The organism is Gemmatimonadota bacterium (assembly GCA_009841265.1).
In the GTDB taxonomy this organism is placed as follows: Bacteria; JAAXHH01; JAAXHH01; order JAAXHH01; family JAAXHH01; genus JAAXHH01.
This window is the reverse complement of record VXMB01000009.1, coordinates 865,072-922,742: the sequence shown is the minus strand read 5'-3', so window position 1 is coordinate 922,742 and position 57,671 is coordinate 865,072. Positions and strand designations below refer to the sequence as shown.

The window sequence follows — 57,671 nt, the reverse complement described above, 5'->3', positions numbered from 1 at the left end:
CCGTGGTGGGATTCAACCTGCTCGGCCAGGGCCTGCAGGAGGTACTGGATCCCTACGTGAAGGAGGGACAGGGACGATGAATGGTACACGGGCGCGGAAACCCGCGATAGAAGCCCCGTCTGGTCCGCATTCGTTGGCAGTGGCGTGTCTTGCGGTGCTGTTCCTCGTGGTTTCCTGTTCCGGCGACGCCCCTCCCAGCCGACTGCACCCCGAGGAGAACGTCCTGCGGATCGCCGTGCCTTCGGATCCGCGATCGCTCGATCCGGCCATCGCCTACGACGTGGTGACCTGGCCGCTGGTGCGCGCCCTGTTCCACGGCCTGGTAGACTATGACGACGACCTGAACCTGGTTCCCTGGCACGCGCGTTCGTGGACGATCTCCGAGGATGGCCGGACCATTACCTTCAAGTTGCGCCAGGACATCCATTTCTCGAACGGCCGACCGATCACCTCCGGGGATTTCGCCTGGTCCCTCGAACGGATTCTGGATCCCGCCACCAAGTCCCCGGGACAGGGATTCTACCGGAACATCGCCGGGGCCCGAGCGTTTCAGGACGGTTCGGCGGACCGGGTCACGGGCCTGCGCACACCCGATTCCGAGACCCTGGTGATCGAGCTGGTCCATCCGGATCTGCCCTTCCTGTACTGCATGGCCATGCCCTTTGCCTACGCCGTTCCAAGGGAGGAGGTGGAGCGGCGCGGGGAGACGTTCGGGCGGCATCCCGTCGGCGCGGGCCCCTTTGTGCTTGCGGACTGGCAGCGCGGAACGCGGATGCGGCTCGAGAAGAATCCGGCGTACTACCTCGCGGATGAGATCCGGCTCGAAGCCATCGAACTGATGGTCGGCGGAGACGAGACCCTGCACATGATGATGTTCGAAAGGGGCGAGCTGGACATTGCCAGCGTCACGTCGACGGGGATTCCGGACGCGGACTTCATCCGGGTGATGAAAGACCCTGTCCTCAGCCAGCGGGTCGCCCATCAACCGCTGAACGCCATCCAGTACCTATCCATGAACACCGAGATGCCGCCTTTCGACCAGGTGGAAGTACGCAGGGCAGTCAACCACGCCATCGACCGACAGCGGATCGTGAGCCTGATCAGCGACCGGGGCATCCTGGCCCGAGGCGTGCTGCCGCCCGGCATGCCGGGATTCAACGAGGAGCTCGAAGGATACGACCACGACCCGGAAAAAGCCCGCAGCCTGCTTGCGGAGGCCGGATACCCCGAGGGATTCACAACCGAACTCATGATCACGGCCCAGAGCGGTATCGATACCAAGATCGGACAGGCGGTGCAGCAGGACCTCGGAGAGGTCGGCATCACCGTGGAAATCAGGCCGGTCACCGGATCGACGCGGATCGAAGCGACGGGCCGGCGCGGCGCGGTACCCTTCTCCACCTTCGGCTGGTACCAGGACTATCCGGATCCGAGCAATTTCCTCGACGTGCTGTTGAACGGCAACCGCATTACCGAAGTGAACAGCACCAACGTGGCGTTCTATGACAATGCATCGGTGAACGCGTTGCTGGACGAAGCGTCCACCAGCACGGACCGGCAACACCGCCTGGCGCTTTACCGTGAGGCGGAGCGTCTGGTGGTGGAGGACGCCCCCTGGGTATTCCTGTACTACCCGCAGATGTATTTGCTCCGTCAGCCCTGGCTCGAGGGGCTGAAGCTCAATCCGGTCTGGCCCATCCGCTACGAATTGATGTGGATCGAACCATGAAACGCGGCCGAATCCATAGAATGACCTCGCCGTTTAGAAGGACCTCGCCATGTTGAGCCGGATCCTGCGCCGCCTGGGATGGGCGGCCGTGGTACTGTGGGGGACCACGGTGATCACGTTTCTGATCGTGCACGCGGTTCCGGCCGATCCGGTGCGGGTATACGCGGGGGCGAACGCCGATGCGGAGACGATCGAGCGGATCCGCGCCGAAATGGGCTTCGATGATCCGCTCATCGTGCAGTACGGCCGCTACATCGGCAACCTGCTGCGAGGCGACCTCGGCACGTCCCTGGTGACGGGGGAACGGGTCCTCGACGCCCTCCTGGCCAGGTTCCCGGTAACCCTCTCCCTGGCGCTGACGGCCGTATGTCTGTGGATGCTGATGAGCGTGCCGCTGGGCGTCCTCACGGCGAAGTACCGCGGTAGGGCCATCGACCGGACGGTGCTCATCGTATCCCTGGTCGCCATTTCCCTGCCCGTCTTCTGGCTGGCCCGCATGCTGCAGTACTACCTGGCCTACCAAACCGGCCTGTTTCCGGTGGGCGGATGGGCGGGCTGGACCCACATCATCCTGCCGTCGGCGACCCTCGCCCTGGTGATTACAGGATATTACGCCCGGCTGGTGCACACGAACATGGTGGAGGTGCTGAACGCCGACTACGTGCGCGTAGCCCGCGCCAAGGGGATCCCCGAGTACGTCGTCCTGTTCAAGCACGGGCTGCGGAACGCCGTCATCCCCGTCATCACCGTACTCGGCCTCGACATGGCTGCCCTCATGGGCGGTGTGGTGTTTACCGAGAACGTCTTCGCCCTGCCGGGACTGGGCGTCCTGGCCCTGCAGTCGGTCTTCAATCTCGACGTGCCCATGATCATGGGCGTCGTGCTCTTCTCGGCCACGATGGTCGTCTGCGCCAACATCGTGGTGGATTTCGTGTATATGTGGATCGATCCCAGGGTCGAGGGGATGTAGCGTTCGACGGGACGTATTCAGGACAGCAGCGACGAAGTCAGCAGGTCCACCACCAGGTCTTCTTCTTCGTAACCGTAGGCCAGCCAGAACTGGTTGTCGTCGTGTTCCAGGATCATCGTGGGGAACTTGTCGGCATGAAGGGACCGACGAAGCGCGAAGTCCTCTTGGAGCAGTTCGTCGGTGCGGGCCGAGACGAGGTCATCGGAAAAGCGCTGCGTGTCCATGTTCAATTCGCCGGCAAGCTGCACGAGTGTTTCCGCGTCCGACGGATTCCGCGCTTCGAGATAGTAGGCCCGCTGGATGGCGTGAAACATCGCCCCAATGCCGTCCGGCCGCTGCATCCCGGCTGCGATGACCGCCCGGCAGGCCGGGTACGTCGATCTCCTGGGCTCGCAGTCCTTCCAGAAATCCCAGTTGAATTCCGCGCCCGTTCGTTCGGCGACCAGCCGCCACTGGGACTGCACGTAGGTCCGGGTCTCCTCCGGCATGGGAGCTGCAGAGTCCCGGGCCAGGCCGCCCATGACGTAGCGGATGGGGATTTCTTCGGGGAGCACGCCGGAGACCGCCTCCAGCACCGGACTGAATCCCCAGCACCAGGAACACATGGGATCGGCGATGTAGTAGAGTACGTCGCGTTGCAAATTACACCGTCGCTTTCGTCGGTTATGGACGCCTAAAAAGACCTGTGCGCGTGCCATCGCGGAACGTATTATAGTGAAGCCGAGATCACCATATCAAGAAAAGTTATCACGAGGAGATGCGCATATGTTCAACGGACTGGGCATGGATATGGGAAACCTGTCTCGCCTGTCGCGCGCCAAGACGCGGTCCATCTCGCCGGAAAACACGGATGGCGGAAAGGGCCGGGGCGGCATGGCAACGGAGGGCACCGGAGCCCATAACGCGCGGCACCTGGGGCAGGGCTGGAAGATCTCCCCTTCCTTCGACATCGAAGCGGGAGAAACGCTGACGATGGCCGATATCGAAGGGTCCGGGGCCATTCAGCATATCTGGCTGACGCCTACCGGCCACTGGCGCTTCGCCATCCTGCGCATTTACTGGGATGACGAGGAGTATCCCTCCGTGGAATGTCCCATGGGCGATTTCTTCGCCTGCGGGTGGAGTGAATACGCCCACGTGTCCTCGCTGGCCGTGTGCGTGAATCCGGCCAGCGCGTTCAACTGCTACTGGGAGATGCCCTTTCGCAAGCGTTGCCGCATCACGCTGGAGAACATCGCCGACGAGAAGATGCGCGTGTACTACCAGATCGACTACACGCTGACCGAGGTTCCCGAGGACATCGGCTATTTCCACGCGAGCTTCCGGCGGACGAACCCCGTTCCCTACAAAGAGGTATTCACCATACTGGACGGCGTACAGGGGCACGGCCATTACGTCGGCACCTACATGGCGTGGGGATCCAACAGCAACGGATGGTGGGGCGAGGGGGAGATCAAGTTCTACATCGACGGGGACGACGAGTTTCCAACGATCTGCGGGACGGGTGTCGAAGACTACTTCTGCGGTTCGTACAACTTCGACATCGATGGTCGGTACGTGGAATATACCACCCCGTACGCGGGCATGCCCCAGGTCATCCGCCCCGACGGCATGTACAAGTCCCAGCAGCGGTTCGGCATGTACCGGTGGCACGTGTCGGATCCGGTGCGGTTCGAGGAGGACCTGAAGGTAACCATCCAGGCGTTGGGCTGGCGGCAACTGCTTGGCTTCACCCAGGGCGGCCCCTACCAGGCGCTCCAGGACGATGTCGCTTCGGTGGCCTTCTGGTACCAGACCCTGCCGAGCGTGCCCTTCCCCGCGCTGCCGGACCGGGATCAGCTGGAAGTCATCTGATCGGGAGAGGAGTTACCAGCGGCGGAACGGCATGAGTAACGGGCCGCGGGAGCACAATGGAACCGGAACAGCTTCAGTCGGTCCGCAGCCGGATCACCCACACCCTCTTCGTCACCCAGGCCCTCTTCGGCGCCACCCAGGTCGCGGCATTCACCGTCGTGCCCATCCTGGCGGCGCAGTTGTCCGACAGCGAGCGCATGACGGGCGTGCCCATGACCATCGCCTTTCTCGCGCGCTCGATCAGCGCCTTCCCCTTCGGCTGGATCATGGACCGCCTGGGCCGCCGGGCCGGGCTTGCAGCCGGATACCTGTCGTCCCTGATCGCCGCCGCGGCCAGTTTCCTCAGCGTCGCCGTCCATTCCTTTGCGGGATTCTGCGTCGCGTCTTTTTTCGCGGGCATGGCGCGCAGCTCCAGTGAGCAGGCGCGGTTCATCGGCGCGGAAATCTATCCCGAAGACGAACGGGCGCGCATCATCGGCCGAATCGTGTCCGCCGGCACCATCAGCGCCATCGGCGGCGCCATGATGGTGGCGCCCGCGGGGATCTGGATCGCGCAGTACGGCTATCCGCCCATGTCGGGGCCCTTCGTCGTCGGCGTGGGCCTGAGCCTGGCGGCGGTGCTGCTGACCCTCTTCCTGGTCCGCCCCGACCCGCTCGACCTCGCCCAGCGCATCAAACCATCCGCCGAATCGGAAATCGACGCGTCGACTGCGCGTCCCGTACGGGAGATCCTCCGCAACGTGCACGTCCGGTACGGGATCGCGGCCATGGTGATCGGCCAGTTCGTCATGACGTTGCTCATGGTGATCACGCCCCTGCACATGAGCCACCACGATCATGGCACCTGGCTGATCTCGTGGGTCATCATGGCGCACGCCATCGGCATGTTCGGCGTTTCCGGTATCACCGGGCGGCTGATCATCCGGTGGGGGCAGCACGCCATCGTGAAGTGGGGCGTGCTCATCCTCGTCGTTTCCTGCGTGATAACCCCGGTTTCTCCCCGGTTCATCCCCCTGACGATTGCCCTTTTCCTCCTTGGCCTGGGGTGGAACTTCTGCTTCATCGCCGGCTCTTCCCTCCTTTCAAACGCGCTCGCGCCCCTGGAACGGGGCCGTGTGCAGGGCGTCAACGAGATGTTCATCGCGCTGTCGGCGAGTTCGGCCAGCCTGGTGACGGGATTCCTCTTCGAATCGGGCGGCATGCTGCTGCTGGCGGCGATAGGGACCGCTTTCTCCGTCGGCCTGGGGTTCTGCAGCCTGGTTTATTCAAGGAAAACGGGGCGCGGGACACTGGCGGAAGCGGCGGGGTGACTGTGGCAAAACGATAGCGCAAGCGGCCTGCTGAGTGAGGTGGGATGAGCAGGAGGCGGCCGTCTGTGTGCGGCTTGCTACAAGGACTCCGGGTGGACCGGAGCGGGAATCTCGGCCAACGAGGCACATCCCAGGTTGACCATGTTGACTTCGAGGTCGGCCTTCAGGATTTCGAAGGCGTGATCGCCGCCCGTCTTGCCGAAGGCGCCTACGCCGTACATGAAAGCCCTGCCCAGCAGCACGAAATCAGCGCCCAAAGCGAGCGCCCGGATGATGTCCAGCCCGGTGCGCACCCCGCTGTCGAAGAGGATGCGGGCCCGACCGTCGACCTGGCGGACGATGGTCGGCAGCGCGTCGATGGCGGCGAGCGTGCCGTCGAACTGGCGGGCGCCGTGGTTCGAGACCTGGATGCCGTCCACGCCGGCCTCTATCGCCCGCTCCGCGTCATCTGGATGCATAATACCCTTCACGATCACCGGACCGTCCCATAGATCGCGAACCTCACGGATATAGTCCCAGTCGAGGGTGCCGCCCAACTCCTGGCCGACGTAACTCGCCACTTCGCCCATCTGCTTCGAATCGGCGTACTTCTCGATGGCCCTGAGCCTGGGCAACCCGGCGAGCAGGGTCTGGATCGTCCAGGTGGGATGGATCAGCGCTTCGTACACGAATCCGGCGGTGATCCGTGGCGGCGTTTCCAGGCCGGCGCGGCTGGTCCGTTCCCTTCGGCTGCCCATGGGCACGTCCGCCGTCACTGCGAGCGTATGGAAGCCGGCATCCATTGCGCGCTTCAACAGATCGTCGCGGATTTCCCGTTGCCGGGGCGGATAGAGCTGGAACCAGCCCATGTCGCCCACGATGGGTCCGACCGTCTCCGGCGCCTGCGTGGCCACCGTGCTCAGGCAGTAGGGGAAACGGTATTTAGCGGCCGTGGCGGCCAGGATGAACTCCGCTCGGGGCCACATGAGCCCGGTGAGCCCCACCGGCGCCATGCCGAAGGGCACGCTGTAGGTCCGCCCGAACAGGGTCGTGGTCAGGTCTGGTTTCAGATCGCCCTTCATGAAAACCGGTGAGAGCGTGACCTCCGCCATGCGCTCCAGGTTCCTCGCAACGGCCCGTTCGTCGCCCGTTCCGCAGTCGAGGTACTCCCAGGCGATGTGCGGCAGCCGCTTGCGCGTCAGCCTCCGCAGGTCGCTCACCGCGGGGTACCGTTGCAGCCGCCGTCTGAATCGCTTTTCCGTCATCCTTTTCGTTCCGGTTCGACTGGAAATGATCGGTTGATTTAGACCGTGGTACTTCGTAATTTGCTACGGTTCCCGCGCCTTGATTTCCGGCGCGGATCGTACCCCAAGATAAACGTACGCAACAAAAAGGCAAGGCGATCAGAATGGAAAACAACCCGCTGCTGAACTGGGAGGATCTTCCCCCCTTTGACCGGATCGAGACCCACCATATCGAACCCGGAATCCGCGCCCTGCTCGAGGGCTGCGAACAGGCCGTGACCCGGCTCGAGGAGACCTCGCCGCGCACCTGGCGCGAATTGATGGATCCGCTTGAGCGGATCGAAGACGACCTCGGCCGCATCTGGGGCATCGTGTCCCACCTGCACGGGGTGAAGAACTCGCCCGAGTTGCGGGAAGTGTACGACCCCCTGCTCGCCGAAGTGGTCAAGTTCGGCAACCGGCTCGGCCAGAGCAAGCCCCTGTACCAGGCCTATTGCGACCTGCGGGACAGCGTGGAAGCGCGGGGATTCGCACCCGCCCAGCAGCGGATCCTGGAGTCGGCCATTCGCGAGGCCGAGTTGAACGGCGTGGGCCTGGATGACGCGGACCGGGAACGCTATAACGAGATCAGCCAGCGGCTGGCGGAACTTAGCACGAAGTTCTCCAACAACGTCCTCGACGCCACCAAGGCGTTCAAAATCAAGCTCTCGGAAGCCGAAGAGACCGAAGGCCTTCCCGAGACTCTGCTCGAACTGGCCGCGGATACGGCCCGGCAGGAGGGCCACGAGGAGGCCACGGCAGCGGACGGACCCTGGGTGCTCACGCTGGATTACCCCAGTTTCATGCCGTTCATGCAGCACAGCAAGCACCGGGACCTGCGCGAGCGCATGTACCGCGCCTTCATTTCCAAGGCGTCGGACGGCCGGTGGGACAACAAAGACGTGGCCAGGGAGATCATCGCCCTGCGGATCGACAAGTGCCGGCTGCTCGGGTTCGGCACCTTCGCGGCGTTGAGCCTCAGCCGGAAAATGGCGCCCGACGCGGGTTCGGTGCGGCGACTGCTCGACGAATTGCGGGCGGCGGGCCGCGGCGCCGCCGAGCGGGACATGGAAGCGTTGAAGGCGCTGGCCGGAATGGACGGCCGGCCCGGCCTGGATGGCGATGACGACGACGAACTCAAGCACTGGGACGTCCCGTACTGGGCGGAACGGCTTCGCGAGTCGCGCTACGATCTGAAGGACGAAGAACTGAGACCCTTTTTTCCGCTGCCGCGCGTGCTGAACGGACTGTTCGAACTCACGGAGCGCCTCTTCGGCGTGCGCCTGGAGGAAGCGACCGGCGAGGCGCCCGTCTGGCACGAGGACGTCCAGTACTTCCGGGTGTTCGACGGCCGGGGCGAACCCATGGCGGCCTTCTACCTGGATCCCTACAGCCGTCCCGCGGAGAAGCAGGGCGGCGCGTGGATGGATACGCTGGTGGGCAGAAGCGCGGTCATGGCTTCTGCAGGACGGGCCTCCAGGCTGCCCGTGGCCTACATGATCTGCAACCAGGGCAAACCCGTCGGCGGCAAGCCCTCGCTCATGACCTTCCGGGAAGTGGAAACGCTGTTCCACGAGTTCGGCCACGCGCTTCAGCACATGCTGACCACCATCGACTACGGCATGGCGTCCGGCATATCCAACGTGGAGTGGGACGCGGTGGAGATCGCCAGCCAGTTCATGGAAAACTGGTGTTACGACCGGGGGACGCTGAAGGGCCTGGCTCGTCATTACGAGACGGACGAACCGCTTCCCGACGAGATCATCGATCGCCTGCTCGGCGCCAGGACCTTCCGGGAGGGCAGCAACACCCTCAGGCAGGTCAACTTCGGCCTGCTCGACATGGAACTGCACGAGCACTTCGATCCCGCGGGAACGGAGACGATTCTGGACGTGCAGCGCCGGATCGATGGGGAGACGCTGATCCTGCCGTCGCTGGAGGAAGACCGATTCTTCTGCTCGTTCTCCCACATTTTCGCGGGAGGCTACGCCGCGGGGTATTACAGCTACAAGTGGTCGGAAGTGCTCAGCGCGGACGCCTTCTCCGCCTTCGAGGAGGCGGGGCTGGAAAACGAAGAGGAGATGCGTCGGCTGGGCCGGCGGTTCCGCGATACCATCCTTGCCCTGGGCGGCAGCCGGCATCCCATGGACGTCTTCCGGGATTTCCGCGGAAGGGAGCCGACCACGGAGGCATTGCTCCGGCAGGGCGGTCTGCTCCATGAATGACATCGTTCGTATCGGCATGATCGGCGCCGGGCACATTGCCCATTCCCATGCGGAGGCGTGGCGGAAAGAAACCACGCTGACCGCGGTTGCCAGCCGCCGTATCGAAAGCGCCTGGTCCCTGGCGGAACAGTATGACATTCCCCACGTGTGCCGGGACGCGAACGAGCTGCTTAATCGAGACGACATCGACGCCGTCGGTATCGCCACGCCCCATCACCTGCACCATCCCATTGCCCTTGCAGCCCTGGCGGCAGGGAAATCCGTGTTCTGCGAAAAGCCCCTTGCACTGAACGGGTCGCAGGCCCGGGAGATGTGCGCTGGCGCGAAGGCGGGCAGCGTGAAAACGGGCATGCAGTCGGGCATCCGTCTTTTTCCGGCGCTCCAGCTCCTTGCACGCCTGCTGCGGGAGGGACGGGCCGGCAAGATTCATACTTTCGACGCCCATTGGTCCTTCGACTGGGCCAGGGATCCCCGCTTTCCGCTGACCTGGCGGTTCAAGCGGACCGAGGCCGGAACCGGGTCCCTGGGCGACCTCGGGGTATACATGATCGATGCGGCCCGCTGGCTGGTCGGCGAGATACGGCAGGTAAATGCGGAGTTGGCCACCTATATTCCGTGGCGTCCGGTGCTGACGTCAGATAGGCACTTCGGCGAACTGCGTCGGCAGCATCGAGAGGGTATATTGGATATTCCCAAGGAGACCGGACCGGTGGAAAACGATGACGTTTGTCATTTGCTGCTGCGGTTCGAAAACGGCGCCCGTGGATCGATTCGAGCCAGCAGGCTCCACCAGGAACATTCCATACGGATAGATTGCGAGCGGACCTCCTACCGCTGGCAGATGACGGGCGACCGGCGCCTCACGGAACGGTCCACGGAGGCGGAATACAAGCCCGTCGAGATGCCGGAACCGCCTGGTGACCGCTCCATCGTGACGTCATTCCTTAACAATATCCGGCAGGACGAGGACGAACCGCCCACGTTCCGGGACGGCCTGGCGGCCCAGCTCGTTATCGATGCGGCGGTCGAGTCGAACGATACGGGCCGGTGGGTCGATGTCGAATGCTGAAGCAGGACAGCAGGAAGGACACGGATAGCACGAAGGGGGCGGACACCAGGAAGGCGGCGGACCAGGCGCGGATACGCGCGCGTATGCCATCCGGTACGGAAGAGATCCTGAATGAACGAACGCTTTCTTCCTCGCACCGGCGGCTTGACGAGTTGCTTCGACCCGGGATGCGTGTGCTGGACGTCGGGTGCGGAACCGGGGCGATTACGCGGGGCATTGACGAGAAAATCGATTCTGGCGTCACCGTAGGGCTTGATATCGACATAGACCTGATCCGCCAGGCCGTCGACGCAAGCCCTTGCGGCCCCGGTTTCGTCGCAGCCGATATACTCCATATGCCGTTCTATCGCACATTCGACCTGGTCAGCGCGGCCCGGGTGATCCAGTGGCATTCCGCTCCCAGGCGGGCGATCGAATGCTGCATCAGCGCCATCACGCCGGGCGGCCGGTTTCTTGCGCTGGACTATAATCACGAGAAGATCGTATGGGATCCGTGTCCACCTGCGAGTATGCAGGCGTTTTACGAAGCGTTCCTAGCATGGCGTTCCGACGCCGGCATGGACAATGCGATTGCCGACAATATCGCGCCTGCATTGGAGCGGCTGGGACTCGTTGACATCCGGGAAACCGCGCAGCATGAATACGCCGACAGCCATGACGGCGACGGTAAATCCCGGCTGGGTATCTGGTCGGCGGTTGCCGCGACCCGTGGGTTTCAATTGGTTCAGGACGGGTATCTGACCGAATCGCAGCGAGCGGCCGCGGAAGCAGACTCCCTGGAGTGGATTGATTCCAACGCCGTTTCACAAACCCTCTACCTGCTGGCCGTCGAGGGCCGGGTACAGAGGTGAGCCATGAATCTGGACTATCTACTCATCACCGCGACGAAAATGGAACAGGAACGGGTCCAGGCACGGATGGAGATTTCCGGGACGGACGATCCCCTGGTCCGGCCCTGGCACCTGGGCTCGTTGTGCGGGAAGCCGGTGCTCCTGATCGAGGGCGGCGTGGGCCAGGTCAATACGGCCGTGGCCCTGACTCTTGCGCTGACGCGCCATGACCCTGCCGCGATCCTCCAATTCGGCGTGGGCGGCGCGTACGTGCGGTCCGGTCTCGAAGTGGGTGACCTCGCCATTGCCACGGAGGAATACTACGGCGATACCGGCGTCCTGACCCCGGAAGGCTGGATGGACCTGGAGGGAATGGGATTTCCCATGCTTCCCGCCCGGACCGGCGCCCAGGAGCAGGCCGGGCAGGCCGGGCAGACGCCCAGAAAGCCCTTGTACAATCGTATACCGCTCGACGTACCGCGTACCGAACGCATCAGCCGGTGCCTGGAAGGCCGGCTGGAAGGCCGATCGTCGCACCAGGTCGCCACCGGTCCGTTCGTCACCGTGCAGCAGTGCAGCGGCGTCCAGGCGGCCGGCGATACGCTGGCCGCCCGTTACGGCGGGATTTGCGAGAACATGGAAGGAGCGGCCGCAGCCCACGTAGCCAAAGCCAACGACATCCCCTTCGTGGAAATACGCGGTATCAGCAACCGGGTGGTCGACCGGGACCTGTCGCAGTGGGACCTGCCCCTGGCGATCCGTCGCTGTCAGCGAGCGGTCGAATTGATCGTGGAAAGCGGGGTCTGCTGATGTGGCACACGGCCCTGGTGCCTCCATTTTCTGGTAGTCTACGCTACATTGGTCCCGCACGCCCCTGGGTATCGCCATGACCGCCCTTTCTCTCGGTTACTCGCCCTGTCCCAACGACACCTTCATCTTCTGCGCCTTGATCCAGGGGCGGATTCCCGATGCGCCGAGGTGCCGGGAAGTGCTGGACGATATCGAAACGCTGAATAACCTGGCCCTGAAGCGTGAACTGGACCTGACCAAGATCTCCTTTCACGCCCTCGGCCATCTGCGGGAAGACTACGTCCTGCTCCGGTCCGGCGGGGCCCTGGGCAGGGGTTGCGGCCCCCTTGTGGTCGCGCGGGAACCGCTGCGGCCGGAACAACTGAAGGACAAGAAAATCGCCCTGCCCGGGCAGTTGACCACGGCGGCGCTGCTGCTGAGGCTCTTCGATCCCGGCCTGGAACGCCTGATCTACCTGCCATTCGACCAGATCATGCCGGCCTGCCAGCGCGGCGAAGTCGACGCCGGGGTGATTATTCACGAAAGCCGGTTCACCTTCGCCGAACACGGTCTATCCCAGGTGATCGACCTTGGTGCGTGGTGGGAGGAGGAAACAGGGCATCCGATTCCGCTGGGCGGTATCCTTGCGCGGCGGGACCTGGGCGGCGCCATGCACGAACGGCTCAACCGGTCTATACGATCGAGCATCGAATACGCATACGTTCATCCTGATGAAGTGAAGCCTTATATCCGGCGTCATGCCCAGGAAATGGATGAATCGGTCATGCAGCAGCATATCGACCTTTACGTGAACCAGTACTCGCTCCAGTACGGCGAAGACGGAGAAGCGGCGATTCGGGACCTGTTCGAACGGGCCGAACGAGCGGGAATCGTCCTTTCATCGAAGCATTCCCTGTTCGAGTAACGGCCACACTCAGCACGGAGAGGAATCAAATGCGCATACTGATCATGACGGACATGGAAGGCGTCAGCGGCATCGTGGCCTGGGACCAGGTCACGGGCGGGAAGCCCATGTATGAGGAAGGCCGGCGGCTGTATACGGAGGAGATCAACGCCGCTGTACGGGGCGCCCGGGCCGCCGGCGCGAAGGAGATCGTGGTGGTGGACTGCCACGGCGCGGGCGGCGACTGGACCTTCAATTCGCTGGTGCCGGAGTTGCTCGATCCGGGATGCGAGTGGGTGGCCAAGCATCCCTGGTCGCGTTATACGGAGATGTTCGAGACGGGCTGCGACGCCGCGGTGTTCGTCGGCATGCATGCCCGGGCGAACACGCCGGACGGCGTGATGTGCCATACGATCTCGACGACGGGCTGGCGCAGTCTGCGGTTCAACGACGACGAGGTGGGCGAAGTCGGCATCAACGCCGCCCTCTGCGGGCACTACGGCTGTCCCGTGCTGCTGGTCACCGGTGACGAGGCCGTATGCCGGGAGTCCCGGGAACTGCTGGGAGAAGACCTGCCGGTCGTGGCCGTGAAACGGGGCCTGTCCAGGTACTCGGCCCGGCAGATACCTCCGGTCCGCGCGCGGCAGATGATCGAGGAAGGCACGCGGCAGGCGCTGCAGGACCTGCCGGACAGGCCGACCATCAAACCCTACGTGCCGGCGGCGCCCACGAAGATCACCATCGAACTCGACACCGTTGACAACGCGGCGCATTACAAGGGCCGGACGGGGGTCTCCTTTCCCGACGACCTGACCGTCGTCAGCATCGGCCGGGACTGGATGGAGGCCTGGAACCAGATCTGGCACTGGTAGGCCTACACCTGTTCCATAAGGTTCCGGACGAACCGCAGATCCGACCGGGCCAGATCGACGACTGTGTCCACGGGTTCTCCCCCGTATTCACTGTGCATGCTGACGGGTCCGTCGAACCCCTGGGCCTTCAGCGTGGACAGCACTGTCTTCCAGTCCCCGAAACCCGTGCCCAGCCGCACCACGTCGACTTCCCACCTACGTTCGCCGTCGTGGACCCGCTGCACCCGTGCGAGGTCCTTGAAGGACATGACCGACAGGTACGCCCGGACGATGTTGAGGGCCATGTCGATCGGCTCTCCGCAGATGGACAGGTGCCCCACGTCCGCGAACACGCCTACGTGGCGCGAGTCGAATCCCTGCACGACGTGCATGACGGCGGACGAGTTCAGGCCCATGGAGTGGCCCGAATGGTTGTGCACCACGGTTTTGACGCCGGTTTTCTCGGATAGGCGCTGAAATCCCTCCAGTTCCTTCCGCGCACGGTCCAGTTCCGTCCAGTAGTCCGACCCCGGCGACCAGTGCCAGTACCCCAGCTTGATGTGCTTCACCCCGTTCTCCCCGCAGGCCTGGTAGTATCTCTCCGCATAATCCAGCGTGGCCGAAGTGAAATCCCCCGGCGCGGTCACGAGCGGAATAGAAAGTCCTTCGTTTGAAAGGACCCGCGCGGCTTCTGGCAGGGCCCGGTCGATATTCCCTGGATTCACCGGATATCCATCGCGCACGCACAGGTCGGCGCCGGAAACGCCCACGCTGTTCAGCTTCTCCGCGATTTCCGCCAGCGAAAGGCCCTCGAGGTGTTTGGTGAACATGATGAACTGCATGCGTCAATTCCCCTTTCTCAGTAGGACTCCCAGCGATGAGGCCGATCCGGGAACCAGGCCAGGTCAACTCCCATGGCGACCAGCTGCCAGAAGAGATAGGCGAGCAATATGCCAATAAACAACTTTCGAACCTTCTGGTAAAGCGTCGGGCCGCCGATGCGGAACACGATGGCCTGTACCAGCCAGGCCAGGAAGATGGTCAGGAAAGCGTTCCGTACCGGGGCGGACATGACGACCACCATGCCGATGGGATGGAGCGGCCACCACGGTAGGAGAAACCGCCCGGCCAGGAGCACGATCATCATCACGACCCCGCTGCCGAAAAACAGGATTTCGAGGTTGCTGATCTGCGTCGCGTTGTTGACCCAGGTCACGATCAGGTCGTAGAACCGGATGCCCCGGTCCGTGCCCAGGTCGGTCCGCAGGTTCTGGGCGCCGAAGGTGTTCCCGGCGTAGATCACGTAGCCGATGGAGGCCACGGCACTCAGGCAGAACGCGAGGGCCACGCCGGCGAAGAGGTGCCTCGCGGAGATATCGCTCGAGGAGATTTCGCTCGCGGAACCCCGCGCAGCCGGCAACGGATCGGCCGGGGTTTGCCGGTGCTGGCGCCACCGGGACTTGAGCCAGGCCACGTGAGACGTGCCGATCATGGTGAAGGTGCGCCAGTTGCGCGCGAACCCGTTGGCCATGCCCAGGGCCGTGAGGTCTCCGCGGCCGATCTGCGCGGATCCCACGATGGCGATGGAGAACTGGTGGCTGTTGATGGGCAGGTCGAGCGTGACCACGCCCGTTTCCGCCACGACGCGGGCCAGGGCGATGTAGAAGATGAAGAGCAGGATGATGAACAGCGCCATGATCGGAAGGGACAGGCCGGCGGCGTACAACCAGCAGATGATGAAGAGCAGGCCGAGCAGGAAGCCGAAGACGGCCGTGCGGTAGGAAAACAGCTCTTCCGCGTCGTCCAGTTCGTCTCGCCGTCCCAGGGCGTGGCGCCAAACGGCCCCGAGGTGCCGGCGGGCCATCCACAGGCCGAAGAGGACGAAGGTAACCAGGCCGGCAATGGACTGAATACCGGACAGGCCGCCATGAATGATGGTGCCCGAGGTAGAGCCGACGCCGAGCAGGTTGAGCGATCCCTCCTGGAGCACGTAGAAGACGAGAAAGAGCCACATGCTGAGCAACACGTCCCGGTTGACGAAGATCAGCAGGCAGAAGACGAACACGTTCATCCGGAAGTTGAGTCCGGGAAAGGCGGGATCGAGGGAAAGTACCTGGGAGTGTTCGGCCATGATCGGGACCGGAGGCCATACGCCCCAGAAAGAAACGATATTCCAGATCATGACCAGGGACATGGCCGCGGCACCGGCCTGGATCCAGCGGCTACCGCCCTGCCCTGTGCCGCTGCCCTTCTCCTTGGCGCCGCTCTCCCCTCTACTGCCACCCAGCGAGATCAGGTGCAGGCCCACTTCGCCCAGCGGGAACTGAAGCCGTTCGTGTTCGACCCACTGCTTGCGAAGCATGACGACGATGCACGCACCTACGAAAAGCAGGATCAGGATGAAGGTACCCCACCAGAAAAGGGGAGACAGCCACGCGCCCCAGGGAATCGACTGGCCGGACTGGAGTCCCTCGTAGAAAACCCGCGCCGCCGCGCGGTCGCTGAGGACCAGCCATTCGGGCAGATAGGGAAAGAAGATGGTCTCCCAGCTGTTTTCAGGCGAGGCGAAGTAGAAAGGCGCGGTGATCACGACGAGCAGGTATTTTGTCATGGCCTGGTCGGGCACCGTGGAAGCGATCCATCCCATGGCGAAAACCATGATCAATTCGTAGAACGAGAGCGCCGACGCGGGACGGATCCGCGCGACCAGGGCATTGGGAAGCAGCACGCAGAAGAGAAAGGGAACGAGGAACACCGGGGGAAGGTGGGTCGCCGCCGGCTCGTAGCCGATCTGGTTGGCGGAGTATTCCCCCGCGAAACCGATGAATATCGAAAGCGCGGCCCCGATGAGGACCGCCCTGAAGGACCGGATGCGCTGGAGGAAGGTCGATGTGATGGATGTCATTAATCGGTCAGGACCAAACGGTCAGCCCCATGACGAGGTATACGACGCCGGTCAGCACGGCGGCGATCATCGCATAGGGGATCTGGGTCCTGACGTGATCGATATGATCCGATGCCGCGCCGGTCGAAGCGAGAATCGAGGTGTCGGAGAGTGGAGAGCAGTGGTCGCCGAAGACCCCGCCGCCGGCCACGGCCGCAATGGTCGCGTATACGATGTCGGTCAGCGCGTCCCCGGAATAAACCAGGGCCACGGGAACCGCGATCGGCAGCATGATGGCGAAGGTGCCCCAGGACGTGCCGGTGGAAAAGGCCATCACCGCCGCCAGCAGGTAGGTGGCCAGGGGGAGCATGGACGGGGTGAGGAAGTCTCTCGAAATCGATACCATGTAATCGGCCGTGCCCATGTCTCTGCTCAACTGGTTGATCGTGTAGGCGAAAACCAGGATCATGATGGCCGGCATGATCCCCTTGATGCCCGTCATCGCCGTGTCCATGATGTCGTTTAGCCGGATGCCCTGGATGCGGATCGATATGCCGAGGAAGATGACGACGGCGAGATAGGCCTCCAGCGTCTTCGCGGATCCCGTGAGCACAAAGGAACCCAGTACGATGACGATGATCAGGATGACGGGCAGGATGAAGTTCAGGAACAGGCGGGGTTTTATGTCCGGGAACATGGGGGTCTCGGTCAGTTCCCGTCCGATGAGCGGGACCGCGCCGTCTCTCAGCACCTTGCCTTCGTCCATGGCCCGGCGTTCCGCTTTCTTCATGGGGCCGAATTCCGGGACCAGTCCGGCGGCGATCAGTCCGACGAGGATGACTGCCGTGATGGCGTAGATATTGTAGGGAATGGAGTGAATGAAGGCGTTCAGCGCATCGCCGGCATCGGCGATGGGTCCCATGCCGATGGTGAGTCCGGAGATGTAGATCGCCCAGCCCGTGAAGGGCAGGAGGACGATGACCGGGGCGGAGGTGGAGTCGGCGATATAGGCCAGTTTCTCCCGGGATATCCGCGCCTTGTCGGCCAGGCTCCGCATCGTGGTCCCGACGAAGAGCGGGCTGAAATAGTCGCTGAAGAAAACGAACATGCCCAGCATCCAGGTCCAGAGCTGTACGCCCTTGCGCGACAGCTTTCGGTACGCCACGAACTGCGTGAAGGCCTCGATGGCGCCGGTCCGCATGAAGAAGGCGATCATGATCCCGATGCAGATCTCGAGCATGAATACCCAGGAGAAACTGGTATTCCCGATCGCGTCGATCATCAACTGGGAAAACCCCAGGGGCCCCTGTCCCGCGATCAGGACGCCCACCAGGCAGGCCACCGCAAGGGAATACACGGCGTTCCGGGTCAGGAAGGCCAGTACGATGGCAAGGGCCGGCGGCACGATGGAGAGGATGCCGAGGTCGGTTTCCATGGGGATCTCCGGATTGGGATCGGATCGGATCTCAACTAAGAAACATCTATCAGGCGCTTCGGGCAACTACCTATATTGTGATTCATGAATCATCTCGGTTACATGCTGATCGATCCGCCGTCCCGATGGGGCGGGAGTATAGCCGACACCTTCCGTTTCATCCGTTCCATTGGATATGACGGCGTGGAATTGAACCTTACCCTGGAACTGGCCGGCCTGCTGGATCAGGTCGAGGACGCCGCCCGTGAGAACGATCTTCCGGTCGTTTCGCTTCTCACGGGTGCGGCGTACGGGGAGGGACTCTGTCTCAGCGCCCCGGACCCGTCCATTCGCGACCGAACGGTCGAGCGCCTGGTGGAGTACATGGAGACCGCAAATCGGTTCGGCGCCATCCTGGTGGTGGGCCTGTTGCAGGGCCTGCGCTCCGACGAACCGGATCCGGCGGCCGCCCAAGCGCGGATCGTTTCCTGTCTGAGGTGGGTGGGGCGGGAAGCCGAGGGCAGGGGGGTCGACATCGTGATCGAACCGGTAAACCACCTCCAGGTGGGGTTCAACAACAGCGTCGGGGAAGTCCTGCGCCTGATCCGGGACACCGGATCCACCGCCTTCCATCCCATGGTCGACACCATCCACATGAATATCGAGGAGACCTCACTCGTTCAGCCCATCCACGACTGCGGCGCCCGTCTCAGGCACGTACATCTCTGCGAAAGCCACGGCGGACTGCCGGGTACCGGCCGCATCGACTTCGCGGTCGTCCTCGATGCCCTGGAAGGCGTCGGGTATCCCCATTTCGCTTCGGTGAAGGTCTACAGGAAGGCCGGACTGCGCGAAGCGGCGGAGCAAAGCATGGCCTTCTTCAGGGAACTGAAGCCGGGCTAGCGTGCTGCGCCGGTGGGACGGATCAAGGCCATTCCGGCTTTTGCGGCCGGCCGGTGCGGACGGACTCGAGGCCGGCCTCGCAGACGGCCACGACGCGGGCGCCCATGCGGGCGGGAATCGGGTTTTCGATGCGCCCGTCGAGCGTGTCCAGGAAATCGATGACGGAACGGCCCCAGCCGTGACCGCCCACGGCGGCCTCGTCCGAGACGTTGGGCAGCGTCACGGGTTCCTCCCCCCTACGGTACAGCTTTCCGTTCCAGAGCGTCCCTTCGGTGCCGTACACGGCCAGCATGCCGCCGCCCATGCCGTGCCCGGAGCAGCCGCTGGACACAAAGACCTTACCGAGCACCTCGTTTTCAAACTTCAGCATGACGATATAGCAGTCATCCGCGGGAAACTCTGGCACGCTCATCTTGCTGCTATAGGCAAAGACCTCCACGACCGGCGAGTCCACCGTGGACAGGATGTTATCGATAGGATGGCAGCCGCCGCCCAGCAGGATGTTCTGCGGGTGCTGGCGGTCGATTCGCCACGGCGTGTGTCTGCGCTCGCCGGGCTCGTAGATGGACCACATGTCGTGGATGTAGTCGCCCTGTACGAAGAAAATGTCGCCGATTTCTCCTGAACGGGCGATGCGGGACATCTCTCGCCAGGGATACATGTACCGTATAGTGTGATCTGTCATCACAGTCAGGCCCGTACGGTCGGCGGCGTCCATGACATGCCGGGCGTCGGCCACGGTCGTGGCCAGGGGTTTTTCCACCAGGGCATGGGCACCGAGCTCCAGGGCCAGGACGGTCTGGCCGACGTGCAGATGGTCCGGTCCCGCCACGGCGACGATGTCCGGTCGCACATCGGCAATCAGCGATCCGAGATCGTCGCCGGTAACCGCATCGGGGTAGCGCGACCGGGCCGCCGCGAGCTGCTCCCCGGATGGGTCGAAGAGGGCGGTCACCCGGGCGCGCCCGCTTTGCTCGGCCACCTGGGCCACGTACATTGCCGCGCTGCCGCAACCGCTCAGTAGTATGGAATAGGACATGTCGTCGTGCTGAATTCAGCGACCGGATCTTATTTCACCTGTTCCAGCCGGGTCCGGTACTTGTCGTAAAGATCGGTATGCTTGCTGCTGATATCGACCGGACGGCCCTGGATGAAGGCATGTTCCACCTGTGTCATGATCTCGAGCGGGTCTCCAGTGGTCACGATCAGCGTGGCGTCCTTGCCCGTCTCCAGGGAACCGAGCCGGTCCTCCACCCCGAGAATGCGCGCGGGGTAAAGGGTGACGGACTTGAGCGCCTCTTCCTTCGGGAGGCCGTAGGCCGCCGCGGTGGCCGCGTGATACGGGAGGTTCCGCACGTTTGAGGCGCCTCCGCCCTCGCCGATACAGAAGGCCAGACCGGCCTCATGCAGCTTCAGGGCGTTGGTGAAAGGCGCGTCATAGGCCTCCCAACGACGGGCGGGCAGGTAATGCACGGCGCCGATGATCACGGGGATATCGTTCTCCTTCAATCGGTCCGCCACACGCCAGACGTCGGCACCGCCGACCAGGACGATCCTTAGATCCTCGGCCAGCGCCCAGTCGATCGCGGCGTGGATCTGCTTCTCTTCAGACGCGTGTATGAAAACGGGCAGTTCCTTCCTGAGCACCGGGATCATGGACTCCCAGCCGAGGTCGGAGGGATGAAAAGGTCCGCCTCCGCGTTCGGCCTCCTTCGCAATCATGTACGCCCTGGCTTCTCGAAAGGCGTCGCGAAGCCTGGTAATGGCCGCTTTGCGATCCTTGATCTGGTCTTCCCGGCCGCCCAGGCCGGGAATGTCGCGAACGCGGTAGGATGGCCATCGAACGTGAAGCCCCACCGTCGCAACAAGGGTCATTCCCTCGGTGGTCCAGCCATCCATTGCGATCAGCCCGGAAAGACCGGAGATCAGACCCCCGCCCGGCATGGTCAGGGCGGTCAGGATCCCGTTGGCCCGGGCGACAGGGAAGTATTCACTGTCGGGATTCACGGCGGTCACCGCGCGGACGCTGGGGGTCACGTTCCCGGTTTCGATATTGTCATGGGTCGCCCACACCGAGCCGATCTCGGTGAGACCAAGGGTCGTCGGTGCGGCGATCAGGCCGGGATACACATGTTTTCCCGTAACATCGATCACCCGGGTGTTGTCGGGCAGGGCCAGGTCGGTCCCGATGCCGGTAATGACGCCGGACTCGAAAAGCACCGTGGCGCCCTCGATGACGCCGCCGCTCACCGTATGGACCGTTCCGCCGGCCAGTGCGATGGGTTGTTCCTGCGGACCGGCGGGCTTCTGTTTGGAAGCCGCCACTTCGTGAACCAGGGGACCGAAAGTGAGTCCCGATATAAGTAAAAGAAACATCAACGGAGCCGCGGTTCGCTTCCACCACGTACCGGCGGCGGTTTTCGCCGACGGGTCCGTCCCCAGAGATACACGGGGTAATGCCACCATTTCCAGCCTCCATTCGCCGGGATACCGGCTTGTACGGGCCTACGCCTCCGGCGCTCGTTCTTCGGTATCGGACTCGTCTGCTTCCGGTGATCTGAGCAGTTTCTGAATCAGCCGGGTCCGTTCTTTTTCAACTTCGATCCGCATCTGCCGGTCCTCTTCGATATCGAAGTACTTCCTTCCGTCGATCCACGTCTGTTCGCACTTCGTATAAGTGGACAGGGGATGGCCATTCCAGATCACGAAGTCGGCGTCCTTGCCCGGCTCGAGCGATCCGACCCAGGGATCGACGGCCAGTTGGATCGCCGCGTTCAATGTGACGAACTTCAGGGCTTCCACCTCGTCCACCCCGCCGTACTTCACCGCCTTGGCGGCTTCCGTGTTCAAACGCCGGGCGAGTTCGTTACTGTCGGAGTTGAAGGTTACCAGCACGCCCGCGTCGTGCATCAACGCCCCGTTATGGGGGATGGCGTCGTAGGCTTCCACTTTGAAGGCCCACCAGTCGCTGAAAGCGGATGCGCCCGCGCCGTGGGCGGCCAACTCCGGCGCGACCTTGTATCCCTCCAGCACGTGCTGAAAGGTACCGATCGTGAACCCGAATTCATCGGCCACTCGAAGGAGCATCAGGATCTCGTCCTGCCGATAGGAGTGGCAGTGGACGAGGCGATCACCGGTGAGGACTTCCTGCAGCGTTTCCAGTTCGAGATCCCGGCGGGGCGGCACGACGTCGGACTTGTCCGCCAGCGCCTCGTATCTGTCCCACGCCTGCTGGTATTCCCGGGCTGCCCGGAACCGGTCGCGGATGATCTGCTCGACCCCCATGCGGCTCTGCGGATAGCGGTCGCTGAGGATGCGCCAGTTGCTGCGCTTGACATTCTCGCCCAGGGCGAACTTGATCCCCGCCTTGGCCTCCGTGAACTTGAGCTCCTCGGGACCGCCGCCCCACCTCAGCTTGATGATCTGGTTCTTCCCTCCGATGGGGTTGGCCGAACCGTGCAGCACATTGGCCACCGTGAGTCCTCCGGCCAGTTCCCGGTACATGGCAATATCGTGGCTGTCGATGACGTCGCCGATGCCCACCTCGGCGGTCACGGCCTGCGTTCCTTCGTTAATACCCTCCAGGATAGCCGTGTGCGAATGGGCGTCGATGATACCGGGCGTGACGTGCTTGCCGGTCCCGTCGATCTCTACGGCGTTTTCCGGCGCTGTGATGCCCGCGCCGACTTCCACGATCTTACCTTCACGGATCAACACATCCGCGTTCTCCAGCCTGCCCCGCTCGTCAAGCGTCCACACCGTGGCGTTCCGGACGACGAGATGTTCCGGTCGTGCCGGTACGCTATCCCTGCCGAAGGCGCCCGGAGGGTACAGCGCCGGAGGTTCAACCACATCGGCCGGCGCGGGTATGTCCTTCGTTTCCGCTTCCCGAGGTGCGGTGCGTTCGGCCGACCAGACCACGCTTTCACCGCCGGGGCGGATCCCCCGGCCGGTAATCCGGTCTCCCTGTATCGAACCCGAGAAACGCCATACGCCGGCTTCTCCCAGCGTCTCGTCCTCCACGCTGAATGCGAGACGCGCGTCTTCCAACGCCATGCTTATCGCCCCCATGGAGTTCCCGTCCTTGTCCAGGGTCCCTTTGGGCGCCCCCGGTGTGCCTTCGATGGACAGCGACAGGCTGTCACCCTCCAGGACGACCACCCACGCGCCCCGGGGATCGGTGACCGGCCGGGGGGTGACCACGTGGCGGTTGCCCGCGACCCAGACGTCCTGCACGTTCACGTTCTCCGCGAAGAGGGGGCCGTCGGTAATGGTCATGTTGGCCAGCTTGCCGGGATCCAGGGTTCCGAGGCGGCTGCCCAGTCCGAGCATGGACGCGGGCGTCGTGGTCAACGCGGCCAGCGCCGCTTCATATGCCAACCCGTGCTCGATCGCTTCACGCACCCTTTCGTGGAATTCGGCGCCATTGTCCAACCTTGTACTGCTCAGCGCGATGGGGATCCCGGCCCGGTGTAGCCTTCCGGGATTCCCGGGCGCCAGTTCCCAGTGCCGCAATGCGGCCAGGGTGACGTCCAGGGCGTCTTCCGGCGTGGAGACGGAGAGATCGTCCGACCGGGGAAAATCGAGGGGCAGGATGACGGGCGCACCTGCTTCGCGGAGCGCGTCCAGCATGCGGTATTCATGGCCGCTGCCCCGCACGAGGAGCCGCAAACCGAATTCATCGGCCAGGCGGACGGCGCGCAGGAAGGCGTGGTCGTCATGGACACTCACTAGCACGGCCTGGTCGCGGGCGGCCACCCTGTCCAGCGCCGCCAGCGCGTCGTTGTCCTCCGGACGGTCCTGGCGGGGATTCGCGGCGTAGGCCGCGTGGGCATCCCGGTACCACTGCGCGTCGAGGATCGTCTGCCGCATGAGGGCCACTACGCCCATCATGGAGGCCGGATAGGTGCGGTTCCGGTTCCGTTCCATGCGCAGGTGCTGAAAGACGTCGCGCTTCAGAATGTTCTCATTGGGGGATCCGGATCCCAGGTTGACGACCGCGCTGCTGCCCGCGAACACGCCTCGATCCGCTACGACCATGGCCGCCGCGAATCCGGTTTTCCTCAACCGTTCTATCTCAGTCTCGCTGACGCGGTACGCTTCGGCGGCGGAACGCTCCGGGCGGACGGCGGGGTTCCAGTGGGTAGACCCCGACGACGGGTCCCTTTCGTCTTCCGGCAGTCCGGCCTGCGTGAACATCTCGATCAAACCGGGATAAATCGTCTGGCCGGAGTAGTCCCACCGCTGGGCATCCGGCGGGATGTCGACGGAGGCCCCCGCCTCGACGATCAACCCGTCCCGGATGACCACGACGCCCTTTTCGATCACGAGATCGGGGCGGACGTATATCCGGGCGTTTTCGAGGGCGTGTACCCGCGAAGGGTTTTCCCGCAATCCCGCCTGCGGTGCCGTCTGCTGGGCCTCCGCGGCGAGGTTGACGATCCCGGCCAGCAGCGCGGCCGGAACCAGTTTCCAACAGGGTTTAAACATGTTTCACCTCCTGAAACCACAAACTTTATCGTAATTGAAACAGATTGTTACACCGGAACTTACATGAATTATCTACATCAACAGTTCAATGACTTTGTCCACCGCCTGGTCGACCCGGTCGGCGAGTCCGCTGTCATCGAGCCGGCCGATGGGATGATCGATTTCTACGATCGGATAATTACCGCGTCCGAGTTGCTCCGCCAGTACCTGGGCGGTGTGCGTGAAGTTGGTCGTACACAGCAATACGGACGGTAGTTCGAGGTTCTCCAGGATGAGGGCATCGTGCATGCTGCACGCGCTGCAGGAGCCTCAGTCGCCGACGCCCACGAGGGCGAAATGGCAGCGCCGCGCGATGAGACCGGTCATCTCGTTGGACAGCACGCGGCTGGCGCTTTCCTTGGTGAATTCGAGCGATTCCACGGGATGGTCCAGGCGTTTGCTCAACTGCTCGAATACGCCGCGAAGGATGACATCGGAATTGGGCTTTCCGTTGCTTACCAGTGCGGCTACGGTGTGCCCGGGACCGAGCGGACGACGGGCCGGCCGAAGGATCGCTTCGGCGGCGGAGGCCGTGGGATCGACAAGGGATATGGGCATATTCCATGCTCCGGGAGCCTGTGGAGTGACGACGGATCGGCGGCTAATCGTCGGATCGGCGGCTTGAATTTGGTCGCTATACGGTCGTTATACGGTCGTTACGATCGGGAAACCAGGCGCGTCACAGGCCGCGATCCGACTCCCCTGCCCGCTCCCAGCCAGGAGGGGATGATGGCGGAGTGTCCGCCCGCCGAACCCCCTGCGAAGACGATCCAAATGCCGTCCCGGTCCGGCGTCAGCGTAATGCGTTCGTCGGGATCCAGGTCGTCGTGCCGGCCCGTTGCGTGGATTTCGCGTCCTGCGGCCGCCGTGCGTTCGAACAGCGCATCCCGGATCGTATCGCGCGTCCACCCGGCCCTGCAGAAGACCGACCGGTGTTCCGGGCAGATGACGAAAACGATGGCGGCGCCGGCGTAGTTGGTCGTGCGGGCGACGCGCGCGAACGAGTCGATCAGGCCTTCAGGTACGTCGTTCACGTGGTCGGCCACGGAATGGGGGGCTTCGGCGGCAAACACCGTTACGGCGCCGCGGTCCGCGGGAACACCCCGTTCTTCGCCCTGGGTCGGCCAGCCGGCGCAACGCGCTTCCGGCAGGCAGTACGCGATGCGTCCGGCATGGGCTACCGTCGCCCGGTCCAGGTCCCCGGGCACGCTGCCGATACCGTTCCGGATCACCAGGTTCAGTGCCCTGCCCAGCGTCAGATTGGACCGGTTGCCCGCGCCGAGTACCGCCGTTTCCGCATTGAAACCCAGTTCTGCCACGACCGGACCGTGTACAATGACCAGCGGTGCGGCGCCCCCAGTACTGGCCGAGGGGCCGACAATGTTGTATGCCGGATCCAGGACGGCTTCCACAGCGGCCAGGACCACGGGGAAAAGCGCGTCGGTGCAACCGGCCATTACCGCGTTGGCCGCGACTTGTTCCGCGGTGACGGTTCGCTTTCGTTCGGGCACCCGCCCGATTTCCCGGCCGGGCTCGACTCCGTGCGCGGCCAGCATCCGGTCGATGCGATCGCGGGTGGGCGGCACGACGGGCAGGCCATCGGACCAGCCTCGCTCATAGGCGTACCCGATGGCATCGATTTCTGATTCGACCTGGTGGGCCATCGGAACCGCTATCTGCCGTAGTAGTTTTCTAGATAGGTCAGGATGGTGTCTTCGGTCTTGCTGTCGAATGTCTTCAGGCCCTTCTCATCCTGCATCCACCGGATGGCGTCCAGCCACTCCTCGCGGTTCGCCCGGTACGAGCGGATGATCTGGGTCGGATGGCACTGCGCGCATTCCCTTTCCACGACAGGGTAGCCGTCGCCCATGATCAGCCGGGTCCGGTGATTCAGTTCCAGTCCGGTCCGGGGATCGAACATGGCCACGGGCTTGGCCGCCTCGGCCTGGGCATTGGCCAGTGCGACCTTCGCTCGTTCCGCTTCGTAGTAGATCACGCCAATCACGAGGGCATCGAGGACGATCACGAAGGCGATCTGGCCAAGAACGCGCATAAACCTATTCATGTGCGACTCCTGTGTGCGACTCCTGTGTCTTCATAGGGAACGGCTCATCCGGGCTGGCGGGATGTCATCTCGAACCCGCACCGATAGGAAGGCCGAGTCCCACGTACCACGTCCGGCCCGCGGCCGGCTCGAAGAAACGGTCCCCGAAGGCGTTGGGGACGATGGAACCATTGTAACGCGTATCGAACAGGTTGTTGACTCCGGCGAACAGGACGCCACCGACCATCTCTCCAAGGTACGTGATTCCCGCGCGCAAATCAACGAGGCCGTAGCCATCGTTGACGAAGTCGGATACGGGCTTTCCGTTCCCCGGGGCGGGCCCGTTGAAGTCGTTGGCGTAGTACTCCGCCGTCCATTGCGCATTCAACTCCACGAATGCGCCATTGCCCGGATGGGTGTAGGTGAATCCGGCGAACAGGTGGTGGGGCGGCACGCCGGGCACTTCGTTGTCCGACAACTGGTAGCGCGAGGTGCTTCCATCGACCTCCCGCTCGACTTCGAAGTCGTCGAACCTGAATTGCATGCCCGTATAGGCCAACGCCAGGTTGACCGGGGGCAGGGGAGACCAGGTCAGTTTCAGTTCGATGCCCCGGTTCCGCGTTTTGCCCGCGTTGCGGTAAAAGACCTCGTCCGTCTCCGGATTGTCGATCTGGAAGGGCAGGAGCATATTGCGTATGCCGAAGGTGAAGAGGGCCGCGTCATAGGCCAACCCGGCATCGGGCACGAATCCCTTGATACCCGCCTCGAAGCCGCGGATTCGTTCGGGCTCGAGATCGGGGTTGAAACCGCCCGCCTGCGTGGGCTGGTTGCTCAGTTCCGTGGTGGTCGGAGTCTGGAAGGCGGTGGAGAAATTGCCGTATACCGCCGTGAGCGGAGTAGGCCGGAAGGCCACGCCCAGGTGGGGACTGAACTGTGCCATGTTCCGCGTTCCCGAATCGTCGGTCCCGTCACTCAGAAACCGGTCCGTCGCCTCGTACCGGAACCGGTCGTACCGCCCGCCGGCGGTGACGGAAACATCGGGATCGGGTGACCATTCAATTTCCACGAAGGGGCCGAAGCCATCGACGCCTTCATCCTGGTCCAGCCGTTTGTCTCCGCGCGAGATTTCGTCGAAGACGCGGGCGTCGTCCAGCGTGCCTACCAGGTCTCCCGGTATGCCGCCGTTGCCGTATTCATGCCGTTCGTCGCGCTGTATCTCCAGATCCAATCCGGCCGTCATCCGGAATCCGCCGTTTCCGATCCCGCTCTCGCGGCTGTACACTCCCCGGATTCCACCGGCCTTACGGTCCAGGTCGATGATCCGGCCCGGTATGGGGTTGAACAGCGTGCGTCCCATGCCGAACACCGTGATCTCCCCCTCGGCCCCGGGCGCCTCGTAACGAAGGGACAGGCCGCCCTGGAACTGTCTGACCTCCTTGGACGCGCCCTGCCGCTGGACGAAGGCCCTCGCGCTGGCGGGGTCCGACTCGGCCGTTGCCTTGTCGAGAGAGCTTGGGTTGTACTGGTAGGGGGCATTGTAGTAATTGGCTACTGCCGTGATGATCCAGGTATCGTCGATCATCCGTTTTCCGACCGTATTGATGCCGGTCGACCGCGCGAAGGCATGGTCGCGGAACCCGTCGAACCAGAGCGTATTGAAATTGACGAGAAAACGGCTGCCGCCCGCGGTGCCGGCCGCCTTGCCCTGCATGCGTCGCAGGCCATGGGAGCCGGTGATGAAGCGGGGCGTGACTTCGAGTGGCCGGTCCGGGGCCTCTTCCGTGCGGATCTGGATGACACCGCCTGCCGCGTTGCCGTAAAGCGAGGAACTGGGACCGCGCAGTACTTCGATCTGCCCCGCCGAGGTGAGATCGAGGTTGTTGAGCTGTGACTGGCCGTCGGCCATGGTCAGCGGAATGCCGTCCAGCACCAGCTTCACCCCGCGCACGCCGAAGGACGCCCGGCTGCCCAGGCCGCGGATGCTGATCCGGTCGCCCTGGGAAACGTTGTTTCGGTTGTTTACGATGATGCCCGGAAGTCCGCGGACGCTTTCCTCCAGGGACAGCCCGGGTTCGGCGCGCTGGATCTCGTCCCGGTCCACCCGGTCCACGGCATAAGGGATGTCGAGGATCTCCCGGATGTAGCGGGTAGCGGTGACTTCAATGGGTTGAAGGACGTGATCTACGGCAACTTCGGTGGTGTCCGGAGTCGACTGCGGCCAGGCGTGGGCGGGAAGCGGATGCAGCAACGGATGCAGTAACAGATGCAGAAAGAGGACACAGCAGGCTGGGAGAATCGTTTTCATCGAGTACCGAATCGATGTGGCGGGGCGGACGACGGGCCCGCCCCGCGGTGTTCACTAATCCAATGAACGAATCTTGACGTTCTTGAACCGGATTTTGCCCTGGCCGAAGGCCTGCAGCACGACGACGCCGCTGTAATGAGAGGAATCCTGGATCTTGACGGCTTCTTCCCCGTTCAGCATGACCGTAATGTCACGTCCGTCGGCGGTGATGACCATGGTATTCCACTGGCCTTCGGTCTTCGGCGGCGGTTCGTACTTGGCCAGCGCCACGATGCTGCCGGTGGTGTAGCCCGAGCCATGGGTATCCGCGATATTGATCTCGTAGAAGGAATACTGGTTCACCCTTGCCCCGGTATCGTGCGGTCCACGGACGAAAACGCCGCTGTTATGTCCGGCGTCCTGGTTGAACTGCACGCTCAGTTCGAAATTGGTGAACTCGTCGTAGGACCCGATGTATCCCGGGCCACCCGTCGCTTCCCCTGTGAGCATGCCGTCTTCCACCGCCCAGATGGCGGTACCGCCGCGGTGGGTCCAGCCCAGGAGGGTCTGGCCGTCGAACAGCAGCTTCCAGCCCGCCTCCTGCTCCGCTTCGGTCAGCATATTGTCCTGCGCGGCCGCCGTGCCCTGCATGCAGGCCGCGATCACGGCGGCGGCCGCCAGGCTCCAGATGTAGCGTTTCATTGCGAATCTCCTGTTTTAGTCGCCAACTGCGGGATTCTCGATCCCGTTCTCCCGGTCCCGACGGCTATTCGCCTTCTTCGGCTTCGGGTTCCTCGCCCAGTTTCAACGCGATCAGTTCGGCGGCATGGCCACTGGCGCCGACGGTCATGATGAGGTATTGCACGTCATTGTGCATGTAGGTCATGGGCATGCCGCTCTGGGCCGCCGGGAGTTCGATCGACGCGACGACTTCGCCCGTCGCCTTGTCGTAGGCGTGGAGATAGGGATCTCCCCCGAAGCCCTCGCCGGCGAAGAGCAGCGTGCTCGTCACCAGGGAACCGATCCGGGTGGCCTTGCCGGTCCGGGGCAGATCGACGCCCGCCAGCTCAGGCAAGTCCTTGATGGCCTGCGGAGTATCGCCGTTCGGCGCCATCCAGACGTGATCGCCCGTGTTCATGTCGACCGCGGTGATCCGTCCCCAGGGCGGCCTGACCAGCGGGATCTGGCCGAAGACGCGCGGCGCTCTCAGGCCGGCCGAGAAGTAGTCCATGTCCGATTCTTCAGGATCCGGCGCCCGTAACGCCAGTTTAGAAATGCTGGTGTTGGACGGTATGAAATTCACGCCGGTGACCGGGTCGAGGCAGGTCATGTTCCAGTTGACCCCGCCGTTCGCGCCCGGGATCTGGATCGTGCCGATGGTACCGTCCGGCGCTTCCGCGAGCGAAGGCGGCTGGTAAAGCGGTCCGTACCGGTGGTTGGCCATCAGGTTGATCGCCTCCTGGCGCACCTCCGGGGTGAAGTCCACCAGGTCGTCCTGGCTGATACCCTGGTGTTCCCAGGGGGCAGGCTTCACGGGTATTGGCTGCGTAGGTGAAGCCCGGTCGCCCGGTACGTCCGTCGCGGGGACGTCGGTCTCGGGCATGTCCCAGATAGGTTCGCCGGTGACCCGGTCGAAGACGTAGGAATAGCCCTGCTTGGTGTTCTGGATCACGATCTTGCGCGGCTCGCCGTCGATGGTCACGTCGGCCAGGATAGGCGCGGCGGGATTGTCATAGTCCCAGATGTCGTGATGGACGATCTGGAAATGCCAGATCTTCTCGCCCGTCGTATAATCCACGGCCACCAGGCTGTTCGCGTACAGGTTGTCACCCAGGCGATGCCCGCCGTAATAGTCGTTCGTCGGCGCCTCTACGGGCAGATAGGCATAGCCCAGTTCGGTGTCGGCGGAGATGGAGGTCCACACGCCGGCGTTCCCAGTATAGGATCTCGAATTCTGCTCCCAGGTCTCCGCGCCTTCCTCGCCATCGTCCGGAATGACCTTGAACTTCCAGAGGACCGCACCGGTGCGCGCGTCGTAGGCTACGACGTCACCCGGCGAGTTGGTCATCGATCGGGGCCGGAATCCCGCGGCGAGGGCCGGCGGAACGAGGATGATGTCCCCCACGACCGTCGCGGGAGACGTGTTGGCCAGGTTGCCGACGGGCGTGACGTTTTCCGCGTTGCGCCAGCCTTCCATCATGTCGACTACGCCGTTGTTGCCGAATTCGGCCACCGGGATGCCCGATTGGGCGTCGAGGGCCACAAGGTAGAAGCCCCGGGTGATCAGGATGACCCGGTTGTCGCCCTGTCCGTCGGTCCAGAACGAGACGCCGCGCCCGGAATTTCGCCGAGGAGCCGTTGCCCAGCGTTCTTCGTCCTCCACGGGGCGGTAGGTCCACATCGTCTCGCCGGTTTCAGGCTCGATGGCCATGGCGCTGCGCCGTGTACCTGCCGTGGAATAAAGCATGCCCCCCACGTAGATAGGCACCGGTTGGGCATAGTATTCGGGACGTGGGCCGAAATTGTCCTGCTTCCATCGCCAGGCTACCTCGAGGCGGTCCACATTGTCCGCGTTGATCTGGTCCAGCGGGGAATAGCGCGTGTAGGCCAGGTCGCGGCCCAGCATGCGCCATTCGCTATCAGGCTGCTCCACCGGGATAATCTTTCCCGGCGCCCTTTGTGCCGCGGGTTCGCAGGATGCTAATACCGTGATCGCCATGGCCAGCGCGATCACCGGCGGCGTCCATCGAAACAAGGGGGAAAATCTACTCATCACACGCTGCCTCCCATGATGCAGGTTGAATGGTGCTGCGAATCGCATGCACAAAACCGTTTAGACACAGAGATGTCACGGACCTGGGTGAGGATTCAAGCCCGTATTCCCTGTATACAAAACAGGCGATCTGATATTGAAAAGTTTCGCAAATATCTGACCAATGTAGTGTCTCGCATTTTTGATGTAAAGCCCTTTGTGGATAACCCTGACCATGGTCTAGTTCCCGCGTGGCCAGGGCGTCTCGGGTGGACCGAGATGCGGTTCGCCCAGCACGGGGGTCGACAGGCAGTAGAAGCCGTGATTGGTAAACAACCAGACCAGGTTGCGGTCGTATTCGACGTAAATGCCGTGGGTCAGGTTGCCAAGGGCATATTCCGGGGTGCGGGACGGGTCGAATTTCGGTACGAAGTAGGCGGTGATCTTCGGATCGGAAAGGTCGGAGACATCGAACACCTGCACGCCGGCGTTGTAGAAGGCATAGAGGAGGATGTCCTCCTTCGGCGTTCCGGGTTGGGTGTAATAGCCGCTTCGCTTCGGCCCGAAACTTCCGCGTCGCTGCACGAAATCCGTGAACGGCGCATCCGCGGGCGGCACCGGCCTGGGCAGCGTACCGAGCAGTCCGGGAATGTCGGGATCACTCACGTCGATCATGAAGATGTCCTTGTAGGGCTCCCAGCCGTCTTCGTTCAAAGGGTAGCCGGAATAGTAGACCACACCGGTTTTTTCCACCTGCGTCACGTTGATGTAGTCGCCTTCCGTGCCCGCGACGCTGGGCGGGAAGTTGAGGTGTCCCAGCGCCTTGATATCGGTCGGGTCAGAGATGTCCAGCATGTAGAACCCCAGGCCGCCCATGGCGGCATAACCGTACCTCCCGCCTTCCTCCACGGGCCTGGCCATGAAAATCGACATGCGCGCGCCGAACCAGGAGGTCCGGTTTCCCGCGCGGGGATTGGCCAGGTAGGCGGCCTCGTCGTCGGGATCTCCCAGCTTCTGGCCCGGCACGTTGAACTGGCTGAGAAACAGGGGATCGGCCGGGTCGGTCATGTCCCACGCCTGGTAGCCGGCCGAGTACAGGTCGCTCGGGTATTCCGTAAGCGCGTATTCCGCGCTGGGCGCCGCGGCGACGAACATGTACCTGCCGCCGTGCCAGGCCGGGATGTCCCGCACGCCGGAGCCCTGTTGCTGTCCGATCGGCGCGTCCGGGTGCTCGTAGTCGGTGGTTCGCTCGGCGATCAAGGTCCAGTCATCCGGCAGGGGCCCGTTCATCTCGTATACCTTGAACCCTTTGAGATGATTGGCATTTCGAATGGCCTTCACCTTTTCCGGTTCCGCGCGCTTGTCGCTCAGTACGCCGAAGCGCCGGATCTCGAAGGCCTGCACCATGATGTACTTGCCCAGATCCTCGTTCCACTGGATGGACGCGGCGCCGAACATGTCACCTTCGCCATAGGGATTGACCTCCTCGCCGGGCCCGTCTCCGGTCCATGTGCTGCCCTTTTCGTGCACGACCTTCAGGTCCTTCGGATCGGTGATATCGTAGATTTTCAGGGCGCGCCGGACGTACTGGTACATGTACCTTCGGCCGTCGAAGTCCACGATGTTCTGCCAGGTATGGAAGGGTTCGACGGTAATCGGGTAGTAGGCCTCTACGGTCATGGCCTTCGCGTACTCGTTCGTATCCCAGTAGTCCAGCTGGCCTTCGAAGGGTTTGGACTCATGCTGATGCGGCGTGACCGTGGGATAGACGAACCGGCCGGTTTCCGGGTCCATTCCGTAGCTCGCGGGATCGGGTTCAGGGGGCGTACGATCCTCCGCCAGCGCGTCGGTGCGAAGGACGTAGTCGTCCGTTATGGTGGATTGGAGCGGGGATTCGACTACCGGAGCAGAATCGCCCTCCGCTGAATCGTCCTCTGGTGAAGATCCGCAGCCTGCGGCGATCGCTCCGCTCAGGAGCGCGGCAACAAGGGTCTTCATGGCTTGGCTTCCATGGGTGTGACGAGCCGGCCGATACCCTCGATCTCCATTTCCACCACGTCGCCCGGCTGGAGGTATTCGGGCGGATTCCGGGCGCGGCCCACGCCGTCCGGCGTGCCCGTGGCGATCACGTCGCCCGGATAGAGGGTCTGGACGGAGGTCAAATACCGGATCATGTGCGCTTCATCGTAGATCATGTAGCTGGTGTTGCTGTCCTGCTTGATTACGCCGTTGACCCAGGTCTTTATTTCGAGATCGTCATGTTGGATGAACTCCTTGGGCACGATGTAGGGCCCGAATGGGGCGGCGCGGTCGCTGCTCTTGCCATTGAACCAGTTCGGACCGGGGAACATGCGGTTGATCGGCTTTAGTCCTGCGCCGCCCCTGCGACTGACGTCGAACACGATGCTGTAACCGAAGACATAGTCGTGGGCGTTTTCGAGGGTCAGGTCCAGGGCCGGTCTGCCGATGATGATGGCCAGTTCGACTTCCCAGTCGATGTTCACGTCCTTCGGCACGTAGTAGGGTTCGCCCGGATCGATGATGGTGGATCTTGGCGACTTGGCGAAGAAATAGGGTTCTTCGGCGTCCACGTCCACTTCAACGGCGGTGAAACCCGCGCCTCCGATGGCCGATTCCTCCATCTCGTCCGCGTGGGCCCGGTAGTTTGCCGCGGCCGCCAGCAGGTTGTAGGGATACTTGATCGGCGCTTTGAATGAGACGTTCTCCGGATCGAATACAAAGGGCAGGTCCGGGTTCGACAGGCGGTTATCCGCTCCCATGTAGTTCGCGATCGTGTACATGCGGTTGGAAACGGCGTCGTACTGCTCGATCAGCGCGCGCATTTCCTTGGGAATGGATACCACGGGCAATCCAAGCTGGCGGGTGACATAAGCATTCGCCTCATGCAGGTCCATCAGCCTTACCTGGTCCGCTTCGCCCGCCTGGTCCGCCCGGACCGCCATGCCGATGCGGATCGTTCCCGTGGCCTCGAAGGTGGCGAGCTTGAAGGGCGTGTCCGGCTGGTCCGATACCTGGGACCGGGCCGTGCCCGGTGTGATCATCCATAGCGCGGCGCCTATGAACAGGACGACGGCCGGCAGAAATCGTATCCGGTACGACATGGCGGTATCCTCCTCGATGACCGGTCGATCAGGGCGCGTTCGTATCTCAGGGACGAGATTGCGCCAGATCGCGATATTACGGATTCGGCGACCTGCCGGAGCGTCCGGCCGGGAAGTCGCGGGGTAACGGGGTACGGAAGCGAACAGGTAGGATGGCTATGCTGAATTTCTGTTGTTTGAGAAATCGGATCGGGGCGGGGAGATTTGAACTCCCGACCTCCTGCTCCCGAAGCAGGCGCGCTGACCGGGCTGCGCTACGCCCCGATATATGACCGATCAAGGGGCAAGGGCCCGGTGGGCTGCCTTGCCGGAATCGGGGCGACTGGATTTGAACCAGCGACCACCAGCCCCCCATGCTGGTGCGCTACCTGACTGCGCTACGCCCCGAAAACTTCGGCGTATAATGTACGTGGAGGAGGGGCTTCGGGCAAGTGCTATTTTTTCGGTTGATGCGTGCCCCGGCACGTTCCAATGCGGCTGCGGGCCTGCTCGACGAACCACTGATGGTCGGCGCGTATCAGGGATTCGTCCCGTTCCTCCGTGGCGAGAAAGTCAAGTTTGTTCACTACGCGAAACGCTGTATAGACATCCCACCAGGGAAGGCATCCGGTGTCCACAGGATTCAGGGTTTCGTAGTGGTGGGTGAAGGTATCCATGATTTCGGCGCCGAAGAGCATCAGGATCTCGAACCGGGCGTTCGAAACGTCGAAGAGCGGGTCCCCCCGCCGGGTGTCCTCCCAGTCGATGACCGCCGTGAGATGTCCATCCTGCCAGAGGGTATTCCCCGGCCAGTAGTCGCCGTGCAGGACAACCGGCGTATTGCTGCGGGGAAGCGGCCAGCACGGCGCGAGCATTTCGATCAGTTCGCGTTCGCCCGCGGTAACGCCGGGAGCATCCGGCGGCCTCCCGACCGCCGAAGCGCATTCATCCTCCAACCGCAGAAGAAAGGAAATATCCCGGCCGGCCGTGTCCATCCGGTGTATCCTGGCCAGTTCCCGGGCCATCTGCATCACGTACTCCGCCGGATCGCTGGGCTTCAGATCGGTAACCCCCTCGGCATATTCCAGCACAAGGGAGGGCGTGGGAAAAAGGGGATCCGTTGCGTCCAGATAGACCGGGGCGGGCGTGGCCAGCCCCGCGGCGTGGGTCAGTTGCAGCACGCGGAACTCATCCGCGGCCACGTTCGGGTTCTGCTGGAGGTCCACCTCGCCGTGCAACCGGTGAATGAGCTTTCTCGACGTACCGTCTCCGGCTTCGATTTCCAGGACGGTCACATCGGCCGAGTAGCCGCCGGGCAGGCTGCGATGGTGCTTCAGCCTGGCGTGCGGATCGAATCGATGGACGAGCTTTTCAAATCGGGTATAATCGTCGACCGCTTCCATGGGCGTTCCCTATTCCCCGGGGTAGTCTATGGCCCATTTACCCTCGAGGTTCCCGCTTCCGCCCGCCTTGCTCCAGAGGGCGGTCACCTCTTCCGGAGCGTGGTGATCCGCCAGGTGAGCCAGGAACAGGTTGTGCAGGTCATCCAGGACAGCCTCGTTGCCGGTGGCGATGTTCTGCTGGGCCAGACGGTCCTTCTGCAGGTCGTAGAGCTCGGGTCGTCCGTCTGCTCCGACGGGTGCGTAGCCCCAACGGTCCGTAACGAGGAAGGGCGTCGTGGCGCGCCGGGGCAGGCCGCCCGACGGTTCCGCGATATTGCAGGCGCTGACCGCGTACTCGCGATGGGTAGTCCGGCCTTCCAGCACGGCCTCGGCGCAGGAGATCCCGTCGAAGGGTTTCGGCGGGTCGACCGATACGCCGGCCAGGTCGCAGAGACTCGGGAAAAGGTCGATCGTCTGCGTAATCAGGGGGAGTTGCGCACCGCGGGGCACGTCGCCACCGGCCAGCATCAGCATGACGTGGCCGATCTCCGGGTAGATGGGCCAGAAACTCCCGTCGTCCTCTTCGATGTTGGACTTGCCGGTCCGGTCGTGTTCGCCGATGGACATGCCGTGGTCCGACATGACGGTCACGATGGTATCGTCCCAGAGACCCAGGTCGTCGATCTTCTGCAGGACCTGGCCGATATGGCGGTCCACCAGTTCCGTCTCCGCCGCATAATGGGCCCACAGGTTATGCAGTTCCTCCGGCGTGTAGGCCGACGACGGTCCGTAGTTCGGGTGCAGCATGGGCGGCCCCGTGTAATCGGGGTCGTAACGCCGCACCATGTATTCCGGCGGGTCCCAGGGTTCGTGGGGATCGAAGAAGTCCACCCACAGGAAGAACGGGGAGGACTCGTCGTTTTCTTCGAGCCAGCGAACGGCGGTCTGCGCGGTCCGGGCGGAGAAGACGTCGGATTCGTAACGATAATAGTGGTTGATCCAGCGGTGCTGGTTGACGAGTGTATGGCCCCGATAGCGCGGGTGCACGCGGGTTTTGTCGTCCTGGACGACGCGTTTTATGGGGTCGTTGAGGTGGAGCAGCGGCCTGTCGCCCTCCTGGCCCCGGTTCTGGTACGCCGCGTCGAAGCCGTCGGTGAAGCGGGCCTTGAACAGGTGGGGACAGTCGCAGATCAACTGCGTGGCGTAACCCTGTTCGCCGAGCATCCTGCCCGCATGGTTGGGTCCGCTCAAATCGATGGGTTGCCAGCCGTAATGGGGCCAACCGGTGACCCCCGTCGCGAAATCGGTGCGATGGGGGATCGTGGGGAAACTGCCCATGTGGGCCTTTGTGATCTCCGTCGCCCGTTCCGCGGCGAAACGGTCGAGTTCCGGCGTTCGCACGGGCCGCTCCGCACGGTTTCCCAGGTTGTCGTGGCGGAAGGTATCCGTAATGAGTACGACGATGTTCTTCGGCATCACAGTCCTTTCATGAATGGGGATGGCGATCTACGCGTTCAGCCGTCGATCATGCAGTCTTCCAGGTAACGGTCCACCGACGCCTTCAGCGAAATCTCACCGCCCATCACCCGCTCTTCGTAGGCGCGGTACCAACCCGGAATAAGGGACCGGGCCTTGCGGAACTCGGCGAGGATGAGCCTGGCGAAATCTCCGCTGTCCTCCAGGTAGCCGGATTCGTGAAAGCGCGCGATCGCCCGTTCGCGGTCGTATTCGAGCCGGATGATCTCCGCCTTCCACGCACCGGCCTCGCACGTCATCTGAGCGTAAGCCGCGCGGGGGTCCCGGTCGAATGGCGCGCCCACCGCGCCCACGTTGACGACCAGGGCATCGTCCACGGTCCGGATCAGGGGCCGGTGCGTGTGCCCCACCACCAGCACCTTCGGCGCCGGAGCGATTTTCTCGCGCAGCGATGCTTCGGTATCATCGGGGAAGATCCCTTTGCGGTCTCCCAGCATGGATGCGTGCACCATGCGGAATTCGTTCCCCGCCTCATCGGTCATGGACCACTGAAAGGGCAGCGCTTCGAGGCGTTCGACCAGGCAGTCCGTGCCGGCCAGTTGATCGTACGTCCACTTCGCATGCCGGATGATCTCGAATTCAGGACCGCGGTCGGGCAGGTTTCCCCTTCCGTACTTCAGCACGTACCGTTCGTGGTTCCCATAGATCATGCCCCAGTCTTCCGCCAGGGCACGGGTCACAACGCGTTCAGTGCACTCACGGGGCTTCGGCCCCCGGTTGATGATGTCGCCCGCGCACAGTACCCTGTCGGGACGCCAGCGGTCGATATGATCCAGGACGGTTTCCAGCGCGTCCAGGTTGCTGTGTACGTCGGCGAAAACGGCGATCTTCATGGTTATCGGGACTGTCCGGGCTGTCCGGATCGACCGGACCGACCAGGCCGACCTGTGGGATCGGCGGCCAGGAACCGGCGCAGCACGTTGGACACAATCCTGGAAATGTCGTTGTCGGCATCGTTATACAGCAGGCTGCCGCAGAAAGTGATGGATCCCGTGGAGAAAAGCTGGCTGCCGGAATCTGAGCGCTGATACACCATATCCGCCCGGACCAGTTTGTCGATTGGTTCACCAGACCAGGTCGTGATGTGGGTAAGCAGCTCTTCGGGTACGGGAATGAAGGATCCGTGGTGGTCTTCGGAACTGGCGATGACGCGAGTGTTTTCGGGAGTGCCCAGCCGGTAGTCGGCCCGGTCGAGTTCGAACCCGGCGGCGCCGTTTCCGCTGAACCCGTAATCGCCCACGGTCTCGCTCTTCACCCCCTCGAAGATCCATGCGGTCTCCGGGTTGGCACGGGCGTTCGGATCGATGCGATAGTACGATCCATGGAAATTGCCCTGGGCCGAAAACCCCACGCCGGCGAGCTGCTGCGGGGGACGGTTGTTCCTGCGCCAGAGTCCGCCGTAACCGCCGTCGAAGGCCTGGAAGTACTCGCCCGGTTCGGCCGCCCAGGCCCGTATGCCGCCTTCGTTCCGGCGGATTTCGAGCGTCCCGTCGCCCTCCGGGTGGACGGCAATGCGCCAGTAGAACCCGTTCCCCCCCAGGTACATGAAGTGGCCGCCCTGTTCCCGGAACTGCCGCAGGGCGTCGAGCGTGCGCGGCGTATGGTACTCCGGATGGGAACCCGTGGTTACGGCTCGATAGCCTTTAATCGCATCGACACCGTCATCATGCAGTTCCTGGTCGGTGACGATGTCGAAGGGGATGCCCTGTTTCTCGAGCCACGCGTAAAGGTGGGTGTCCGCCTGCAGATGCCTTAGCCCCGAGCAGTCTCCTTCCGTGGCGCCGAAAGTGATGTAGCCCGGGCGGAGCGAGAACAGGGGGCGTTTGTGACTGGCATGGCAGATGCCGCTCCCGTCCCGGTGAAAGTTGTAGGTGGAAAGCCCGTATTCAGGGTGAATGGCGGGATTCCAGGGATAGGCGTTCCATTCGCCAATCCGCTCGAGCCATGAAGGATGGAAATTCGGACGGGCGTGATTGCCGTATACGGTATAGGTGAAGGTGGACGCAAGGACGCAGAGATCCGCCGTCGGCCCGCCCCGCGGCGCGCAAACGTAGAACGGCATCATGTCCTCGTGTTCGCCGCACCGGATGCGGGCCGCGTAGAGTCCCGATGGCATGCCGTCCGGGATTTTGAAGGTGAAATCCGTCTCCCAGCCGAAGTCGTAGATGTCGTCGTCGTGGAAGTGGATGGCGCCGTACTGTTCCGGTGCGTGCTTCCAGGACATTTCCTCGCCGGTCCACCGGGAACCGGTCATGGCACGGGCCGGCATGTTGACCAGGCGGCCGTGCAGGCCCTTCGGCCCTACATCCACGATCTGCGTCGAACCCGTGTCCCGGGCGAAGTCCCACAGGGCCCACGCGCCTCGATGGCCTTTGACGTCGTATTCCTGGTGGTCGGTTTCTTCCACCGGGATGTCGACGAGGGAAGGCGCTTCGATCTTGCCATTGAAATGGCCGTGAACGGGATCGCCGTCCTGTCCACCGATGATGATCCGGGCCAGGTCGCCCACGGGAACGGGGCCGACGGCCTCAACCGTGATATTGGACGGTCCGGGAGGTGCGTGGGTTGCCCGGAACCCCACACTCACCGTCCCGCTTCCGGCATCGTAGCTCGCCCACACCCGGTACCATTGCCGGGTCTTGATCGGCTCGCTTCGACAGGTAACACGGGTCACCTGGTTCGTCGATGAACGGACGAAGGCGGTCAAGGCGCCCCGGTCCAGGCAGAGACTGAGCGCCGGCTTCCGTCCACTGGTGCCGCAACTGACGATGCCCTGGTCCGCATTCCCTGGGGTCGTGGGCCATATCGTGGCGGTGAGGGTAAGGCCGCTGTCCGGGCGGAAGCGGCCGTCAAGGGGGATGACGGCGTGGGAGCCGGGGTGGAAGGGCTGGGACCTGGAGGGGAATTCACCCCCGAAGGGCAGGCCGGCTTCCTCCAGTTGTAACCCGGGACCGACGGGATTGGGGTCGGCGCATATCACGCGAACGAGGCTAGCCCGATAGGGTTTCGCGGCCGCGCTGCTGACCTTGAAGGCGATCTCGTCGCCGGGCCGGCCGGACAACCGGTCGGTGTAACCCAGCAGGGGAATGTCGGCCATCAGTTACCCGGGAGCAGTTCGTCGCCTTCTCGCCGTTCGCGGTACCCGCAGACCATAAGACCCGGCCGCCCGAAGCTCTGGCCGTACTCCTGCCGGTTGTCCGGGTTCCGGTAGCCCATGCGCACGAGCCTGCGGGGCCGTTTCGTCTGGTTGATGTAGGAACCGTGCACGGTGTCGATGCAGAAGATGACCACGTCGCCGGCCCGGGCCGGTACGGCCACCGTGTCTTCCAGCTTGAACTCGTCGGTCGGCAGATGGGGCGCGCAGGGACCTTCTTCCGATTCGGTGATGTGCTGCAGGTGACCGGATTTGTGGGACCCCGCGAGGAAGCGGATCTCGCCGTTTTCGTGACAGGTGTCGTCCAGGTGCACGAGGACGTCGATGTACCGGCCGTCGTGATGGCCGTAGAAGGGGTTGTCCTGGTGAAGGGGAAAGGGATGTCCGGTCTGGGGCGGCTTGATGTGCAGCGTGGTGTGGTGCAACTCCACGTTCGGCCCCAGCAGCTGCGAAAGGGCCTCCACCAGCCGCGGGTTTGCGACGGCGCGCGACCAGGCCTGGGAATAGAAATGGAGATCGTGCATGGCCGTCAGTTTAGATTTGGCCTCCGTCTCCGGATCCATGTAGGCCAGGCGCCAGGGACCGTTCCATCCCGGGCTCGTGAACGCCCAGTCCTCGACGAGCCGGTCCATCTGATCCGACAATTCGGCCGTCTCTTCCGGCGTGAATACCTCCGGGATGTGGAGAAACCCGTTTTCCCGGTAGAACGCGATCTGCTCGTCGCTCAGCACGGTTTGTTCCATGACCATGGTCATGTCATATGCTCCTTGTTTCGGTTATTGCGTGCAGGGAATGGAGGCCATCTCAATGTATTCGTTTTGTATCCTGCAGGCAATCCTATTTGCAGCGATCTACCTGAATTGAAGCGATCTATCGGTACACATCGGCCAGAAGTTCGTAGGACCGCAGCCGGGCTTTGAAATCGTGGGTGATCGTCACGGCCATGACCTCTTCGGCTCCGAACTGGCCGGCAAGCCGGTCGATGGTGTCCCGGACCTGGTCCGGACTGCCCACGGCCGCAAGGCGGAACTTGTCTTCCAGAAAGGCTGTTTCGGCTTCACTGAACCGGTGCTTTTCCGCTTCCTCCACCGTAGGCACGACGTAGCTGGGCTTGCCCGAAGCGAAGCGAGCGAAGAGCAGATCGCGGCTCAACGACAGACGTTGGGCCTCCGCCTCGGTATCGGCACAGATAACGTTGATCGCGATGCAGGCCTCGGGCTGCGGCGTCTGGGTGGAGGGCTCGAAGTAGTGCCGGTAGAATTCGAGGATGCGCGGGTCGATGTTGCTGTTGATGAAGAGGGCGAAATTGTAGGGCAGGCCCAACCGGGCGGCGAGCATCGCGCTTTCCGGACTGGATCCGAGCATCCATACGGGGGGAGGAGACTGGATGGGCGGTGTGACCCGAGGCTCGAAATCCCTGTTCTGCAGGATCTCCAACAGTTGGGCGACAAGTTCGGGGAACTGCTCGAACCGGGGTCCCGCGCCCGGGGCCAGCATACGGGCGGTCTTCATGTCTCCGCCTGGCGCGCGTCCAACCCCCAGGTCGACCCGGTCCGGATAGAGATTCGTGAGCACGGCGAAACTCTCGGCGACTTTGAAGGGGCTGTAGTATGGCAGCATGACGCCCCCGGAACCGATCCGCATGTCCTCCGTGGTGGCCCCGATAGCGGCGAGCAGCACTTCGGGCGAACTGCCGGCCAGGCAATGGGCGTTGTGGTGCTCGGACACCCAGAAGCGCCGGTAGCCCAGCCGTTCGGCCTCCCTGGCCATGGTCAGGGTCTCCTGGAAGGCCTGCACGGCCGTTACCCCATCACGTATGGGAGACTGGTCGAGAATGGAAAGTTTCATGAGGAATCATCTGCTCCTTACGCTTTGAACTATGGGTGGTCTGTACCGCTTCCAGTCGCTCCGCTACCATCCGTCCACGACGTGTCCCGCGCCAGGGAACCATGCCGCGTCCACCAGGAAGGTCAGAAAAACCCCCAGGGCGTATCCGGCGATAATGCCGATAAACAGAGGCTGGCCCTTGCGATAGAGTGATACGCCGCCGAGCCGGAGGACAGCGGATTTGATGATCCATACGATCAGGATGGAAAGGAAAGCCATATCCGCCGCGTAGGTGGTGACGATCCCGAACCCCACGGGATGAAGGGGCCAGAAGTGAAGCCGGTGATGGGCCCAGATCAGGAATACCGAGATCAGGACGCCGCTCATTACCATGGTCAACTGGGATTGCGTCATGGCCTGCGGATTCGTAAGAAAAGTCTCCAATTGCGTCCAGTAACCTTTCGCCCCTGACTCGAAACCGCCTGCCTTGAGCTGGGACGCGCCCATGTCATACCCCAGGTAGAGCGTGTACAACAGGGCTGTCATGAATCCAATGGCCAGCGAAAGCGCAATGGCGCCGAACACCCCCTTGCCCACGCCACCGATTACGTCGCCCACCTTGGCGGCGTGCGCCATGGAACACATGCCGAGTGTCCTCCAGTTTCGGGTGAAGGTCTGGCACAGCCACATCCCCGCGATGGTCCGGGCGTTGATGTGCTCCGATCCGACGAACCTGAGCGTGATTTCGTTGGCGCTGTTGTAGGGCAGGTCCAGGGATGCCAGGCCGGTCTCGGCCACTACGCGGGTTACGCCAATATACAGGACCAACAGGACGAACATCATGAGCGCTACTACCCAGAGCGTCATGCCCGCGCTCCACAGGAGGAAAACCATGTAAATCGAACCGCCGGAGAAAGATAGTACGGCCGTACGGTATGAGAAGAACTCCCGTGAATCATCGATTTCAGGCGCTCTTCCCAGGGCTTTCCGGATCACGTCGCGGATATGCCTTCGCGCCATCCACAGCCCGAACAGCACGAAGACCAGAAAGCCGGACAGGTGCTGGAAATGCATCATTTCCTGCGGACCCGGCACGCCGACGCGGGTCATCACGCCCTGCTGCACAATGCGGATGAGGTAGAACAGCCAGACGCTGAGCAAAACTTCCACCCGCGTGAAGTAGGCCACCCCGATCAGCAGGAAGTTGACGCGCACCTGGATTGGATGGAAGGCCTCGTACAGGGTCAGAGGAAAGGCGTGTCCTGCGCCGAGGGGTACTGCGGGCATGAGGTCGAAGAAGCTGAACATGTTCCAGATCATGATGACCAGCGTGGTACCGAACCCCCACCAGAACATGGGTACACGGGCAATCCTGGGCAGGAGGGCCCGATCCTCGGCGCCGTCTATCAGCGCCAGAGGCACCTGGGCCAACGGAAAGGCCAGCCGTTCGTGTTCAACCCACTGCTTCCGGAGCATGACCATGATCGAAGCGCCGACCATGAACAGGGCGATGTAGAACGTCACCCACCAGAACATGGGTACGAACCAGATCTGCCAGCGTATGTTCCGCGTGGAATAAACGCCCTCGTAGAACTGGTTCAACCCACCCAGGTGGTTCGGGACCACCAGCCAGGACGGAAGATAGTCGAGGAACAGTTCCGCCCACCGGTTCTCGGGCGTTGCGTGATAGAACGGACCGCTGATGATCGATATCGCGTAATTGCTGAAGGCCCAGCCCGGTATGACGGAAGCCGTGAAGACCAGGAAGAAGATCACGACGAGTTCCTGGCTGTTGAACGGACGGCTGAAGCCGGTGATTTTCAGACATGGATTCACCATGAGGACCATCAGAAGGAAGGGCAGCAGCGCCGCCACCGGCAGGTGGGTGACCGTAATGAATGAGCCGCGCGTTACGAATTCGGAGGCGAGCGACCAGATGGTCAACAGGATGGTGAAGACGCAACCGATCACCACAGCCCGGAGGGTGAGACCGGCGGAAACGGGCCGTGCCACGTGAGGTGCAGGAGACAATTCCTGGTCGGACTGTGGCAATGTGGCTGTGGACATGATCGTAGGCGGATAGGCGCGAGGGATGAACGTGATGTCCGTTACGGCATGAACCGGTCAGTTACGAATCACGCGTTTTCTACGCATGCCCGAAGCTTTGCCAGTCCTATTTGTGCCGTGGCCACCGGCCCTTCGGCCCAGTAGGCGGGATTGAACAGCTCGAGTGACAGCATGCCCCGGTATTCCTGCCGTTCCAGGCTGGCGACGATCTCGTCCCAGGGCGCTACGCCGTCTCCGGGATAGACCCGGTGCTCGTCTTCGATGTACGTACGGGGCGGGACTGTGGGATAGTCGTTCACGTGGACCAGGCCCAGGCGACCGGGATCGAGGTAGTCCATCCCGTGCTGGTGCCCGCTACCCTTGTACATGTGAAAGATGTCGGTCAGCAGCCTGGTGTCACGCACCCCGCTTTCGGCGGCCACGAGCAGGGCTTCTCCTACTGTTCCCAGCGTCCGGGACACGCCCCAGAACTCCAGCAGGGGTTTCGGGGAGAAATCCGATACGGCGTCCGTCAGTTCGGCGAATCTCCGGGCGACGGAAAATAGGTCGACTTCGCGGTCGTGGATCCCCTTCGGGGCCGTGGCTACGAAAGGGCAATCCAGCACCTGTGCCATTTCGAAGCACCGCCGCGCCTCTTCCAAACCAAAGGCGTGGCGGTCGGCCTCGGGCACTGCCCATTCGAAAAAGGCGATCAGGTTCACGATCCGGATATCCCGGCCGGCAGCGTGGTCCTGCAGTTGCGTCAGCGTACCGCCCCCTTCGATCCAGGCATCGATTTCCTCCACCCAGGGTTCGATTCCGTCATATCCGGCGTCGGCCGCGATATCCACGTATTCCAGCACGGAAACACCGGGCGACCGGATCGTACTCGTATTGAGGCAGTAGTCAAAGCGTCCCATCGTAAGCTTCCCTCCGAAAGACCGCCGTCTGAACCGATTCGGGTCGAGCATGGAAGGTACGACGGCTATGTTCATTTGCGTGGTTCAGGCTTCGAATCAATTTAGTGCGTATTACAAAAAAAAGTACCGTTTTAACCGTCTTCGTCTATATTGTATACCGCTGTAAACCGTATCCTGCTCCCGTGACATCCGGAACGAATGTGAGGTACGTTTCGCGCTTCCCAAGGTTTGTTTTTCTCCTTAGTTTCCTGCTGATTCCCAGGGTGGCTGCCGGTCAGGTGACAGAAACGGATGTCATCGGTTCCGCCGTGACCCTTCAGGGTACTCCGGAGCGAATCATATCGCTTATACCAAGCAACACGGAACTGCTTTTCGCAGTGGGCGCGGGAAGTTCGGTCGTGGGGGTCACGAACTACTGCGATTATCCGCCGGAAGCCAGGGAAATCGAGAAGATCGGCGACGTCACGACAATGAGTCTCGAGAAAATCGTGGCGCTCGATCCTGATCTCGTACTGGCTTCAAAGGGAAACGCCAGAGAACTGGTATACAGCCTGAAAGCACTGGATGTTCCGGTGTTCGTCCTCGACCCCCAGTCGATCGAGGACGTGCTCGATGCGATCGGTACGGTGGGCAGGCTTGTCGGTCGTGAGGAATTGGCACGCGAGCTTTCCGAAGGTTACCGTCAGCGGCTGGCCACGGTCGCGGAGCGGATCGGCGGCCTGACCGAAAGCGAGCGTCCCACGATTTTCGTCGGCAGCCCCTTCCGGGACGAGAACTGGACCCCCGGACCTGAAACGTTTACTTCGGCGGTGATTCAACGGGCCGGCGGTCGGAACGTGGCCGACGACCTGGCGCCGGGTACGTGGGCGGTGTACAACCTGGAGCACATCGTTTCCAAGGATCCGCAGGTCCTCCTTTCCACGCTGGGCGAAGGACAGGACGCAGAGGAAGTCCGGGCGAGATACCTGGAAAGGGCGAAGTCGCTGAAAGGCTGGCAGGGCCTGGACGCCGTGCGTAACGAACGCGTCGTCCTGATTCCCGAAAACTGGCTGCTTCGACCCGCACCCAGGCTCTTCCTCGCGATCGAGAACCTGGCTGCCGCATTGCATCCGAACCTGTTCTGATTTCACTAGCTGATCCCCGGTCGATCCCTGGCTGAAGATAAGGAACGACACTGAACCCGAACGCGCCGCTCCCATGCCCCTGATCAACACGATACCCTCCGAACTGACCCGTCTGATCCCGTCCGGCCTGCCTGCAGGCGAGGACAAGGCTGACCTTCTCTTTGCCTGCAAGACGGACCTGGCGCCGGACGGCCGGATCGATGAATCGATGCTGGCCGTGACCAGGCGGCACCTGGTGGTTGCAACCCGGTCCGACGGGGCGTGGACGCTGACCCACACCCTGTCCCTGGAGGAGATCACCGGCCTGACCGTGGAACCCTTGGTCGGCGCGAGCGCGCTCATGGCCGAGGTGGACGGGAGGAGCGTCCGGCTGCTCCGGTACACCCATGCCGTGGCGCAGGACATGACCGACGCCGTCGAATCCCTGTTGCACCTGATCGGCCCCGATGGAAGTGCGGATCTCACGGAGCCCGTTGCCGAGGAAACGGTCCCGGACTGGTCGAGCCGCGAGGCCCACCTGCGCACGTTCCGGCGCCTGTGGTCTTTCTGCCTGCCCCACTGGAAAACGCTGGTCGTCGCCATGGTGGTCACGATCGTCGCGTCGGCCATCGACCTGCTGCCCCCGTACCTGACCATGATCCTCGTCGACCAGGTCCTGGTGGACCAGAGCATGTACATCTGGCTTCCTTCGATCGTGGCGCTCCTGGCCGTTTCCCGGATCGTGCATACCGGGGTGACCATCATAAGCGGGAGAATGATGGCCGTGCTGGGCGACCGGCTGGCCTTCGACGCGCGGTCCGAACTGCTGAACGTACTGCAGCTCCTGCCCCTCAAGTACTACGACATGCAGCAGACGGGGGGCCTCATGGCCCGCATCGCCCGGGACGCCAAGTCGATCCACTACTTCTGGATCGATTTCGCGCCGCAGGTGGTCCAGCAGGGGCTGCTCGTGATCGGCATGACCGCGGTGCTGTTCTACCTCAACTGGGAACTGGCGCTCCTCGTCCTGATCCCCATTCCCGCCATCATCTTCGCCTCGATCCATATCAAGCGGTACCTGATGTGGTTTTACGGCAGGTCGTGGGACAGCTGGGCGACCTTCTTCGAACAGGTGAACGACGCGCTGGCCGGCATCCGGGTCGTGAAGATCTTCGCCCAGGAGAAACGGCAGAGCCAGGAAATGCACTTCGAGAACGAGAAGGTGTTCACGGCCGAACGCAACATCCATGTCCGTTCGCGCACGGTGCGCCCGCTGCTCGCATTCCTCGTGTCCGTGGGCGGACTGCTGGTATGGTGGTACGGCGGGCTGCAGGTGCAGGCGGTGGAAATGACCATCGGCATGCTCATGGCCTTCTTCCTCTACCTGGCCATGTTCTACAGTCCCGTGCAGCAGCTCACGAGCATGGCCGACTGGATTCCGGAGATGATGACGGCGATCACCCGGACCTTCGAGGTCATCGACAGTCCTATCGAGGAATACACACCGACCGATTTCGTGGATGTACCCCGATTCGAAGGACGCCTGGAGTTGCAGGACGTCAACTTCGGCTACGTGGCGCACCAACCGGTGCTCAAGGGGATCAACCTGCACGTCGAACCGGGCGAGATGATCGGACTCGTGGGGCACTCGGGCGCCGGGAAGTCCACCTTGATCAAGCTGATGTGCCGGTTCTACGACGTGGACGGCGGGCGGATCCTGATCGATGGAACCGATGTGCGCCGGATGGACCTGACGCAACTGCGGAGCCAGATCGGTTACGTGGAGCAGGACCCCTTCCTGTTCGCCGGTTCCGTGGCCGACAATATCCGCTTCGGCAACCAGGAAGCGTCCCGGGAGGAGATCATCGAGGCCGCTATCAACGCGAACGCCCACGAGTTCATCGTCAAACTGCCCGACGGCTACGATACGCCCGTCGGGGAACGGGGCGGCAGGCTTTCCGGCGGGGAGCGCCAGCGGGTCGCGATCGCCCGGGCCATCCTGCACGATCCGAGGATCCTGATTCTCGACGAACCCACGTCGGCCCTCGACCTGGAAACGGAGAAGAAGATCCAGGAAGCCCTGGGGCGGCTCATGGAGGGCCGCACGACGCTCGCCATCGCCCATCGCCTGTCCACCCTGAGAGACGCCGACCGCCTGCTCGTCCTGAAGAACGGTGAGCCGGTGGAACTGGGTACCCACGAGGAACTGCTGGACCGGCAGGGCGAGTATTACCGCCTGGTCCAATTGCACACCAACGTCTCGAGCATCGTGGGCGTGGAGGGGTAATAGATGTCCTTTCTCGATCCAACCGCCGTTCACCTCGAGCGGCGGGACGACCAGCCGCCCACCCTGTCCATCGCGGGCGACCTGTTCTTCAGCGTCAAGATACGACAGGCTTTTCCGCTCTCGCAGGAGAGCCGGTACGTCACCTTCTTCGACCAGGAAGACGAATACCTGGGCATTCTGGCCGACCCGGGAGCTTGCGACGAGGAAACCGGTCGCATCATCCGCGATGAGATCGAATGGCGCTATTTCCGCCCGAGGATAACGCGCATCGTGGAGATGGAGGGGCGGGGAGGGACATCGCTGTTCTCCGTGGAGACGGATCGCGGCGACGTGAAGATCCCGATGCGGGACCTGAGGGAAGGCATGATGGAACTGGCGCCCGGCCGTATCCTGATCACGGACGAGAACGGCAACCGGTACGAGATCCCCGACCTCGACCGGTTGGACCGGCGCAGCAGACGCCTGATTCGCCGTCTGATTTGACTAGTTCAACAGGATCGGTGCGATCTTCGCATAGGCCGTCTTGAACCCAAGCACGGCCAGATAGATCCCCACGCCCAGCAAGACGATCAGGATCGTGCCGATGGCGACCAGGAGCGGTTTGCTTGCGGCGAACCGGACCTTGAGTTGCTCTACTTTGGCGTAGATGTCCGGATACTTCTTCTCCAGGCGGGTCAACATGCGCTGGGCGAAGGCGTAGCGCGTGGACAGGATCGTCAGCCCGATGACGATGAACAGCACGCCCTGCAGCAGCGGCAGGAACAGGCCCAGGACCCCGATGACGAGAAAGGTCCATCCGAATACGTCCTGGGCTATGCGTAGAAGTGGTTTGCGTGCTATCTGTTCGTTTCCAATCTTTTAGCGGTAGATCCTGGTCTGGTAACGGTACGTCCGGTCCGTTGACGGTACATTCAGTCTGTCGACGATACGTCCAGCCGCATGTAAATCAATCCAGAAACGCGAGGGCTTCCCGCATTTCGTCCAGGTCCTTGGCGTCACCCTGGCGTTCCGCTACGACGATCCCCTGCTCGTAACACCTGCGGGCTTCATCATCGCGGTCCAGCTGTTCGTAAACACGGCCGGCCTGGTGATAGCCCGCCGTGTAGTCCGGCGATGCCGCCATAAGCCGTTCGAGGATTTCGGCGGCCTTTTCGAGCCGGTTCGAACTCACGTATTCCAGCGCGATCGCGTATTGAATGAAGGGATCGCCGGGATCCTTACTGGCGAGCAGCTCAAGTTGTTCGAGGCGCGAGTTCATGCCGTGCATCCTCCGCGAATCGGTGTATCTACATTGTATCTACTGCGTATAGCTATATCAGCGAACGGGACTGGCATCCGTCCACGTTGATGCAGGCGCCGGTTACCCAGCTCGCCCGGTCGGATGACAGGAAGACTACCACGTCCGCGATCTCTTCCGGCTTGCCGAAGCGTCCGGCCGGAAGTTCCTGCTCTATGAACTTGCCGATGCCCTCCGGGTCCGCGTCCAGCCGCTTCTGCCAGTTGCCGCCCGGGAATATGATTGAACCCGGCGCCACCGTGTTCACGCGGATGCCGGTCCTGGCCACTTCCTTGGCGAGCGTTTTGCCCATGGAGATCTCCGCGGCCTTCGTGGCGTTGTAGGTGGCGGGGCCGCCCGCTTCGCGTCCGAAGATCGAGGAAATCGTGATGATCGAACCGCCTTCCTGCGCACGCATCGCCGGGAGCACGGCCCGCGTCGCCCGGACCGCCGCGAACATGTTCAGGTTGAACACGTGAAGCCACTCGTCATCGGAGACATCGTCGAAGGGATTCCAGACGCTTCCTCCCACGTTGTTGACCAGGATGTCGATGTGTCCCCACCGCGCCAGCGTGGCCTCTACGACCCGGTCGATGCCTTCGGCCGTGGTCAGGTCCCCAGCCGTCGCCAGCGTCTCGACGCCCTTCTGTGCGACCTCATTCTCGGTCTCGAGCAGTTTCTCTTCCCCTCTGGCGCTCAGGCTGACGTGACATCCCTCCTCCGCCAGGCCCAGGGCGATCGATCGTCCAATGCCCCGGCTCGAGCCTGTAACCAGCGCGACTTTGTCTTTTAATCCCAGGTCCATTTCAAACCCTTTCTTTAGTCAACCGGTTCGAACAGTATCTTCATGCCTTCTCTGTTCAACAACCGGTGGAATGCGTTTTCCCACTCTGTTAAAGGAACCACGTCCGACACGATGGGTTCCAGTTCGATCCTGCGCTGATCCAGCATCACCATGGTGCGGTCCCAGGCATCCAGGGAACCGGCGAAGGAGGTCCGTATATCGATTTCCTTCAGTTCCGCCGGGAAGAAATCTACCTCGAAAGGGCCGCCGTGCAGGCCGATCTGCATGATGGTGCCCTGCTTCCTCACGAGTTCGATGGCCGAACGGGTGGCCGCCGCCGACCCGGAACATTCGTACACCACGTCGGCGCCGTAGCCCTGTGTCCGATCCCTGACGAGATCGAGCAGGTCGACCTCTTCGATGTTGACGGTCTCGTCGGCCCACCGCGCCCCGAGTTCGAGCCGGTCCTCATCCGCCGAAGTGCCGGTCAGGATGACGTAGGCGCCTTCCGCCTTCGCCACCTGCGTGGTCAGCATGCCGATGGGGCCGGGGCCGGTCACCACCGCCACGTCGCCGGCGGTAACGGAAGTGCGTATGGAGACGGCCTTGACGCAGCAGCATAGAGGTTCGCTCAACGCGCCGATGGTGAGGTCCAGGTGTTCCGGAATCCTCCGCAAGGCCCAGGTGGGCATGACCACGTACTTCGTGAACACGCCGTGCACCCCGCTGCCGATGGACAGGCGGCGGTCGCAGAGACTGTGCTGGCCTGCCACGCAGTACCGGCACACGCCGCAGACGACGGTGGTCGGAATGCCGGTCACCGCGTCGCCCGGCCGGTATTCGTCCGTGCCGGCCACCTCGTCCACGATGCCGGAGAACTCGTGGCCCATGATCACCGGCGGGTTGTAGGGATACTCGTCCTTGTAGATGTGGATGTCCGTACCGCAGATGCCCGCGGCCCGGATCTCCACGCGGACCTCCCCGGAACCAGGCTCCGGAACCGGCATGTCACGGACTTCCATGTTGACCGGTCCATGGTCGTATTTAACCAGTCCTTGCATCCTCGAATCCTCGCTAGCACCGTACAGGATTTCTACCGCTCGATGCATTGCCGAATTGGCGGTCAGAATATATGCCGGTGTACAGGAGATGACAAGATCATTCACTGCCCGGATGTCCGCATTAAGGCGTTGACAATCCGGCAGGCAGGTACATATGTTGAGCACGGACCAAGCCGGACCGGAACTTCACTTCTGCCCCCGTAGCTCAGTGGATAGAGCAACGGTTTCCTAAACCGTTGGTCGGGTGTTCGACTCACCCCGGGGGTATTCCCGGTCTATAGTCCGTCTCTCATGTTTCCCCGCTTCCCCGCGCACATCCGCAGGAGGGTCTTCATGTCCGATCTGTCCCGGTACATCCAGGAAACGCCGCTTATCGACACCCATGAGCATCTCAGGTTCGAAGAAGACTGGGTAGCCAACGGGCCGGACGTGCTGCAGGACCTCTTCGAGAACTACGTACCGGCGGACCTCGTAGTCGCCGGCGCTTCGCAGGAGGATGTCAACGCCTTGCTGGATCCCGCAAAGGGCGACGTGGCGGCGCGCTTCGAGCCGGTCCGCCCGGCGTGGGAGGCCGTGAAGCATACGGGATACGGTGAAGCAGTGCGCATTCTGGCGGAAGACGTGTATGGCATGGCCGAGATTACCGCCGACGGCCTGACGGCGGCGCAGGCAGAGAACGACAGACTGCGGGGTCCCGGCCAGCGACTGGCGCTGTTGCGGGACCGCGCGGGTCTGGATCACGTGCAGATCGACAACTTCGTCTGGGCTTGCGAACCGGATGCCTCGGGTCCGGGGTTCTTTCTCTACGATATTTCCTGGGTGGGATTCTGCAACGGCGAGGTGCCGGTGGAGAACATCGCGGAGGAGACGGGGATTACCGTAAACAGCCTCGGCAGCCTGCGTGATGCCATGGCCGCCATCTTCGCGAAATACGGTCCCCACGCCATCGCGGTCAAGGCGCAGCACGCCTACTCCAGGACGCTCCGGTGGGAGGAACGCAGCGACGAAGAAGCGGCAAGGGCCCTGGATATCGTCCTGAGTAACCCCGATGGCGCGCCGGAGGAAGCGTCGCTGTGCCTGGGTGACTGGGGCTGGGCGCGGGGCGTGGAACTATCCATCGAACACAACCTGCCGTTCAAGATCCACACCGGTTACTACGCGGGCCACAGCCGGATGCCGGTGGACCGGATCAAGAGCGGGAACCTGTGCGGACTGCTGGCTCGTTACCTCGATGCCCGGTTCGTGCTGATGCACATCGCCTACCCCTACAGCCACGAGCTGATTGCTCTCGCCAAGCACTATCCAAACGTCTGGGTGGACCTCTGCTGGGCCTGGTCCATCGACCCTTTCAGTTCCTGCGATTTCGTTCGTCGCTTCATCCACGCCGTGCCGATCAATAAGCTCTTCGCCTTCGGCGGGGACACCGGCTGGCCCACCAGCGCCTATGCCTACGCGGTGCAGGCGCGGAGGTGGCTCGGCCGCGCCCTGGAAGGCGAAGTGAACGACGGCCTCCTCACCGAAAAACAGGCGATGGACGTGGCGCTTCGGCTCATGCAGACCAACCAGCGGGAGTGTTTCGATATCGCGGGAACGCGGGGGCATATCTCGCGGTCCATGGAATCCGTCGAGGCCTAAAAACGGGTTGCGATCGGGCGGGTCGTGCCTTATATTTAGCGCGGTTTTACCAGGCCACGATAGCTCAGTTGGTAGAGCAATTCACTCGTAATGAATAGGTCGTCGGTTCAAGTCCGACTCGTGGCTTTTTTCCCCTCCAGCAACGTGTCGATCGTCAGGCTGATAGCGGTTTCCGACTGCAAGGTCTCCACCGGAACCGACACGTATAATCCCGCCTCGAAACGGTTTCTTAATTCCACAGCCATGAGGGAATCCACCCCCAGGCTGCGCCAGGTCTGCCCTTGATCGACGTTATCCGGGTCCACTTCCACGATCCGGCCGATCGCATCGTTCACGAATGTCTCGACGTAGATGCGGAGTCTGTCCGCGGTCAGTGCGTTCAAATCCGCCCTCGATAGCGGTGTGATCGACTGTGGTGCGCGTTCCGGACGATCGACCGGAGACAGGAATCGTGCAAGCATAGATTCTGCTGCAGGTTCCGTCGTAGGAATCACGCCGACGCGATGGACGTCCCGGCGCAACAACCGGTCGAGCAGCGCACCGGCCTCATCGGGCGGGATCGGTCGCAGTCCCTGCCGTCTGAGACGATCGACGGCGTGTTCGTCTGCCGCCATGCCCGTACCTTCCCAGGGACCCCAGTTGATCGACGTCACCGGCAGACCCTCCTGGCGTCGGAGGTCCGCCAGACCGTCCAGATAGGCATTCGCAGCGGCATAGGACGCCTGGCCCGCGGTGCCGACAAGGGAAGCCGCCGAGGAAAACAGGACGAAAAGGTCCAGTTCGAGGTCCCTTGTCAACTCGTGCAATAACCAGGCACCGGTTGTCTTGGGTCCGAGGACCTTGCGAAACCGTTCCACGGTCTGGGTGAGCAGAATGCCGTCGTCCAGCACGCCGGCCGCGTAGAATACGCCCCTGACCGGCCCATGCTCCGCTCGCAGGTCCGCTATGAGTTGTCCCATCGCCTCCCGGTCGCTCACATCGGCCTGCACATATCTGACAGTTCCGGCGGGATCGGATTGCAACGCCACTTCCTCGATTCCCCTTCGACCCGTCACGACCACCCGTCCAGCTCCCCGGTCGAGCAGCCAGCCCGTCAGGAAACGGCCGATCCCGCCCGCGCCGCCCGTGATGAGGTAGGTCCCGCCCGGACGTATGACCGGGTCTTCATCGCCCAATTTCACAGGAATCGGCGCGTCGTCATCCACGAGCACCAGTTTGCCCGTATGCCGGGCCTGCGACATGAATCGGAAGGCCTGCCGCGCCCTTTCCATCGGGAAGGTCTGATAGGGCAGGGGACGTATCGCGCCATCCCCGGCCATGGCGACGATCTTTTGCAGCAAGTCGCCTGCCCGATCCGGCCGTTCCTCGATGAACTGCGCGAGATCGATGGGATGGTAGGACCGGTTGTGGTCGAACAGGTTGAGGTCGATGGTTCCGTGATTTAGCATATCGGTTTTGCCGATCTCGATGAAACGTCCGTGGGGAGCCAACACGGACATCGAAGCCCGCATGGCGGTACCGGAAAGGGTATTGAGCACGATATCCATGCCCTTCCCGTCCGTCTTCTCCATGATCTCTTCGGCGAAATCCAGCGATCGGGAGTCCATTACATAGGAAATTCCCATCTCCTTCAATAAGGCGCGTTTTTCTTCAGATCCGGCCGTGGCGAAAACCTCGGCTTCCGTCTGCTGTGCGAACTGAAGAGCGGCCAGTCCCACCCCGCCGGTCGCGTTGTGTATAAGAACGCGGTCACCGGCGGACATCCCGCCGCGTACCACGAGCCCTAGGTACGCCGTCAGAAAGGCCACGGGCAGCGTGGCGGCCTCCTCAGTACCCAGGTGATCGGGCTTTCTGACGACCAGGCCGGCCTTCGCGGTTACGTGTCCGGCCATGGCACCAGGCATCATCCCCATGACCACGTCGCCGATTTCCACGGATTCCACCCGGTCGCCGTGCGCGACTACCTCTCCGACGCATTCCCATCCGAAGGACGATGTTTGCCGCGATGGTTTCTTCAGCGTGCCGAGGGCCGTCAGCACGTCCCGGAAATTCACTGCGGCGGCCCGCACGCGAATGACCACCTCGTCCGGTTCGGGGCAGGATTCCGGTTTCGTTTCGAAATGGAGGTCGTCGATGGATCCTGGTGTAGTCTGTGATAGTACGTAACTTGTTTTTGACCAAGCGGTTACAGGCACGGTTTTCGCATCGTGCCGCTCCGGATCGAAGGGAACAAGACGCCGGGTGAGTACATCAGACCCCCTAAGTGCGATTTCACCAGGTGATGTGTCCATACCTACGATCTCCGCGAGGCGCTCCACATCGATCCCGCCGGTCCCGGCCGGAAGGTCGATCAGCGTACAGTCCAACTCGGGATGTTCTCGCATGGCGACCCTTCCGCAGCCCCAGATCGACGCATATGCCGGCGATACAAGGTCGTCTGCCTTCACGGACTGCGCGCTCGCCGTAATCAGCCGCAGGCGGCACAGAAGATCCGGGTTGTCCAGCACTGCACGGACCAGTTCGAAGGAATCCAGCGCGGGACCGGTGTGTTGGTAGGACTGCTCGCCGGACTGCCGGTTGCCGCCTCCCGTCCAGATTCGTGCCAATCCAATGTAGCTTCCGCTGTCGCATTCCACGGATCCCAATTTATCGGCCAGTACGCCGAGGTTTTTTGCCAATCCACTACCGGATATGTCTATGAATTCACTCTCCACACCAGGGCGCGACAGGGCGTCGGACAGATTGCGCCCGAGTCGACGGTCGTCCGAAAGCACGAACCAGTGGGACGCCGGACCGGGTTGTTGGTGCTCTGTCCAGCGGTTGTCGACCACCCACTCCTCGCGATAGAACCCGTGGGGGTTATTATTGACGTTACGACGGCTTGCCCCGCCGCTCGCCCGGGACAGGGCCACGCCTTCCAGGGCCACTGCGGGAAGGCCCTTTTCGTCTACGAGATATACGTCGGCCAGCAGGACGCTGTCATCCGAGGTTTCTTGCAGTCTCGCGTAGGCGAACAGGATTTCGTTCTTGTCTGGAAGTCTCTGCAGCACAACGGTTTTCACGCCGATTGGCAAATGTGGACCGTCATCCGGCACGAGCAACAGCAGGGCCTGTAGACCGGCATCCAGGACACCGGGGTGCAGGCGGAAGGTCTCGTGGCCGTCATCCCGAGATATTAGAGAGACCAGGGCATCCCGGTCGGCGTACACGACATCATCGACCTGGCGGAAGCTGGGGCCGTATTGAAACCCCAATTCGGCGGCGCGTTCGTAGAATCGGCGGCGCGTGATCCGCCGGTCGCATCGGGATCTGATGGCTTCCAGATCAATGTTTTCGGTCATCCAGGCTACCCCAGTCGCCCCGGTCCCCTGGGTTCTTTCGGTTCGCATGTTTGCCAGCCAACTCGAAGCCGATTCCTGAGATTCAGGTTTGGAGGACAGGGTATACCGGTCCTGCCCGCGCACGATCTGGACAAGTTGGGCACCGGTTTCGGGCAGGATCAGCGGATGCGGGAGTTTGAGGTCGGTAAAGGCGACGGGTATCTCCGCCTCGTCAAGCGTCTCGAATAGCATTTCGATCTGCCCGGCAAGCGGCATGATGGATCGGTCCAAAACCGTGTGGTCCGCCAGGATCGGGTGGGATGCCAGGCTGATCGCCCGTTCCCATACCCGGGAGTCGGGGTCGACGGACGATTCGATGGCCCGACCGATCAGCGGGTACCGGCCGACCGAGCCTTCCTGGCTGTCAAGGCCACTCGGATGCGTTGTCATGCCATCCAGCCAGTATCGTTCCTTCTGCCAGGGGTATGGCGGTAGCTGCACGGACGTACGAGGCGGGTCTACCAACCGCTCCCAGTTGATGTCATGTCCATGGACGTAGCACTTGGCCACGGATTCGAGCAGGACGTCCCACGCTCCGCGATCGCGCCGAAGCGTGGCGAGGGCGTCGCCCGTCCG

General features: G+C 62.7%; 45 protein-coding genes, 4 tRNA genes and 1 pseudogene (2 of these 50 only partly in view). 18 read left to right on the top strand and 32 right to left on the bottom strand.

The window, feature by feature from the left end:
• The 3 genes in view from F4X08_08885 to F4X08_08875 are tightly spaced (at most 49 nt apart) and all read left to right on the top strand, a layout consistent with a single transcriptional unit that may run on beyond the window.
• Positions 1-80: the final stretch of an ABC transporter permease gene (locus F4X08_08885; GenBank protein ID MYD25912.1), read on the top strand. Its footprint begins 910 nt before the window's first position; the window shows 80 of its 990 coding nt (coding positions 911-990); its start codon lies off the left edge, out of view; it ends in the stop codon at positions 78-80.
• Entirely contained in the window at positions 77-1,729 is a 1,653-nt protein-coding gene (locus F4X08_08880; GenBank protein ID MYD25911.1) for an ABC transporter substrate-binding protein, read from the top strand. Before F4X08_08885 ends, F4X08_08880 begins: the two co-directional genes overlap by 4 nt.
• Before the next feature lie 49 nt (positions 1,730-1,778).
• A complete protein-coding gene (locus F4X08_08875; GenBank protein MYD25910.1) occupies positions 1,779-2,699 on the top strand; it encodes an ABC transporter permease in 921 nt (306 codons plus the stop codon).
• A 17-nt stretch (positions 2,700-2,716) separates the two neighbouring features.
• Here the strand turns inward: F4X08_08875 and F4X08_08870 are convergent, their stop codons facing one another.
• Positions 2,717-3,397 (bottom strand): DsbA family protein, encoded by a 681-nt coding sequence (locus tag F4X08_08870; protein MYD25909.1) that lies wholly within the window; start codon positions 3,395-3,397, stop codon positions 2,717-2,719.
• Positions 3,398-3,482: 85 nt separating this feature from the next.
• Between F4X08_08870 and F4X08_08865 the strand changes: the two genes are divergently transcribed.
• Both F4X08_08865 and F4X08_08860 read left to right on the top strand, forming a co-directional pair.
• Positions 3,483-4,553 (top strand): DUF2961 domain-containing protein, encoded by a 1,071-nt coding sequence (locus tag F4X08_08865; GenBank protein MYD25908.1) that lies wholly within the window; start codon positions 3,483-3,485, stop codon positions 4,551-4,553.
• Between the two features lie 56 nt (positions 4,554-4,609).
• On the top strand, positions 4,610-5,863 hold the full coding sequence (locus tag F4X08_08860; GenBank protein MYD25907.1) for an MFS transporter: 1,254 nt from the start codon (positions 4,610-4,612) through the stop codon (positions 5,861-5,863).
• A 77-nt stretch (positions 5,864-5,940) separates the two neighbouring features.
• Here the strand turns inward: F4X08_08860 and F4X08_08855 are convergent, their stop codons facing one another.
• On the bottom strand, positions 5,941-7,107 hold the full coding sequence (locus tag F4X08_08855; GenBank protein ID MYD25906.1) for an alpha-hydroxy-acid oxidizing protein: 1,167 nt from the start codon (positions 7,105-7,107) through the stop codon (positions 5,941-5,943).
• A 143-nt stretch (positions 7,108-7,250) separates the two neighbouring features.
• Here F4X08_08855 and F4X08_08850 point away from each other — a divergent pair, with 143 nt between their 5' ends.
• The 6 genes from F4X08_08850 (at position 7,251) to F4X08_08825 (ending at position 13,814) form a co-directional block, all read left to right on the top strand.
• Positions 7,251-9,350 carry a M3 family metallopeptidase gene (locus F4X08_08850; protein ID MYD25905.1) on the top strand — a complete coding sequence of 700 codons (2,100 nt, stop codon included), beginning with the start codon at positions 7,251-7,253 and terminating at the stop codon, positions 9,348-9,350.
• Positions 9,343-10,419, top strand: a complete 1,077-nt coding sequence (locus F4X08_08845) for a Gfo/Idh/MocA family oxidoreductase (GenBank protein MYD25904.1) — start codon at positions 9,343-9,345, stop codon at positions 10,417-10,419. Before F4X08_08850 ends, F4X08_08845 begins: the two co-directional genes overlap by 8 nt.
• Positions 10,413-11,270: a methyltransferase domain-containing protein gene (locus F4X08_08840; GenBank protein MYD25903.1), complete on the top strand. Its 858-nt coding sequence runs from the start codon at positions 10,413-10,415 to the stop codon at positions 11,268-11,270. Before F4X08_08845 ends, F4X08_08840 begins: the two co-directional genes overlap by 7 nt.
• Before the next feature lie 3 nt (positions 11,271-11,273).
• A complete protein-coding gene (gene mqnB / locus F4X08_08835; GenBank protein ID MYD25902.1) occupies positions 11,274-12,059 on the top strand; it encodes a futalosine hydrolase in 786 nt (261 codons plus the stop codon).
• A gap of 76 nt (positions 12,060-12,135) precedes the next feature.
• Complete coding sequence (locus F4X08_08830) at positions 12,136-12,963, top strand: 1,4-dihydroxy-6-naphthoate synthase (protein MYD25901.1); 828 nt, start codon at positions 12,136-12,138, stop codon at positions 12,961-12,963.
• Between the two features lie 29 nt (positions 12,964-12,992).
• Positions 12,993-13,814, top strand: coding sequence for a M55 family metallopeptidase (locus tag F4X08_08825; GenBank protein ID MYD25900.1), 822 nt, complete (start codon positions 12,993-12,995; stop codon positions 13,812-13,814).
• A 2-nt stretch (positions 13,815-13,816) separates the two neighbouring features.
• On the opposite strand, the gene F4X08_08820 is transcribed toward F4X08_08825, so the two are convergent.
• Genes F4X08_08820 through F4X08_08810 form a run of 3 tightly spaced genes read right to left on the bottom strand, consistent with a single transcriptional unit; the run spans position 13,817 to position 18,112 of the window.
• A complete protein-coding gene (locus F4X08_08820; GenBank protein ID MYD25899.1) occupies positions 13,817-14,635 on the bottom strand; it encodes a sugar phosphate isomerase/epimerase in 819 nt (272 codons plus the stop codon).
• 17 nt (positions 14,636-14,652) lie between these two features.
• On the bottom strand, positions 14,653-16,698 hold the full coding sequence (locus tag F4X08_08815) for a hypothetical protein (GenBank protein ID MYD25898.1): 2,046 nt from the start codon (positions 16,696-16,698) through the stop codon (positions 14,653-14,655).
• A gap of 7 nt (positions 16,699-16,705) precedes the next feature.
• Complete coding sequence (locus tag F4X08_08810) at positions 16,706-18,112, bottom strand: transporter (GenBank protein ID MYD25897.1); 1,407 nt, start codon at positions 18,110-18,112, stop codon at positions 16,706-16,708.
• Positions 18,113-18,196: 84 nt separating this feature from the next.
• On the opposite strand from F4X08_08810, the gene F4X08_08805 reads away from it, so the two are divergent.
• Complete coding sequence (locus tag F4X08_08805) at positions 18,197-18,994, top strand: sugar phosphate isomerase/epimerase (protein ID MYD25896.1); 798 nt, start codon at positions 18,197-18,199, stop codon at positions 18,992-18,994.
• A gap of 22 nt (positions 18,995-19,016) precedes the next feature.
• On the opposite strand, the gene F4X08_08800 is transcribed toward F4X08_08805, so the two are convergent.
• From F4X08_08800 to F4X08_08695, 22 genes and pseudogenes are all read right to left on the bottom strand, one after another.
• Entirely contained in the window at positions 19,017-20,033 is a 1,017-nt protein-coding gene (locus F4X08_08800) for a Gfo/Idh/MocA family oxidoreductase (GenBank protein MYD25895.1), read from the bottom strand.
• A 29-nt stretch (positions 20,034-20,062) separates the two neighbouring features.
• Positions 20,063-21,460 (bottom strand): amidohydrolase family protein, encoded by a 1,398-nt coding sequence (locus F4X08_08795; GenBank protein ID MYD25894.1) that lies wholly within the window; start codon positions 21,458-21,460, stop codon positions 20,063-20,065.
• A gap of 39 nt (positions 21,461-21,499) precedes the next feature.
• The gene (locus F4X08_08790; protein MYD25893.1) at positions 21,500-24,484 is read right to left on the bottom strand and encodes an amidohydrolase family protein; all 2,985 of its coding nucleotides are present in this window, start codon (positions 24,482-24,484) and stop codon (positions 21,500-21,502) included.
• Positions 24,485-24,556: 72 nt separating this feature from the next.
• Entirely contained in the window at positions 24,557-24,772 is a 216-nt protein-coding gene (locus F4X08_08785) for a hypothetical protein (protein ID MYD25892.1), read from the bottom strand.
• A 21-nt stretch (positions 24,773-24,793) separates the two neighbouring features.
• Entirely contained in the window at positions 24,794-25,081 is a 288-nt protein-coding gene (locus F4X08_08780) for a hypothetical protein (protein MYD25891.1), read from the bottom strand.
• 98 nt (positions 25,082-25,179) lie between these two features.
• On the bottom strand, positions 25,180-26,187 hold the full coding sequence (locus tag F4X08_08775) for a hypothetical protein (protein ID MYD25890.1): 1,008 nt from the start codon (positions 26,185-26,187) through the stop codon (positions 25,180-25,182).
• An 8-nt stretch (positions 26,188-26,195) separates the two neighbouring features.
• Positions 26,196-26,588, bottom strand: coding sequence for a hypothetical protein (locus F4X08_08770; GenBank protein ID MYD25889.1), 393 nt, complete (start codon positions 26,586-26,588; stop codon positions 26,196-26,198).
• Positions 26,589-26,652: 64 nt separating this feature from the next.
• Positions 26,653-28,872, bottom strand: a complete 2,220-nt coding sequence (locus F4X08_08765; protein MYD25888.1) for a TonB-dependent receptor — start codon at positions 28,870-28,872, stop codon at positions 26,653-26,655.
• 54 nt (positions 28,873-28,926) lie between these two features.
• Positions 28,927-29,553 carry a DUF1080 domain-containing protein gene (locus tag F4X08_08760; GenBank protein ID MYD25887.1) on the bottom strand — a complete coding sequence of 209 codons (627 nt, stop codon included), beginning with the start codon at positions 29,551-29,553 and terminating at the stop codon, positions 28,927-28,929.
• 64 nt (positions 29,554-29,617) lie between these two features.
• Entirely contained in the window at positions 29,618-31,672 is a 2,055-nt protein-coding gene (locus tag F4X08_08755) for a PQQ-binding-like beta-propeller repeat protein (protein MYD25886.1), read from the bottom strand.
• Between the two features lie 171 nt (positions 31,673-31,843).
• Positions 31,844-33,601, bottom strand: a complete 1,758-nt coding sequence (locus tag F4X08_08750; protein ID MYD25885.1) for a hypothetical protein — start codon at positions 33,599-33,601, stop codon at positions 31,844-31,846.
• Positions 33,598-34,725, bottom strand: a complete 1,128-nt coding sequence (locus F4X08_08745; GenBank protein ID MYD25884.1) for a fumarylacetoacetate hydrolase family protein — start codon at positions 34,723-34,725, stop codon at positions 33,598-33,600. The genes F4X08_08750 and F4X08_08745 overlap by 4 nt, the downstream gene beginning before the upstream one ends.
• Positions 34,726-34,914: 189 nt before the next feature.
• Positions 34,915-34,989 (bottom strand) — tRNA-Pro (locus tag F4X08_08740).
• Positions 34,990-35,038: 49 nt separating this feature from the next.
• Positions 35,039-35,112: transfer RNA gene (locus tag F4X08_08735), tRNA-Pro, on the bottom strand.
• Between the two features lie 47 nt (positions 35,113-35,159).
• Entirely contained in the window at positions 35,160-36,107 is a 948-nt protein-coding gene (locus F4X08_08730) for a phosphotransferase (protein ID MYD25883.1), read from the bottom strand.
• A 9-nt stretch (positions 36,108-36,116) separates the two neighbouring features.
• Complete coding sequence (locus tag F4X08_08725) at positions 36,117-37,562, bottom strand: sulfatase (GenBank protein MYD25882.1); 1,446 nt, start codon at positions 37,560-37,562, stop codon at positions 36,117-36,119.
• A gap of 38 nt (positions 37,563-37,600) precedes the next feature.
• Positions 37,601-38,455, bottom strand: coding sequence for a metallophosphoesterase family protein (locus F4X08_08720; GenBank protein MYD25881.1), 855 nt, complete (start codon positions 38,453-38,455; stop codon positions 37,601-37,603).
• A 68-nt stretch (positions 38,456-38,523) separates the two neighbouring features.
• A pseudogene (locus F4X08_08715) lies at positions 38,524-40,719 on the bottom strand (N,N-dimethylformamidase large subunit).
• Positions 40,719-41,531: a phytanoyl-CoA dioxygenase family protein gene (locus F4X08_08710; protein ID MYD25880.1), complete on the bottom strand. Its 813-nt coding sequence runs from the start codon at positions 41,529-41,531 to the stop codon at positions 40,719-40,721. Before F4X08_08710 ends, F4X08_08715 begins: the two are co-directional and overlap by 1 nt.
• A 115-nt stretch (positions 41,532-41,646) precedes the next feature.
• The gene (locus F4X08_08705; protein MYD25879.1) at positions 41,647-42,624 is read right to left on the bottom strand and encodes an LLM class flavin-dependent oxidoreductase; all 978 of its coding nucleotides are present in this window, start codon (positions 42,622-42,624) and stop codon (positions 41,647-41,649) included.
• A 63-nt stretch (positions 42,625-42,687) separates the two neighbouring features.
• A complete protein-coding gene (locus F4X08_08700; GenBank protein ID MYD25878.1) occupies positions 42,688-44,634 on the bottom strand; it encodes a hypothetical protein in 1,947 nt (648 codons plus the stop codon).
• A 104-nt stretch (positions 44,635-44,738) separates the two neighbouring features.
• Positions 44,739-45,644: a sugar phosphate isomerase/epimerase gene (locus F4X08_08695; GenBank protein MYD25877.1), complete on the bottom strand. Its 906-nt coding sequence runs from the start codon at positions 45,642-45,644 to the stop codon at positions 44,739-44,741.
• A 20-nt stretch (positions 45,645-45,664) separates the two neighbouring features.
• On the opposite strand from F4X08_08695, the gene F4X08_08690 reads away from it, so the two are divergent.
• The 3 genes from F4X08_08690 to F4X08_08680 all read left to right on the top strand — a co-directional run bounded on the left by F4X08_08690 (position 45,665) and on the right by F4X08_08680 (position 49,442).
• Positions 45,665-46,693: an ABC transporter substrate-binding protein gene (locus tag F4X08_08690; protein ID MYD25876.1), complete on the top strand. Its 1,029-nt coding sequence runs from the start codon at positions 45,665-45,667 to the stop codon at positions 46,691-46,693.
• A gap of 73 nt (positions 46,694-46,766) precedes the next feature.
• Positions 46,767-48,959, top strand: a complete 2,193-nt coding sequence (locus F4X08_08685) for an ABC transporter ATP-binding protein (GenBank protein ID MYD25875.1) — start codon at positions 46,767-46,769, stop codon at positions 48,957-48,959.
• Between the two features lie 3 nt (positions 48,960-48,962).
• On the top strand, positions 48,963-49,442 hold the full coding sequence (locus F4X08_08680) for a DUF1854 domain-containing protein (protein ID MYD25874.1): 480 nt from the start codon (positions 48,963-48,965) through the stop codon (positions 49,440-49,442).
• Here F4X08_08680 and F4X08_08675 read toward each other — a convergent pair whose 3' ends face one another.
• The 4 genes from F4X08_08675 to F4X08_08660 all read right to left on the bottom strand — a co-directional run bounded on the left by F4X08_08675 (position 49,443) and on the right by F4X08_08660 (position 52,128).
• Positions 49,443-49,814: a hypothetical protein gene (locus tag F4X08_08675; GenBank protein ID MYD25873.1), complete on the bottom strand. Its 372-nt coding sequence runs from the start codon at positions 49,812-49,814 to the stop codon at positions 49,443-49,445.
• A 91-nt stretch (positions 49,815-49,905) separates the two neighbouring features.
• On the bottom strand, positions 49,906-50,226 hold the full coding sequence (locus tag F4X08_08670) for a hypothetical protein (protein ID MYD25872.1): 321 nt from the start codon (positions 50,224-50,226) through the stop codon (positions 49,906-49,908).
• 43 nt (positions 50,227-50,269) lie between these two features.
• Positions 50,270-51,040, bottom strand: a complete 771-nt coding sequence (locus F4X08_08665; protein MYD25871.1) for an SDR family oxidoreductase — start codon at positions 51,038-51,040, stop codon at positions 50,270-50,272.
• Between the two features lie 14 nt (positions 51,041-51,054).
• On the bottom strand, positions 51,055-52,128 hold the full coding sequence (locus F4X08_08660) for an alcohol dehydrogenase catalytic domain-containing protein (protein MYD25870.1): 1,074 nt from the start codon (positions 52,126-52,128) through the stop codon (positions 51,055-51,057).
• 146 nt (positions 52,129-52,274) lie between these two features.
• On the opposite strand from F4X08_08660, the gene F4X08_08655 reads away from it, so the two are divergent.
• The 3 genes from F4X08_08655 to F4X08_08645 all read left to right on the top strand — a co-directional run bounded on the left by F4X08_08655 (position 52,275) and on the right by F4X08_08645 (position 53,841).
• A tRNA-Arg gene (locus F4X08_08655) sits at positions 52,275-52,347 on the top strand.
• Positions 52,348-52,413: 66 nt separating this feature from the next.
• The gene (locus F4X08_08650) at positions 52,414-53,715 is read left to right on the top strand and encodes an amidohydrolase family protein (protein ID MYD25869.1); all 1,302 of its coding nucleotides are present in this window, start codon (positions 52,414-52,416) and stop codon (positions 53,713-53,715) included.
• Positions 53,716-53,768: 53 nt separating this feature from the next.
• Positions 53,769-53,841 (top strand) — tRNA-Thr (locus F4X08_08645).
• Here the strand turns inward: F4X08_08645 and F4X08_08640 are convergent.
• A protein-coding gene (locus F4X08_08640; protein MYD25868.1) for an SDR family NAD(P)-dependent oxidoreductase crosses the window boundary here: on the bottom strand, positions 53,823-57,671 show its 3' portion. It continues 2,499 nt past the right edge of the window; the window shows 3,849 of its 6,348 coding nt (coding positions 2,500-6,348); the start codon falls outside the window, past its right edge; its stop codon occupies positions 53,823-53,825. The two genes, F4X08_08645 and F4X08_08640, sit on opposite strands and share 19 nt — an antisense overlap.

Bases quoted from the DNA above. Each gene is read 5' to 3' on its own strand.
- F4X08_08785 (MYD25892.1), bottom strand. From the start codon at position 24,772: ATGCACGATGCCCTCATCCTGGAGAACCTCGAACTACCGTCCGTATTG.
- F4X08_08765 (MYD25888.1), bottom strand. From the start codon at position 28,872: ATGAAAACGATTCTCCCAGCCTGCTGTGTCCTCTTTCTGCATCTGTTA.
- F4X08_08710 (MYD25880.1), bottom strand. From the start codon at position 41,531: ATGACCATGGTCATGGAACAAACCGTGCTGAGCGACGAGCAGATCGCG.
- F4X08_08680 (MYD25874.1), top strand. From the start codon at position 48,963: ATGTCCTTTCTCGATCCAACCGCCGTTCACCTCGAGCGGCGGGACGAC.
- F4X08_08720 (MYD25881.1), bottom strand. From the start codon at position 38,455: ATGAAGATCGCCGTTTTCGCCGACGTACACAGCAACCTGGACGCGCTG.
- F4X08_08730 (MYD25883.1), bottom strand. From the start codon at position 36,107: ATGGAAGCGGTCGACGATTATACCCGATTTGAAAAGCTCGTCCATCGA.
- F4X08_08815 (MYD25898.1), bottom strand. From the start codon at position 16,698: ATGACATCCATCACATCGACCTTCCTCCAGCGCATCCGGTCCTTCAGG.
- F4X08_08760 (MYD25887.1), bottom strand. From the start codon at position 29,553: ATGAAACGCTACATCTGGAGCCTGGCGGCCGCCGCCGTGATCGCGGCC.
- F4X08_08660 (MYD25870.1), bottom strand. From the start codon at position 52,128: ATGCATCGAGCGGTAGAAATCCTGTACGGTGCTAGCGAGGATTCGAGG.
- F4X08_08650 (MYD25869.1), top strand. From the start codon at position 52,414: ATGTCCGATCTGTCCCGGTACATCCAGGAAACGCCGCTTATCGACACC.
- F4X08_08850 (MYD25905.1), top strand. From the start codon at position 7,251: ATGGAAAACAACCCGCTGCTGAACTGGGAGGATCTTCCCCCCTTTGAC.
- F4X08_08780 (MYD25891.1), bottom strand. From the start codon at position 25,081: ATGCCCATATCCCTTGTCGATCCCACGGCCTCCGCCGCCGAAGCGATC.
- F4X08_08840 (MYD25903.1), top strand. From the start codon at position 10,413: ATGCTGAAGCAGGACAGCAGGAAGGACACGGATAGCACGAAGGGGGCG.
- F4X08_08805 (MYD25896.1), top strand. From the start codon at position 18,197: ATGAATCATCTCGGTTACATGCTGATCGATCCGCCGTCCCGATGGGGC.
- F4X08_08875 (MYD25910.1), top strand. From the start codon at position 1,779: ATGTTGAGCCGGATCCTGCGCCGCCTGGGATGGGCGGCCGTGGTACTG.
- F4X08_08855 (MYD25906.1), bottom strand. From the start codon at position 7,107: ATGACGGAAAAGCGATTCAGACGGCGGCTGCAACGGTACCCCGCGGTG.
- F4X08_08770 (MYD25889.1), bottom strand. From the start codon at position 26,588: ATGAATAGGTTTATGCGCGTTCTTGGCCAGATCGCCTTCGTGATCGTC.
- F4X08_08725 (MYD25882.1), bottom strand. From the start codon at position 37,562: ATGCCGAAGAACATCGTCGTACTCATTACGGATACCTTCCGCCACGAC.
- F4X08_08800 (MYD25895.1), bottom strand. From the start codon at position 20,033: ATGTCCTATTCCATACTACTGAGCGGTTGCGGCAGCGCGGCAATGTAC.
- F4X08_08775 (MYD25890.1), bottom strand. From the start codon at position 26,187: ATGGCCCACCAGGTCGAATCAGAAATCGATGCCATCGGGTACGCCTAT.
- F4X08_08880 (MYD25911.1), top strand. From the start codon at position 77: ATGAATGGTACACGGGCGCGGAAACCCGCGATAGAAGCCCCGTCTGGT.
- mqnB (MYD25902.1), top strand. From the start codon at position 11,274: ATGAATCTGGACTATCTACTCATCACCGCGACGAAAATGGAACAGGAA.
- F4X08_08810 (MYD25897.1), bottom strand. From the start codon at position 18,112: ATGGAAACCGACCTCGGCATCCTCTCCATCGTGCCGCCGGCCCTTGCC.
- F4X08_08695 (MYD25877.1), bottom strand. From the start codon at position 45,644: ATGAACATAGCCGTCGTACCTTCCATGCTCGACCCGAATCGGTTCAGA.
- F4X08_08750 (MYD25885.1), bottom strand. From the start codon at position 33,601: ATGAAGACCCTTGTTGCCGCGCTCCTGAGCGGAGCGATCGCCGCAGGC.
- F4X08_08685 (MYD25875.1), top strand. From the start codon at position 46,767: ATGCCCCTGATCAACACGATACCCTCCGAACTGACCCGTCTGATCCCG.
- F4X08_08870 (MYD25909.1), bottom strand. From the start codon at position 3,397: ATGGCACGCGCACAGGTCTTTTTAGGCGTCCATAACCGACGAAAGCGA.
- F4X08_08830 (MYD25901.1), top strand. From the start codon at position 12,136: ATGACCGCCCTTTCTCTCGGTTACTCGCCCTGTCCCAACGACACCTTC.
- F4X08_08705 (MYD25879.1), bottom strand. From the start codon at position 42,624: ATGAAACTTTCCATTCTCGACCAGTCTCCCATACGTGATGGGGTAACG.
- F4X08_08795 (MYD25894.1), bottom strand. From the start codon at position 21,460: ATGGTGGCATTACCCCGTGTATCTCTGGGGACGGACCCGTCGGCGAAA.
- F4X08_08845 (MYD25904.1), top strand. From the start codon at position 9,343: ATGAATGACATCGTTCGTATCGGCATGATCGGCGCCGGGCACATTGCC.
- F4X08_08790 (MYD25893.1), bottom strand. From the start codon at position 24,484: ATGTTTAAACCCTGTTGGAAACTGGTTCCGGCCGCGCTGCTGGCCGGG.
- F4X08_08745 (MYD25884.1), bottom strand. From the start codon at position 34,725: ATGTCGTACCGGATACGATTTCTGCCGGCCGTCGTCCTGTTCATAGGC.
- F4X08_08860 (MYD25907.1), top strand. From the start codon at position 4,610: ATGGAACCGGAACAGCTTCAGTCGGTCCGCAGCCGGATCACCCACACC.
- F4X08_08670 (MYD25872.1), bottom strand. From the start codon at position 50,226: ATGCACGGCATGAACTCGCGCCTCGAACAACTTGAGCTGCTCGCCAGT.
- F4X08_08865 (MYD25908.1), top strand. From the start codon at position 3,483: ATGGATATGGGAAACCTGTCTCGCCTGTCGCGCGCCAAGACGCGGTCC.
- F4X08_08755 (MYD25886.1), bottom strand. From the start codon at position 31,672: ATGCGATTCGCAGCACCATTCAACCTGCATCATGGGAGGCAGCGTGTG.
- F4X08_08665 (MYD25871.1), bottom strand. From the start codon at position 51,040: ATGGACCTGGGATTAAAAGACAAAGTCGCGCTGGTTACAGGCTCGAGC.
- F4X08_08825 (MYD25900.1), top strand. From the start codon at position 12,993: ATGCGCATACTGATCATGACGGACATGGAAGGCGTCAGCGGCATCGTG.
- F4X08_08820 (MYD25899.1), bottom strand. From the start codon at position 14,635: ATGCAGTTCATCATGTTCACCAAACACCTCGAGGGCCTTTCGCTGGCG.